Origin of the sequence: Nocardia asteroides (genome assembly GCF_021183625.1) — a bacterium.
Taxonomy (GTDB): domain Bacteria; phylum Actinomycetota; class Actinomycetes; order Mycobacteriales; family Mycobacteriaceae; genus Nocardia; species Nocardia asteroides_A.
The window spans coordinates 4,453,468-4,508,624 of sequence record NZ_CP089214.1; the positions used below are offsets into that span (position 1 = coordinate 4,453,468).

Genomic DNA, 55,157 nt, shown 5'->3' on the forward strand with positions numbered 1-55,157 from the left:
CGGCTCCAACGACCCGGAGTCCGAGGTCTTCCGCGACATGGTGGAGGGGGTGCGCCGCTCGATCGGCGCCGACACCCTCGGCTACATCTCGCTGGACGGGATGATCGCCGCCACCGAGCAGCCGCGCAGCAGGCTCTGCAGCGCCTGTTTCGACGGCCACTACCCGATCCCGCTGCCGCACGAGGCCGCCATCGGCAAGAACCTGCTGGAGGGCATGCTGAGCGGCAAGCCGGAGGCGGCACTGCTCCGGGAGAACGCGAACGCGAGCGCGCTGAGCAGGCCCTGACCGACCGGCCGTGCGGTGCGCGGGTGACGAACCGGGGTGCGATACCGCTGCGTGCCCGTTATTCCGCTCCGGTAGCGTGAGCTGGCATCTATCCGCCGATTCGGTTTGGAGCTCTTCCCGAAAATGACTGAACAGACCCCCAGTGGTAACGGTGCTTCCTACGCCGCGGCCGGTGTGGACATCGAAGCCGGTGACCGCGCCGTCGAATTGTTCGGGCCATTGGCGAAGAAGGCGAGCCGCCCCGAGGTGCAGGGCGGCCTCGGTGGCTTCGCCGGGTTGTTCGCGCTGAAGAGCGGGTACCGGGAGCCGCTGCTCGCCGCCTCGACCGACGGCGTCGGCACCAAACTGGCGGTCGCGCAGGCGCTGGACAAGCACGACACCGTCGGGCTGGATCTGGTCGCCATGGTCGTCGACGACCTGGTGGTCTGCGGCGCCGAGCCGCTGTTCCTGCAGGATTACATCGCGGTCGGCAAGGTCGTCCCGGAGCGGGTCGCGGAGCTGGTCTCCGGCATCGCCGACGGCTGCGTGAAGGCGGGCTGCGCGCTGCTCGGCGGGGAGACCGCCGAGCACCCCGGGTTGATGGACCCGGACGACTACGACCTCTCCGCGACCGGCGTCGGCGTGGTCGAGGCGGACGCCGTGCTCGGCCCGGAGCGGGTGCGCTCCGGCGACGTGGTGATCGCCATGGGCGCCTCCGGGCTGCACTCCAACGGCTACAGCCTGGCCCGCAAGGTGCTGCTGGAGATCGACCGGATGAGCCTGACCGGGCACGTCGAGGAGTTCGGCCGGACGCTCGGCGAAGAGTTGCTCGAGCCGACCCGGATCTACGCCAAGGACTGCCTGGCGCTGGTCGCCGAGACCGATGTGCGCACCTTCGCGCACGTCACCGGCGGCGGGCTGGCCGCCAACCTGGGCCGGGTGCTGCCGCAGGGCATGGTCGCCGAGCTGGATCGCGGCACCTGGAGCCCGGCGCCGGTCTTCAAGATGATCGCGCAGCGTGGCCGGGTCGAGCGCACCGAGATGGAGAAGACGTTCAACATGGGCGTCGGCATGGTCGCGGTGGTCGCCCCCGAAGATGTCGACCGGGCGCTGGCCGTGCTCACCGCGCGGCACATCGATTGCTGGACACTGGGTTCGGTGAGCCGCAGCAAGGATGCCGACGCGCCGCGTTCGGTGCTGGTCGGCGAGCACCCGCGCTTCTAGATCCTGACCGAATCGGTCCGAGCTGTATCGACCGGAGAAATGACGGGGCCCGCATCGTGCGATGCGGGCCATCCGTGCGAGCCATCTCGACCGCGCCGTAACCGTGTCCGAACGCGGTCGAGGGGGAAGCCCATCGGCCTCCCCCTTCGCGTACGTACGGTCAGCGGCGCCAGTCGTCGTAGTCGTCGTCGTCGCTGTTCCAGCGGGACGGGGACTCGTCGGCGTCGTGCTCATCGGGCAACACGCCACCACCGTTGGGTCGGTGGTAGTGCAGGTCGGTGCCGTTCGAGAGCTCTCGCTGAAGGCTCGTGAAGTCGGTTGACGGCGAGCTGTACTTCAGCTCGCGCGCGACCTTGGTCTGCTTTGCCTTAGCCCGGCCACGGCCCATGGCTGAACCCCCTCGCGTCAATGCGGGGCGGCCTGGGGTGTGTTGGCGGCCCCGTTCGAATTAATACTCTTCCTGACAGACACTTTAGCGTGTGTCAGGCCCCCGCGCTCCCACGAGTGGGCGAAGATTCCGGCGCCGCCCGCCGTTTGCCCCGCCGTCGCCGCGGCCGCGGAAAGCTACAGCACTCCGGGGATGGCGCGGATGACGCCGACCCTGGCACCGCCGCCGAGGATCGGCGGGGCGGCCAGCTCCGCGAGCCGGTCGGTCCACGGCACGCCCAGCCGGCGCAGAATCGCCAGCGTCAGCGGCATCCGCGCGCGCTCGGCGCCGTCCTCGACCTTGTAGGCGAAGGCCCGCCCGTCCGGGAGCGCGCCCGCGTGCACGCCGTCCGCGCCGATCTTGCAGACCAGCCCGGGCGTCTCCGACATCAGGAGCAGGTCGGGGGCGGCGGTGCCGGAAATCACGCGCGGATGGGCGCGAATCGCCTGCGCGACACGCCGCTCGGGGGTATGCGGGGCGGCGGTGACCAGGGTGGCGAAGGCGCGGGCCAGGTTCACCAGCGAGACCGGGACGATCGGCAACCCGCAGCCGTCGATGCCGAGGTCGGTCTCCGGCTCGCCGGTGACGTCGGCGATGGTCTCGAGCACGGCCTGCTGCAGCGGGTGCGCGCGGTCCGGGTAACCCCTGGTCGGCCAGGAGTTGGCGGCGCAGGTGGCGAGCATGGCCGCGTGTTTGCCCGAGCAGTTCATCAGGATCCGGCTCGGCTGCTCGCCCGCGGCGAGGAGCAGGGCCCGCGGCAGCTCGCCGAGCGGGAGGTCGGGCGGGCACTCCAAATCGTCCTCGGTGAAACCGTTCCGCTCGAGCAGGCGCCGGACCGCCGCCACCTGGTCGGGCTCGCCGTAGTGGGAGGCGATGGCTATCGCCAGCTCGGCGTCGTCGGCCGGGGTGAAGCCGTTGCGGAGCAGGGCCAGTGCCTGCAGCGGCTTGTTGGTCGAGCGCGGGTAGATCGGGCCGTGTACCTCGCCGAGCTCGAACTGCACCTCGCCGTCCGTGCCGAGCAGCACCACCGACCCCCGGTGCACGCACTCGCGGAACCCCGACCGCACGACCTCGACCAGCTCGACGCTCACGCGGCGCCCTCCCGCGAGATGAGCGAGGGTCCGCCGTGGCTACGCTCCGCTACCGCCTCCGGGCCTGACGCGCTCATCCCGTTGCCTCCCGTGCGCGGCGTCCGAGGTGCCGCTCGACCTGCGCGCGGATGTCGTCCGACGCGGTCGGCTCCAGCTCCAGCAGCCGGGTCAGCCGCTCCGGGTCCGCGCCGGTGAAGACATCGCGGACGGTGATGCCGTGCTCGGGGACGTACTCGACCAGCACCTCGTCGCCCGCGCCGACGGTGCCCGCCGCCAGCAGCCGGAAGTAGCACCCGGTGTCGCTGCGCAGCGCGAACCGCTTGACCCACTGCCGCTCGCCGGACCAGTGCTGGAAGGTCGCGCAGGGCACCCGCGGCGCGCTCACCTCGAGCAGCGCGGTACCGATCCGGAGCCGGGCGCCGAGCACCGCGTCCGAGAGGGGGAGGCCATCGACCCGCAGGTTCTCGCCGAACCAGCCGTGCGGCAGCACCCGGCCCAGCTCCGCCTCCCAGCGGCGCGCGTCCTGGTCGGCGTAAGCGTAGACGGCCTGGTTCAGCCCGCCGTGGTGCGCGGTGTTGCAGACGTGGTCGCCGGCGAGCCCGAGCGGGCCGACCTCGACCCGCCCCGCGACCGGCCGCTTGTCGATGGCGCTGCGCCCGACCCGGCCGGGCACCTCCAGCTCCGCGTGCACGACGCAGACCGCGAGCACGCGGCCGGTGTCACCGCCGCGCATCAGCGCCCGCGCAGCCGGTCGATTGCGAGCCTGCCCGCCTGCGGGCGGTCGTCCGTCGGCACCGAGTCGGGGTCGATCGCGGCCGCCGCGGTGCCCGCCACCAGCGCGGTTGTGGCCGGGACGGCCCGCTTCACCAGGGCGAGCGCGATCGGCCCGAGCTCGAAGTGGTCGACGACGGTGCCGAGCCTGCCGACCGCGCGGCCGTCGGCGGTGATGTCGGTGCCGGGCTCCGGGCGCTCGTCGGCGGAGCCGTCCAGGTGCAGCAGCACCAGGTGGCGCGGCGGCTTGCCCAGATTGTGCACCCGGGCGACGGTCTCCTGGCCGCGGTAGCAGCCCTTGTCCAGGTGCACCGCGCCCGCCTCGGAGCGGTCGCCGATCCAGCGTGCCTCGTGCGGGATCGTGCGGTCGTCGGTGTCGAGGCCGAGCCGGGGGCGCAGCGACTCGACGCGCAGCGCCTCGAAGGCCCACATGCCCGCCGGGGTGGCGCCTGCCGCGGTCAGTGCGGACCATACCTCGGTGAGCTGCGCACGTGGGATCACCAGGTCGTACGAGTGCTCGCCCGGCCACGGCATGCGGCGCAGGAAGCCGCCGCCCGCCAGCGGGACCGCGCGGTACACGGCGGGCAGTTCGGCCACCCCGAGCGCGCCGGTGAGCGTCTCCACCTCGGGGCCGAGCAGGGTGAGCACGGCGTGGTCGGCGGCGTCCCTGGGCTCGGCGTCGGCCCAGAAGACCATCTTGGTCAGGAAGCCGAGCAGATCGGGGCCGCGCTCGGCCTCGGTATCGATCCATACGGTCTCGGCCAGCTCGGTGAGCACGAAGTGGTGCTGTACCCGGCCGTTCAGATCCAGATCCAGATTCTCCGCCGACTCACCGTCGGCCAGCCCGGCCACGTGCTGACTGGTGATGGTGTGCAGCCAGGTCAGCCGCTCTTTACCGGTGATGGCGCCGACGGCGCGGTGCGAGCGATCCACGATCGCCACCCGCCTGGCCGCGGCGCGCTGCTCGGCGAACGGGTCGCCGTAGTGCCAGGCGACGGCGGCATCCGGCGAACCGGGCACCCCCGCGACGGCTCCGGGAACACCCAAAAGAGGACTTGGCACAGGAACCACAAAACCACTGTACGTGGCATACCGGCATCGGGTCATTCGGGCCGCTTCGGATAGCGGACATGACAAGGAATGTCCTGCTGCTATCACGAAATCATCAAATATGTTGGCGACACGCGCCGATGGAGCGATCAACTCGAGCGCACCGTAGGCATTACCTGCCCGAATTGCCTACGCTCCTACCCATGGCGGATCGAGTTCTTGTGACACTCGACGGCGCGGTCCAGGATGCGGACGCGCCGTTGTTGTTTGCCGACGACATCGGTGTTCTGCGCGGCGACGGTGTCTTCGAAACGGTGCTGGTGCGGAACGGCAGCCCGTGTGCGATCGAGTTCCACCTGGGCAGGCTGCGCCGCTCCGCCCAGGCGCTGGAACTACCCGAGCTGGAGCTGAGCCGGTGGCGGGCGGCGGCCGAGATCGCGGCCAAGGAATGGGGCGACGAGGAAGAGGGCGTGCTGCGCCTGGTGCTGACCCGCGGCCGGGAGAGCGAATTCACCGAGGTGCCCGATTCGGTGACCTCGGGCGAGCTCGCCGCCGCGGTCCCGGTCCCGACCGCGTTCCTCACGGTGAGCCCGGTGCCCGCCCGCGTGCAGAAGGCCCGCACCGATGGCATCAAGGTGGTGAGCCTGGTCCGCGGCATCTCCATCGATCTGGCCCAGGCCGCGCCCTGGCAGCTGCTCGGCGCCAAGACGCTCTCCTACGCCACCAACATGGCCGCGCTGCGCTTCGCGCACCGGCAGGGCGCCGACGACGTGATCTTCACCAGCACCGAGAACCGGGTGCTGGAGGGGCCGCGCTCGACCATCGTGATCGCGCGGGACAAGACGCTGATCACCCCGCCCGCCAAGAACGGCGTGCTGCCCGGCGTCACCCAGCGGGCGCTGTTCAACGAGGCCCGCAAGGCGGGCTGGGAGGTCAAGTACGAGCCGCTCTGGACCGCCGACCTCTTCGTCTGCGACAGCATCTGGCTGCTCTCCAGCATCACGCTCGCGGCCAGGGTCGCCCAGCTGGACGGCATCCGGCTGATGGCGGCGGACAGCACCGAGGAGATCATCGAACTGGTCGACCGCGGGGTCGCGCGGGCGGGGGCCATCGGCGACTGGTGAACCCGGCCCGGCGCCCGGAGTTTCCGGCGCCGATGGACCCGACCGGCCGCGCTGCGTGACGCCGACAGCGATTCGCGTCACGATGATTGGTGCGTGGCGCTCGCGCACGTAGCCTTACTACAGAGTGTCGTAGACAAATCGGCTGGTAGGAGGTCACGGTGAGCGCGCTGGACGTGTCGCGATGGCAGTTCGGGATCACCACCGTCTATCACTTCCTCTTCGTGCCGCTCACCATCGGCCTCGCGCCGCTGGTCGCCGGGATGCAGACGGCGTGGGTGATCACGGGCAAGGAACACTGGTACCGGCTGACCAAGTTCTTCGGGAAGCTCTTCCTGATCAACTTCGCGCTCGGCGTCGCCACCGGAATCGTGCAGGAATTCCAGTTCGGGATGAACTGGAGCGAGTACTCCCGCTTCGTCGGCGACGTGTTCGGCGCGCCGCTGGCGCTGGAGGGGCTGGTCGCCTTCTTCCTGGAGTCGACCTTCCTCGGGCTGTGGATCTTCGGCTGGAGCAGGCTGCCCCGGCTGGTGCACCTGGCCACCATCTGGCTGGTCGCGATCGGCGTGAACGCCTCCGCCTTCTTCATCATCGCGGCCAACTCCTTCATGCAGCACCCGGTCGGCGCCAGGTACAACCCGGAGACCGGCCGCGCCGAGCTCACCAGCATCGTCGAGCTGCTCACCAACAACACCGCGCTGGCGGCCTTCCCGCACGTGGTGGCCGGCTCGTTCCTCACGGCGGGCACCTTCGTCGCCGGGATCGGCGGCTGGTGGATGGTGCGCAACGCCCGCAGCGGCGACCCGGCGAAGCTGGCGGAGGCGCGTGCCATGTGGCGCCCGGTCGCGCGGGGTTCGCTGGTGGTGGTCGCGCTCGCCGGGGTCGCGCTGATCTACACCGGTGACGTGCAGGGCAAGCTCATGTTCCAGCAGCAGCCGATGAAGATGGCCTCCGCGGAATCGCTGTGCCACACCGAAACCGACCCGGACTTCTCCGTGCTCACCGTCGGCACGCACAACAACTGCGACAGCGTGACGCACGTGATCGAGGTGCCGTTCGTGCTGCCCTGGCTGGCCGAGGGGAGGTTCACCGACGTCACCCTGGACGGCGTCGTCGACCTGCAGCAGTCCTACGTCGACCAGTTCGGCCCCGGCGACTACCGGCCCAACCTCTTCGTCACCTACTGGGCGTTCCGCGCCATGATCGGGCTGGCGGGCGGGTCGGCGCTGCTCTGCGTGGTCGGGCTCTGGCTCACCCGCGGCGGGCGGGTGCCGCACCAGCGCTGGTTCGGGTGGCTCGGCATCGCCGCCATCCCGACGCCGTTCCTGGCGAACAGCGCGGGCTGGGTCTTCACCGAGATGGGGCGCCAACCCTGGGTGGTCGTGCCTAATCCGACCGGTGACCCCAACCTGCGGCTCACCGTGCAGGAGGGCGTCTCGCACCACCCGGCGAGCACCGTCTGGATCTCGCTCGCGGTCTTCACCCTGCTGTACGGCGCGCTCGCGGTGGTCTGGTTCTACCTCATGCGGCGGTACGCGATGGCCGGGCCGGAGCAGCCGAAGCCGCCGCCGGAGGAGTCCGCGTCCGATGAGGACGAACCCGTCCGCCAGCTGTCCTTCGCCTACTAGGAGCCGACGATGAATCTGCAGGAGTTCTGGTTCGTCCTGATCGGCGTGCTCTTCACCGGCTACTTCGTGCTGGAGGGGTTCGACTTCGGCGTCGGCATGCTCATGCACCCGCTCGGCAGGCGCTCGGACACCAGGCGCCGGGTGGTGCTCAACACCATCGGCCCGGTCTGGGACGGCAACGAGGTCTGGCTGATCACCGCGGGCGGCGCGCTCTTCGCCGCCTTCCCGGAGTGGTACGCCAGCCTGTTCTCCGGGTTCTACTTCGCGCTGCTGCTGGTGCTGGTCGCGCTGATCCTGCGGATCTGCGCGATCGAGTACCGCGGCAAGATCGACGATCCGGTGTGGCGGCGGCGCTGTGATCTCGGCATCGCCTTCGGCTCCTGGGTACCCGCGCTGGCCTGGGGCTGGGTCTTCGCGAACGTGGTGCGCGGCGTCCCGCTCGACGCCGACAAGCAACTCGTCGGCTCGTTCCTCGACCTGCTGAGCCCGTACGCGCTGCTCGGCGCGCTCGCCACCGCCGTGCTCTTCGCGCTGCACGGCGCCACCTTCCTGGTGCTCAAGACCGGCGGCGAGGTGCGGGCCGACGCGCAGCGGGTGGTCAGGCTGCTGCTGGTGCCCGCCGCGCTGATCGTCGGCGGCTTCGGGCTCTGGACCCAGCTCGCCTACGGCGCGAACTGGACCTGGCTTCCGCTCGGGCTCGCGGTGCTCGGCCTGGTCGGGAGCGCCGCCGCGGGCCTGGCGCAGCGGGACGGGATCGCCTTCACCGGCAGCACGCTCGCCGTCGCCGCGGCCACCGCGCTGCTCTTCGGCTCGCTCTTCCCGGACGTGCTGCCATCGACGCTGGACCCGGCGTGGTCGCTCACCGTGCAGAACGCGTCGTCGACGCCGTACACGCTCAAGATCATGAGCTGGGCGGCGATCGCGGTGACCCCGGTGGTGCTGCTCTACCAGGGGTGGACGTACTGGGTCTTCCGCAAGCGCATCACGGTCGACCAGATCCCGCCGCACACGGGGCTGCCGCGCCGCGCGCCGAGCGCATGAACGGGCCGGGCCGGGAGGCGGGCGCCGAGCGCGGCGACGCGGCGCCCCGCTCGCGCGGAACAGGCGCGGAGTGATGGCGCGCCGCGCGCCGATCGATCCCCGGCTGTGGCGGTATGCGCGGTCGGCTCGGCCGTATCTCGTTCTCACCGTCGCGTTCTCGGTGCTCACCACGGTCGCCATCGTGGTCACCGCGGTGGCGCTGGCGCGGGTGCTGGCGGGGGTGATCACCGACCCGGCTGCCCGCAGCTTCGGCGCCTGGACACCGGAGCTGCTCGCACTCGCCGCCGCGCTCACCGGACGGGCCGTTGTCACCTGGTGGCAGTCCCGGCTGGCGCACCGGGCCGGGGCGAGCGTGGTCGCCGAGCTGGAGCGGGCCGTGCTCGCCGCGGGCACCGCGCTGCCGCCGCGCGAACTCGAGCGGCACCGCACCGAGCTGGCCGTCGTGGTCGGCACCGGGCTCGGCGGGTTGCGCGGGTACCTCACCGGGTACCTGCCGGCGCTGCTGCTCGCCGTGCCGGTCCCGCCCATCGTGCTGGCGGTGATCGCGCTGCACGACCCGCTCTCCGGCGGGATCGTGCTGGTCACGCTGCCGCTCATCCCGATCTTCATGGTGCTCATCGGGCTGCTCACGCAGGGGCGGGCGGCGGCCACCCTCGCCGCCACCACCCGCCTCTCCGACCAGGTGCTCGACCTCTTCGCCGGGATGCCGACGCTGCGCGCGCTCGGCCGGGAGGGCGGCGCGCGCAGCATAGCCGGGGTGGTGGCCGAGCTCGGCGAGTCGCTGCGGGTGCGCACCATGCGCACGCTGCGCGTCGCCTTCCTCTCCTCGGCGGTGCTGGAGCTGCTCGCCACGCTGAGCGTGGCGCTGGTGGCGGTCTCGATCGGGCTGCGGCTGGTCTTCGGCGAGATGGGGCTGTACGCCGGGCTGGTCGCGCTGATCCTGGCGCCGGAGGTGTACCTGCCGCTGCGCACGGTGGGGGAGCGGTTCCACGCCGCGCAGGACGGGATGGCGGCGGCCGATCGCGCCTTCGCGGTGCTCGGCTCGGAGCCGGGGGGTTCCGGTGGTGCGGCCGGTTCCCGCACGGCGGCCGCGACGGCCGTGCGGCGCGTGGAGCGGGTGGTGGCTCCGGCGGTGATCGAGCTGGAGCGGCTCTCCGTCGACAGCCGCTCCGGGGCGGCGCCCTGCGCGCTCTCCGCCGTGCTGCGGCCGGGTGCGGTGACGGTGCTGACCGGGCCGAACGGGTGCGGTAAGTCGACCGCGCTGCAGGTGATGCTCGGCCTCGCCGCGCCGGACTCCGGCCGGGTGACGGTGGACGGCACCGAGGTGGCCGGGCTCGATCCCGAGCAGTGGTGGTCCCGGCTGGCCTGGCTGCCGCAGCGGCCCGTTCTGGTGCCAGGCACCCTGCGGGAGAATCTGGAGCTGCTCGGCGCGCACCCGGTCGATCTCGACCTTGCCTGTGCGGCAACCGGTTTCGACGCGGTGCTGGCCGAGCTCCCGAACGGCTGGGACACCGTCGTCGGCGTCGGCGGCGCCGGGCTCTCGCTCGGCCAGCGCCAGCGGCTCGCGCTGACCCGCGTGCTCTGCGCGGATCGTCCCGTCCTCCTGCTCGACGAGCCGACCGCCCACCTCGACGCCGCGAGCGAGGCGGCGGTCCTCGCCGCCCTGCGCGAGCGGGCCGCCGCGGGGGCGACGGTCGTCGTGGTCGGGCACCGGGAGTCGGTGCTCGCCGCGGGCGATGTCGTGGTCGAGGTGGCGGCACGGGTCGGGGAGGTGGTCCCGTGAGCGCGGGCGCGATCCGGCGGCTCCGCGCAGACCTGCGAGATCTGCGTGAACTACTCGCCTGGAACCCCTGGCGCCTCGGCACCGCCATCGCCTGGGGTGTGCTCGCGCTCGGCAGCGGCCTCGCCCTCGCCGCCCTCGCGGCCTGGCTCATCGCCAGGGCCTGGCAGATGCCGCCGGTCCTCGACCTCACCGTCGCCGTGGTGGCCGTGCGCGCGCTGGGAATCTCGCGCGGCCTCTGCCGCTACCTGGAGCGCCTCGCCACCCACGATGTCGCGCTGCGCGCGCAGAACACCGCCCGCACCGCCACCTACCGCACCCTGGCCGGCTCGCGGAGCTGGCTGCGCCGCCGCGACCGCGCCGACGCCACCGTGCTGCGCCGTGGCGACCTGCTGGTGCGCATCGGCGCCGACATCGACGACCTCGGCGCCGTCGTGGTCCGCGCCGTCGTGCCGTGTGCGGTGGCGCTGGTGCTCTCGGCCGCCGCCGTCCTGCTGCTCGCCCTGCTCGCCCCGCTCGCCGCCCTGGTCCTCGCGGCGGCACTGCTGGTCTCCGCGCTGCTCGCGCCGTGGCTCGCCGCCACCGCGGCCGCCGACGCCGAGCGGGCGGTGCGCGCCGACCGCGCCGAGTTCACCGCCCGCGCCGTCACCGTGCTCGACCACGCGCCGGAGCTCCGGGTCGCAGGCCGCCTCCCGGAGGCCATGGCCGCGGCCGCCGCCGCAGGCACCCGCGCCGTCGCCGCCGAGGACCGCGCCGCCTCGCGCAGCGCGTGGGCGGCCGCCGCGCTACCGGCGAGCATCGGCGTCAGCGTGCTCGGCGCCCTGCTCACCGGGCTGGCCGTGTACGGCCCCACCGGCGGCACCCCCGCCGGGATGACCCCGATGGCGCTCACCATGCTCGTCCTGGTCCCGCTCTCCGCCTTCGAGGCGGTGGCCGCCCTCCCCGCGGCCGCCCAGGCCCTCACCACCGGCCGCGCCGCCCTGCACCGGCTCCGCGCGCTCGACCCGCCCGACGATGCGTCGGCAGCCGATCCGATGCGGTCCGCCCCGCGGCTCCCCGAACGCCCCCGCGACGCGAAGCGGATCGCCGTCATCGGCCCCAGCGGCGCGGGCAAGACCACCCTGCTCATGCACTGGGCGGGCCTCTTCGGCACCCCCGAACCGGGCACCACCTTCTTCGCCGAGGACGCCCACCTCTTCGGCACCTCGATCCTGGAGAACCTCCGCGTCGCCCGCGGCGACATCACCGAGCCCGAGGCCACCGAGGCGCTCCGCGCGGTCGGCCTCGGCGACTGGCTGACGACCCTCCCCGACGGCCTGCACACCGTCCTCACCGGTGGCGCCGCCGCGGTCTCCGGCGGCCAGCGCCGCAGGCTCCTGCTGGCCCGCGCCCTGCTCGCCCCCGCCGAGGTCCTGCTCCTCGACGAACCCACCGAGCACCTGGAGGCCGAAGCGGGCGCGGCCCTGCTCCGCCGCCTGCTCGACCCGGACGACCCCCTGGTGCCCCCCGGCCGCACCGTCGTCGTGGTCACCCACCAGCTGCCGGACACCCACCGCGCCGACCTGGTCCTGCGCCTGTCCGCCCTCGGCGAAAACCTGTTGCCGGTTTCCTGAACCGCTACTAGATTCGGTGGTACACGAGGAAGGAGGTGGTTCCCAGAATGCATAGTTCAAGGACACGTGAGGTGGCTGTCAGCTAGCGCCACCGCTGCGGGAATTCCCTACGCGTTGCGCGAGCGAATTCCAGGCAGTCACCCGGCCCCCGAGCCCCCGGCCAGTCCGTCCGGGAGCGGCACCGACCGAGTCGGCACCGCACAGCTCGGGGGTCGTCCCTTTTTCGGGGACGAAGACCTCAGCCGACGTAGCGCTGGAGGCGGGCGGAGAGGCGGGGCTGGAGGGGGCCGTCAGCGACGACGCGCTCCTCGACGTAGGCCAGGTCGCCGCCCTCGACGATGCCGTAGAGCCGCTTCGCGCCGCCGACGACGATGCCGGACTGGCTGCGGATCACCACGTCGGTGGCGAGCTCCCAGGACGACTGGGTGAGCGCGTGGCCGTAGAAGAGCTCGACGATGCCGTTGCTGTGCGTGAGCAGCAGCTCGATGACCTCGTCCTTGCCGTCCACGCCGACCCGCCAGAAGCCGGTCTCGCGCAGATCGGGGCCGCCGTAGGAGCCGTCGGTCTCGACGAACCAGGAGCGGGACTCCCAGGCCAGGTACTCGCCGCCGTCGTGCGAGACGACGATCTGCTGCCCGAACCGGTAGTCACCACGGCCCGGCTCGTTGCCCTCGCCCTCGCCGCGCCACACGCCGACCATCGGGAGCAGCGCCAGCATGGCCGGGTTCAGATCGGGGCCGAGGCGCAGGTTCGCGGTGTCGTCGGGCAAGGGGAGATCGGGCAGCGTCGGAATGTTCCGGCCGCTGGTCGACTTGGACCGCTCGACCGCACCGGCGACGGCTTCGTCGCCGCTGAGCCGGGCGGCGGGCGCCACACCGTTCTCCGTGTCACTCGCTCGCTCGCTCGGATCCGGACCCTCGCTCGCGAGTTCGCTCATGACTCGGTGAACAGCCGGTAGAAGACGTACAGGCCGAACCATCCGATCAGGATGGACACGGCCACCAGCAGAAGCTCGAAGAAGAGGACCACGGAGCGAGTCTATCGGCCCGGCCGCAGGCCCGCGCGGACGGCCCCGGACATGCGGACGGCCCCGGGTTCCGCGGAACCCGGGGCCGTCCGGCAACGCGTCACTTGGCGACGGTCACGTCCACGTTGTGGATCCCGGCGCCTTCCGGCGCCACCTCGGCGGAGCCGTTGCCGGTCGAGGAGAGCGCGCGCAGCGTCCAGCTGCCCGGCGCCGCGAAGAAGCGGAAGTCACCGGTGCCGGAGGCCACGACCTCGGCCGTGAAGTCACCGTTGCCGTCGAGCAGCCGCACGAAGGCGCCGCCGACCGGCTGGCCGTCCTCGGCGAGAACGCGGCCGGTGATGACCGTCTCCTTCTCGACGTCGACGCCTGCCGGGATGTCCTGTCCCTGGGTGGGTGCTGAGCACATGGTCGTCACGCTCCCAGCTCGATGGGGGCACCGATGAGCGAGCCGTACTCGGTCCAGCTGCCGTCGTAATTCTTGACGTTCTGGTGCCCGAGCAGCTCCTGCAGCACGAACCAGGTGTGCGAGGAGCGCTCACCGATCCGGCAGTAGGCGATGGTCTCCTTCTCGCCGTCCAGCCCGGCCTCCTTGTAGAGCTCGGCCAGCTCGGCGTCGGACCGGAAGGTGCCGTCCTCGTTGGCCGCCTTGCTCCACGGCACGTTGATGGCGCCGGGGATGTGGCCGGGGCGCTGGCTCTGCTCCTGCGGGAGGTGCGCGGGGGCCAGGATCTTGCCGGAGAACTCGTCGGGCGAGCGCACGTCGACCAGGTTCTTGGTGCCGATCGCGGCGATGACCTCGTCGCGGAAGGCGCGGATCGACAGGTCCGGCGCGGATGCCTTGTACTGGGTGGCCGGGCGGTTCACCGCGTCGGTGGAGAGCGGACGGCCGTCCAGCTCCCACTTCTTGCGGCCGCCGTCGATCAGCTTGACGTTGTTGTGGCCGTACAGCTTGAAGTACCAGTACGCGTAGGCCGCGAACCAGTTGTTGTTGCCGCCGTAGAGCACGACCTCGTCGTCGTTCGAGATGCCGCGCGCCGAGAGCAGGTCGGAGAACTGCTCCTGGTTCACGAAGTCGCGCCGGACCGGATCTTGCAGATCCGTCTTCCAATCCAGCCGGACAGCGCCCGCGATGTGGCCGCCGTCGTAGGCGGAGGTGTCCTCGTCGACCTCGACGAAGACGACGCCGGGGGCGTTGAGGTTCTCTTCGGCCCAGTCCACGGAGACCAGGACATCGGAGCGAGCCATGTGCACTTTCCTTTCGACGAACGTGCTGAGTCAGTTCGGTGCCGGGGTCCGGCGGAATCGGGCGACCAGGGGGTAGATCCGGCAGCCGAGGCAGATCCCGAACGCGGCGTTCAGGAACGCGGCGAACAGGGCGAAGCCGGTGAAGATCACACCGACGAGGGGGGAGCCGGCCAGGAAACCCAGCAGGCCCACGGCGCTGAAGACCAGGCCGAGCAATTGGGCGAACCGCAGCGGTGGCGTCGGCTCGGTCTCGGTGGGCGGGCCGACCCGCGGCGCGACCACCGCGCGGAAGATCCGCCCGTAGGGGCTGTCCTTCGGGCCCACCGCGGCGCCGACGGCGAACACGACGGCCTGCGCCGCCAGCACGATCGCCGCCGCGAGCGGGGAGAAGGCCGCGAGCACGAGGACCAGCACCAGCACGGCGCTGGTGACCCAGGCCGCGAAGCGTGGGCCGCGGACATCGACCACGTCGGTGGACGTGCGGGTGGGGATGGCTTCGGAAACCAAGGAAATCTCCTGCGCGTGAGTTCTGTGGCGGATCGGGTTGGGATCGGGCCCGTTCACCGGCGGATCGAGGATTCGCACACGCGGTGAACGCAGGTCGGCATCAGGAATTCTGAGGGGGCCGACCGCTCAGCGGCACAGGCAGCAACAACCCCCGAGCCGACACAGATCGACTGTGCGGCGTCGGGTGAGCATCAGCTCGTGGTCGGATTGCACGACACGAAGTTTACCGGGTCCGTCGGGAGATTCGTCGCGAGACCCTGGTAATCGGGGTTTCCGGCCAGGTCAGAGTTACTTCACGCGGTGAGCGGAACCAGTGCGGAGCGCAGTGCGTCGGCCTTGGGGACACCGGAGATGCGGAAGCGCTCCCTGCCCTCGGCGTCGAAGACGAAGGTGGTCGGCAGCGAGAGCACGTTCAGCTCGCGGGCCAGCGCGGGCTCGGCGTCGATATCGACCTCGATGTCCTGCGGGGCCTGCGGCGTCGCCGAGAGATCCTCGGTGACGCCCGCCACCACCCGGCGCACCGCCGCGCACGGCCCGCACCACTCGGCGGAGAAGTGCAGCACCGCGGGGCCCGCGCCGGTGACGCCGACCTCGGCGAGCAGCTCGGTGCGGCGGTCGGTCGCGGAGCCGGGGCCGGTCACCGCCTTGGGGGCGGCGTCGCGCAGCGTGCCCTCGCGCGCCCGCAGCGCGAGCCCGACCGCGGCGGCGGCGAGCAGGACCACAACCAGAACGACGATCTCGATCATGACGGCTTTCTCCGGGGACGAACGGGCGGGAGGAGCCGATCAGCGGCGCCCGATGCCGAGCCGATCCAGATCGATCGTCACGTTCTCGCCGCGGCCCTCCACCACGATCTGACCGCCGAGCGCGAACGCCTCGGTCGGCCGCACGCCGAAGGGCAGCTCCTCGGTGTCGATGGTACGGGTGAAGCGCTCGAGCACCGCCGGGCGTTCCGCCTCTGGCACCACGGCGGTCGGGGTGGCGTCGGCGAGGGTGCCCTTGTACATGCCGGTCGCCACGATCCGCACCTGATCGCCGTCGAGCAGCAGATCGGCCATCACGCTGACCTTCTCGGATTCGCCGTCGCCGAACGGGGCGGCCGTCCCGCCGGTCTGCTCGGGCAGCGTCCCGGTGAGCACCAGCGCGCCCGCGGTGGTCATCCCCGACCCGCCGGAGCCGCCGGTGCCGTCCGACTTGTCCGCGGGCCGGGAGTGCACCTGCAGGTCCGGGATGCCGAAGAGCCTGCCGAGCTCGGTGGGCTCGATCCGCATCCTGGTGGCGACCCGCTCGACCGGGATGTTGCGCACCCGGCCGTCGGAGAGGTCGCCGAGCTCCAGGTGCACGCCGGTGAGCGTGGCCTCCAGCGCGATCTCGCCGGGCAGGTCGGGCCGCTTGGCGCTGGCCCTGATGTCGACCGTCTCGAACCGGCCGTCCAGCGCCTGGGCGAAGAACGGGAAGCCGTGGATGGTGACCTCCGGGTCGGCGCTGAGGTCGGCGCCGTCGCGGAGCGTGCGCGACACGCGGTACTCGGTGTAGGCGGCGACCCCGAAGTCGGCGACCACCACCAGCCCCGCGATTACCAGCAGCCCGATGATCAGCTTGCGCATGGCTCGAGCCTAGTCGCGGCGGCCCGGTCGGCACCCGCTCCGGGGCCTCCGGGACGTGTGAACCCGGACTATCGGGACCGACGCGCTAATCTTTCTCCCGGAATCACCTGTGATGATGCGATGTGGACCCGGCGATGCGGCCGACCGGTCCGCGCGCCACGAGATGGAGGAGGGCTTGTGGAGCTGCTCCTGCTGACCTCCGACCCCAACCCCGAGTCGGTACTGCCCTCGCTAGCGTTGCTCGCGCACCACGTGCGCCCGGCGCCGACCGAGGTCTCCTCGCTGCTCGAGGCCGGAACCGCGGATGTCGCCCTGGTGGACGCGCGCACCGATCTGGCGGCGGCGCGCGGGCTGTGCAGACTGCTCGGCAGCACCGGGTCGTCGGTGCCGGTCGTCGCCGTGCTGACCGAGGGCGGGCTGGTCGCGGTGAACGCCGACTGGGGTCTGGACGACATCCTGCTGCCCGGCACCGGCCCGGCCGAGCTCGACGCCAGGCTCCGGCTGCTGGTCGGCCGCAACGGCGGCGCCGCGAGCCCGGAGAACACCGGCAAGATCACCCTCGGTGAGCTGGTGATCGACGAGGGCACCTACACCGCGCGGCTGCGCGGCCGCCCGCTCGACCTCACCTACAAGGAGTTCGAGCTGCTGAAGTACCTGGCCCAGCACGCGGGGCGGGTCTTCACCAGGGCCCAGCTGCTGCAGGAGGTCTGGGGCTACGACTTCTTCGGCGGCACCCGCACGGTCGACGTGCACGTGCGGCGGCTGCGCGCCAAGCTCGGCAGCGATTACGAGTCGCTGATCGGCACCGTGCGCAATGTCGGGTACAAGGCGGTCCGCCCGTCCCGCACCGCGGCCAAGGGCGAACCCGCGGGCTCCGACGACGGCGAGCAGCCCGCGGGCGACGCCCCGCTCGCCCCGGTCAACAACGGCACCGCGCAGTGACCGGCGCCGCGCGGTGACCAGCGCCGAGTGGAGCGACCGGCTGGACGAGCCGACCGCCGCCGCCGTGCGCGCACTGCTCGCCGCGGCGACCGCGGCGGACGGCGTCGCGCCGGTCTCCGAGGCGGCCGTGCTCTCGCTCGCCGACCCTGCGGCCGGCGCCCGGCACCTGGTCTCGCGGCACGGCGGCGAACCCGCCGGGTACGCCAATCTCGTTCCGGCGCACGGTGATCACCCGGCCATGGCCGAGGTGGCGGTCGCCCCGGCCGCGCGCGGCCACGGCATCGGATCCGCCCTGGTCACCCAGGTATTGGCGGCGGGCGGCGCGGGCGCGCGGGTGTGGGCGCACGGCGACCTGCCCGCCGCGAAGGCGGTGGCCGGGCGGCTCGGGCTGCGCACCGCGCGCGAACTGTGGCAGATGCGCCGGCCGCTGGCTACGCCGGAGCTACCCGAGCTGGTCGTTCCGGACGGCATCGTGCTGCGCACCTACCGCGGCCCCGGCGGCGCGGGCCGGGCCGACGACGCCGAACTGCTCCGGGTGAACAACGCGGCGTTCGACTGGCATCCCGAGCAGGGCGGCTGGACCGAGCGCGATATCGCGACCAGGCGCGCGGCCGACTGGTTCGACCCGGCGGGTCTCTTCGTCGCCACCGACGCCGCCGATCCGGAGCGGCTGCTCGGATTCCACTGGACCAAGGTGCACTCCGACGAGAGCCCCCCGGTCGGCGAGGTGTACGTGGTCGGGATCGACCCGGCGGCGCAGGGCAGGGGGCTCGGCAGGCTGCTGACCCTGGCCGGGCTGCACCACCTCCGCGCGCGCGGCCTCGGCGAGGTGCTGCTCTACACCGAGGCGGACAACACCGCGGCCGTCCGCACCTACACCCGGCTCGGCTTCGCGCCCGCGCACGTGGACGTCGCCTACGCCGCGCCGGTCGCCTGACGGTCGTCCTGGAGACGGCTCAGTAAACGGACGGCAAATCGTAGGGGAGCCGCCGCGCCCCCGCCGGTGTGTTCATTTTCCGTTCACTCAGCCTGGTCCAACTGTCAACCGGACAACCTTACGTTGTGTACGGGCGGCTCGGTGGCTGCCCTGGTGCGCAAGTTCTCCGCGAATGTCCCGCACCAGAACACCCGCTCGGCCGGTGAGGGACCGGGCGTGTCGCATGCGATTCCGGAGGAATAGTGAAGTTGAAGCGCAGCAGCGCCCTTGTCGGCGTGCTGGCCGCAGGGGCCATGGTCCTTTCCGCCTGTGGTAGCGATGAGAACACCACGTCCGAGAACACCGGTTCGACGGTCGACGTCAGCTGCGGTGGCAAGGAAGCCCTCAAGGCCAGTGGCTCCTCGGCGCAGAAGAACGCGATGGATCGCTTCGTCGCCGCCTACGAGGCCAACTGCGACGGCTCGACCCTGAACTACACCTCGAGTGGTTCCGGCGCGGGCGTCAACGAGTTCCTCGGTGGCCAGACCGACTTCGCCGGCTCCGATTCGCCGCTGAGCGAGAGCAAGGGCGAGGTGGCCAAGGCCGCCGAGCGCTGCGGCGGTGCCCCGGCGTGGAACCTGCCCGCCGTCTTCGGCCCGATCGCGGTGAGCTACAACATCGACGGTGTGACCAATCTGGCGCTGGACGGCGCCACCGCCGCCAAGGTGTTCAACGGCACCATCAAGACCTGGGACGCCCCGGAGATCAAGGCGCTGAACCCGGGCGCGACGCTGCCGTCGGCCCCGATCGCGGTCATCTTCCGCTCGGACGAGTCGGGCACCACCGACAACTTCCAGCTCTACCTGGACGCCGCCTCGAACGGCGCGTGGGGCAAGGGCACCGGTAAGGCCTTCAACGGCGGCATCGGCGAGGGCGCCAAGGGCAACGAGGGCGTCACCGCCGCGGTGAAGAACACCAAGAACGCCATCACCTACAACGAGTGGTCGTTCGCGAAGTCGCAGAACCTGTCGGTCGCGCGGATCGTCACCGCCGCCGGCCCGGAGCCGGTCGAGCTGACCAGCACCTCCGCGGCCAAGGCGATCGACAGCGTGAAGATCAAGGGCCAGGGCAACGACCTGGTGCTCGACGTCTCCTCGTTCTACAAGCCGACCACGGCCGGCGCGTACCCGATCATCCTGCCGACCTACGAGATCGTCTGCTCGAAGTACACCGACGGCGCGACCGCCACCGCGGTCAAGGCGTTCCTGACCTCGGCGATCAACAACGGGCAGGACGGACTGGACGCGAGCGGCTACGTGCCGATCCCTGACCAGTTCAAGACCCGCCTGACCACCGCCATCAACGCGATTTCCTGATCGAGTAGGCCATGACCGTGCACCCCGAGGTGTCCGCCGAGGGCTCGTCCACCGCGACGAGCCCGACCGCGGGCGGAGAATCATCGTCCATGACGAAGTCGCCGAGCAACGAGCCCGGCCCCGGCCGGACGAAGAAGGCGTCGAGCCAGCGGATCGAGGTCCTGTTCCGGTCGCTGGCGACGGCGGCGGGCGCGACCATCGTGGCCGCCATCGCGCTGATCGCGCTGTTCCTCCTGATCCGCGCGGTGCCATCGGTCATGGCGAACAACGCCAACTTCTTCACCAGCACCGAGTTCAACACCTCGAACGCCGACGACCTGCGCTTCGGCATTCGCGACCTGTTCATGGTCACCGTGTTGAGCTCGATCTTCGCGCTGGTGATCGCGGTGCCGATCGGTATCGGCATCGCGCTGTTCCTCACCCAGTACGCGCCGAAGCAGGTGGCCCGCCCGTTCGCGACGCTGGTCGACCTGCTCGCGGCGGTGCCCTCCATCGTCTTCGGGCTCTGGGGCTTCCTGGTGCTGGCTCCGCAGATCGAGCCGGTGCAGACCTTCCTGAACGACAAGCTCGGCTGGTTCTTCCTCTTCTCCGACGGCAACGTCTCGCTGGCGGGCGGCGGCACGATCTTCACCGCGGGCGTCGTGCTCGCGGTGATGATCCTGCCGATCATCACCTCGGTCGCCCGCGAGGTCTTCAACCTCACCCCGCGGGCGCACATCGAGGCCGCCCAGGCGCTCGGTGCCACCAAGTGGGAGGTCGTGCGGATGACGGTGCTGCCGTACGGCCGCTCCGGCGTGATCGCCGGCTCCATGCTCGGCCTCGGCCGCGCGCTCGGTGAGACCATCGCCGTCCTCGTCGTGCTGCGCACGGCGTCGCAGGCGGGCAACTGGTCGCTCTTCGACGGCGGCTACACCTTCGCCTCCAAGATCGCCTCGGCGGCCTCGGAGTTCAGCGCGCCGCTGCCGACCGGCGCCTATATCGCGGCGGGCTTCGTGCTGTTCGCGCTGACCTTCGTCGTCAACGCGCTGGCGCGGGTCGCGTCCGGCGGAAGGGTGAACGGCTGATGACCACCACACTCGACAAGCCGATCAAGGCGCCCGCCTTCCGGGCGATCAGCACCGGCCGCAGGGTCAAGAACCACATCGCCACCGTCGTCGTCGCGATCTGCTTCGTGATCGCGCTCATCCCGCTGGTCTGGGTGCTCGGGCTGGTCATCACCAGCGGCATCGAGGCGGTGCTCAGCTCCGACTGGTGGCTGAACTCGCAGAAGGGCGTGCTGCCGGACCAGAGCCGCGGCGGCGTCTACCACGCGATCTACGGCACCATCGTGCAGACCCTGATCGCCGCCGTGCTCGCGGTGCCGCTCGGCATCATGGCCGCGGTCTACCTGGTCGAGTACGGCCGCGGCTGGCTCGCCAAGACCACCACCTTCATGGTCGACATCCTGGCCGGCGTTCCCTCGATCGTCGCCGCGCTGTTCATCTTCGCGCTGTGGATCGCCACCTTCGGCTTCCCGCAGAGCGCCTTCGCGGTCTCGCTCGCCCTGGTGCTGCTGATGCTGCCGGTGGTGGTGCGCAGCACCGAGGAGATGCTCAAGCTGGTGCCGGACGAGCTGCGCGAGGCCTCCTACGCGCTCGGCATCCCGAAGTGGAAGACGATCGTGCGGATCGTCATCCCCACCGCCCTGCCCGGCATGCTCAGCGGCATGCTGCTCGCGCTCGCCCGCGTCATGGGCGAGACCGCGCCGGTGCTGGTGCTGGTCGGCTACAGCAAGTCGATCAACACCGACGTGTTCGACGGCAACATGGCCTCGCTGCCGCTGCTCATCTACCAGGAGCTGGCGAACCCCGAGCCGGCCGGCCGGCTCCGGGTGTGGGGCGCGGCCCTGACGCTGATCCTGCTGATCGCGGCGCTCTACGCGGCGGCCGCGGTCGTGAACAAGCTGCTCACGCGGAACCGATAGAGGCGGAACGAAACAATGGCCAAGCGTATCGACGTCAAAGACCTGAACATCTTCTACGGCAAGTTCCACGCCGTCGCCGATGTCGCGCTCACGGTGCTGCCGCGCAGCGTCACCGCCTTCATCGGCCCCTCCGGCTGCGGCAAGTCGACCGTGCTTCGCTCGCTGAACCGCATGCACGAGGTCACCCCGAACGCCAGCGTCCAGGGTGCCGTGCTGCTCGACGGCGAGGACATCTACGGCTCCCAGGTGGACCCGGTCGGCGTGCGCCGCACCATCGGCATGGTGTTCCAGCGCCCGAACCCGTTCCCCACCATGTCCATCCGGGACAACGTGGTGGCCGGGCTGAAGCTGCAGGGCGTGCGCGGCAAGAAGGAGCTGGAGGAGGTGGCCGAGCAGTCGCTGCGCGGCGCCAACCTCTGGAACGAGGTCAAGGACCGGCTTGACAAGCCGGGCGGCGGCCTCTCCGGCGGCCAGCAGCAGCGGCTCTGCATCGCCCGCGCCATCGCCGTCTCGCCCGACGTGCTGCTCATGGACGAGCCCTGCTCCGCGCTGGACCCGATCTCCACCCTGGCGATCGAGGACCTGATCACCGAACTCAAGAAGGAGTTCACCATCGTGATCGTCACGCACAACATGCAGCAGGCCGCCCGCGTCAGCGACCAGACCGGCTTCTTCAACCTGGAGGCCCAGGGCAAGCCGGGCAGGCTGATCGAGATCGACGACACCGAGAAGATCTTCTCGAACCCGTCGAAGCGCGCCACCGAGGACTACATCTCCGGCCGCTTCGGCTGATCCGCCCGCGACGACGAAGGCCCGCGCGATCGCGCGGGCCTTTCGCGTGTCCTATGGGCGCTCACCCGGCGCGAACACCGGGCGAGCGGGGTGGGACTACTTCTCGTCGGTGCTCGCGGGGAGCTCGCCGGTGACCAGGAAGACGACCCGGCGGCCGATCTCGACGGCGTGGTCGGCGAAGCGCTCGTAGTAGCGGCCGAGCAGGGTGACGTCGACCGCGGCGGCGACGCCGTGCTTCCAGTCCCGGTCCATGAGCAGGGTGAAGAGGTGACGGTGCAGGTCGTCCATCGCCTCGTCCTCCTCGTTGAGTTCGAGGGCGCGCTCGGGATCGCGGGTCGCGAGCACCTCCTTGGCGCTGGCGCCCATGCTGACCGCGATCCGGCCCATCTCGGCGAAGTAGCCGTTCACCGCCTCGGGCAGCGCGTGCGCGGGGTGCCTGCGCCTGGTCACCTTGGCGACGTGCTGGGCGAGCGCGCCCATCCGGTTCACGTCGTTCACGATCTGGATGGCACTCACCACCTGGCGCAGGTCGCCCGCGACCGGGGCCTGCAGCGCGAGCAGCGCGAAGGCGCGCTCCTCGGCGTCGCTGATCATCTCGGCGATCCGGTCGTCCTGGGAGAGCACCTGTTCGGCCAGCCCGAGGTCGGCCTGCAGCAGCGACTGGGTGGCCCGCTCCATGGCGGTGCCCGCGAGCCCGGCCATCTCGCCGAGGAGATCGGCGAGGTCGGCCATTTGCTCGTTGTAGATGACACGCATGGGCCGAGACTAGTGTCCGCGACTTTCCGCGTCACCAACGACGGGTGAATGGCGGGTGATGCGCCCGGTCCGGGCACATTTCCGGCAAACCGCTACTTGCAGGTGTCGTCGGCGGCGTTCATGTGCTCCAGGTCGGAGGGGAGCGCGACCGGAGCGGCGCTCGCCGGGGTGCCGAGCGGCACGCTGGGCAAGGTGGTCCCGACCGGGGTGGGCGGCACCACCGTGCCGGCGAAGCTCTCGCCGAGCACCAGCTCGATGATGCTGCCGAGCTCGTCGGCGCGCTCCAGGCTGGCGCCCGGGATCGAGCTGGCGACCGTCGCCGCCTCCGCCTCGTGCCCGGTGGCGTACCTGACCTTCGTGCTCGGCGAGGTCCCGCCCGCGTAGTTCGAGGTGGTGTAGATGCCGAAGCCCTGCGCGCTCAGCTTGGTGGCGGTGCGCTGCGCGGAGCCCTCCATCCCGGAGGCGTTCGACACCTGCACCGAGACGATGCTGGGGTCGACGGCGGTGAGCTTGGTCGCCGGCTCGGCGGGCGCGGGCTCCGCCTCGGTGGTGATCTCCGGCGCCTTCTGCTCGCCAGGCAGCGGCTGGTCGTCGATGACCGCGCGGAACAGCGCCTTGATGTCGGTGTCGCGCGGGATCTCGTTGCCGTAGGAGGTGGTGCCCGCGGTCGGGATGGTCAGGAAGGTGACCGCGCCCGCGCTCATCTTCTGCAGCGAGCGGCCGAGCATGAGCAGGTCCTGGCTGCGCACATTGTCGACGAAGGTATGGCTGGTGAAGGCGGAGACGAAGCCGTTCATCTTGCCCGGGTCGAGCAGCACCTTGCTGGAGAGCGCGCCGCGCAGCAGCGAGGCGAGGAACTTCTGCTGCCGGTTGATCCGGTCGTAGTCGCTGCGCTCCTCGCCGTAGACGTGCCTGGCGCGGACGTAGTTCAGCGCGGTCTGGCCGCTCACGATCTGCTTGCCCGAGGTCTCCAGGATGGTGCCGAGGGTGTCGTCGATGATCGGCTTGGTGCTGCACACCTCGACGCCGCCGACCTGGTCCACCATGGCCTCGAAGCCGGCGAAGTCGATGCCGATGAAGCGGTTGATGCTGAGCCCGCTCATCTTGCGAACCACGTTCACCAGGCAGCGCGGGCCGCCGAGGGCGTAGACCGCGTTCAGCTTGTCGCCCATGGCGGAGGGGAAGGTCTCCTGGGTGTAGGTGCCGTTGTCGTTGTCCCAGCCCTGGCACTGCGGGCGGGTGACGTCCAGGTCGCGCGGGAAGGAGACGACGACGACGCGCGAGCGGTTCTTGGGGATGTTGACCAGCATGACGGTGTCGGCGCGGGCGCCCTCGGCGTCCTCCAGCGTGCCGGCGCCGATGTCGCCGTTCACCCCGGCCCTGGTGTCGGTGCCGACGATCAGGAAGTTCTCGTCGCCGAGCTGCAGGTCCGAGTCGAGCACGTCCTCCGGGTTCTCGTCCAGGGCGTTGACCTGGGTGAAGCCGCTGTCGGTCGCGCGCAGGTAGCTCCAGCCGCCGCCGGTGGTGAGCAGGGCGATCACCGCGACCGCGGCTACCGACGACCGCAGTGCGAAGCGGCCCCGCTTGCTCTTGATGCCGGTGGCGCCCGCCTTCCGCGGGCCGACCGCGCGCGGCTGCTCCGCGCTGCGCGCCTTCCGGCCGCGCGGGGCGTCGCCGGTCTTGCGCGGCTCCGGCCCCGGCTCGACGACCGGCGGGATCTCCTCGGTGACGTCCTCGGCGGGTTCGTCGGCTACCGGGCCGCGCGGTGGTACCGGGGGCTTGCGGCCCTTCTCCGCCCTGGCTCGGGGCGGGCCCGCGGCCGGTGCCTGCCGGTGCACCCGGGTGGAGTCGGCGGCGGGTTCGGGAGCGGGCTTCTCCGCGCGGCCGGGCGCCTGGCGTCCGGGGGGAGGGGCGGGTTCGTCGCGGGCGGGGGCTTGGCGTCCCGCGGGCCGGGCAATCTCGTTGCGGGCGGGGGCCGGCCGTTGCGGAGGCTGTCGACGGGCTGATTCGTCCGGTCCCGGCGCCTGGCGTCCGGGAGCTGCCCGCCCGCCTGCCGGGGGCGGATCCTCGCGGCTCGGAGCGCGCCGCCCCGGCGCGGGCCGCCCGGGATCGGTCGGCCGCCCCGGCGCCGGTGCGGCACCGGCGATATCCCCCGCGACCGGCGACCCACCCCTGCCGCGCGCGGGTGGCGGCTCCCGCCGCGCGGCAGCCTGCCCGCTCGGCCTGCGCTGCTCGCCCTGCGAATCCGGCCGCCGTCTCCGCGCGACCCGCTCACTGTCGACCTTCTGCACGAGGTCGTGCACGGTGAGCGGAGCCGACGCCGACTCGTCACCGTCCTCCGAGTGCCTGGACCGGCGGGACGTGTGCGCGCCGTCCGCCTCGGGCTCGCTCCCGGCCGGGTACCGCTCCCACGGGGGGCGGCCTCCCGGACGTGGCGAACGCCCCTGCCGATCGTCAGCCACCTACGAACCTCGCTTTTCCCGATCCCTGCTGCCGCATCAGGCCGTGTCGACCGGCGTGACCGATGCCGCAATGATAACGATTACGCCACGGCAGGCCACTTCTGCCGCACGCAACCATCAACCGCCACTGTGCATGACGTCCGCGGCGTGCGGAACCGCCAGGTCGTCGGGGTCGTCCAGCCAGCCGTGCGGCAGCGCGACCTTGCCCGGCGAACCCTGCCGCCCGCGCGGCCCCTCCGCGTCCCGGGGGAAGGGCGCCTCCCGGTCCAGCTGCTCGACGAGCGCGGCGAGCTCGGACAGCCGGGAGACGGTCGCGAAGGCGCGCCGCAGCTCGGAGCCGACCGGGAACCCCATCAGGTACCAGGCCATGTGCTTGCGCAGATCGCGCATGGCCTTGTCCTCGCCGTCGTGGTCGGTGAGCAGCGCGCCGTGCCGGTACAGCACCTCGCCGACCCGGCCCAGGTTCGGCGGCTCCGGCATGGGCTCGCCGCGCAGCGCGGCGGCCAGCTCGGCGAAGAGCCACGGCCTGCCGAGGCAGCCGCGGCCGACCACGACGCCGTCGCAGCCGGTCTCCGCCATCATCCGCACCGCGTCGGCGGCGGCGAAGATGTCGCCGTTGCCGAGCACCGGGATGGTGGTCACGTGCTCCTTGAGCTTCGCGATGGCGGTCCAGTCCGCCTGCCCGGAGTAGCGCTGGGCCGCGGTCCGCGCGTGCAGCGCGACCGCCTGCGCGCCCTCGGCCTCGGCGATCCGCCCCGCGTCCAGGTAGGTCTGGTGCTCGTCGTCGATGCCGATCCGGAACTTCATGGTCACCGGGACGCCGTACGGCTCGGCGGCGCGCACCATGGCCTTGACGATCTCGGCGTAGAGCGAGCGCTTGTAGGGCAGCGCCGCGCCGCCGCCGAGCCTGGTCACCTTGGGCACCGGGCAGCCGAGGTTCATGTCGATGTGGTCGGCCCAGCCCTCGCCCGCCACGATCCGCACCGCCTCGGCCAGCGTCTTCGGGTCGACCCCGTAGAGCTGCATGGACCTGGGGTGCTCGTCGGCGTCGAAGGACATCATGTGCAGCGTCTTCTCGTTCCGCTCCACGATCGCCCGCGCGGTGATCATCTCGCAGACGTAGAGCGAGGTCGCGCTGCCGAACTCGCGGCAGAGCTTGCGGAACGCCAGGTTGGTGATGCCAGCCATCGGGGCGAGCACCACCGGGGGATCGACCGGGTAGGGGCCGATCCGCAGCGCGTTGCCCGTTGCTGCCGCGGTCGCGGCTTCCAGCGTCGTCACGGTTACCAGTGTGGCACCGCAGGGGAGCTGCCCGGCCGCGCCGGGGCGTCCGGGGCGGGGAATATCACGAAACGCGAACGCCGCCGCCCGGACGAATCCGGACGGCGGCGGTGACCCGAGCTCCGCGGCGTCAGCTGCCGGTGGTGGCCAGCTCGCGCTTCTTGGCCTCGCGGGCCAGCATTCGGTCGCGCTGTTCCTCGAACTTGATCACGTCGGCGCCGAGCCGCTCCAGGAACTTCCCGAGCCGCTCGCGGACCTCTTCACCGCGCGGGCTGAAATCGTCGCGCTCGAAGATCTGCCACTTCTTCAGCACCGGGTTGACCACGTCCTCGAGGTGCTGGCGCAGGTCGTAGATGCCGTGCTTGGCCATCAGCACGCCGTTGCGGCGGAAGTTGGGCATGCCCGCGCCCGGCATCTGGAAGTTCTCCAGGATCAGGGTGATCGCGTCCAGCGCCTGGTCGGGGGAGAGGTCGAGCGCCGCGCCGCAGAGGTTGCGGTAGAAGATCATGTGCAGGTTCTCGTCGGCGGCGACGCGCTGCAGCATGCGGTCGGCGATCGGGTCGTCGCACACCTTGCCGGTGTTGCGGTGGCTGACCCGGGTGGCCAGCTCCTGGAAGGTGACGTAGGCGACCGAGTGCAGGAAGCCGGCGTCGGCCTCGGTGGGGGAGGCGAAGCCGTTGGTCATGTGGATCATCCGCGCCTCTTCGAGGGCGACGGGATCGACACCGCGGGTGACCACCAGGTAGTCCCGCATCACGATGCCGTGCCGGTTCTCCTCGGCGGTCCAGCGCCCGACCCAGGTGCCCCACGCGCCGTCCTGCGAGAAGTTCTCCGCGATCTCCCGGTGATAGGAGGGGAGGTTGTCCTCGGTCAGCAGGTTGGTGATCATGGCCGCCTTGGCGACCTCGTTCAGCTGGGACTGCTCCGGTGCCCAGTCCACACCGCCCATGGCGGCGAAGTTCCGGCCCTCGTCCCACGGCACGTAATCGTGGGGGTGCCATTCCTTGGCCATGGAGATGTGCCGGTTGACGTTCTCTTCGGCAACCGGCTCCAACTCTGTCAGAAGCTCGAGTTGAGTCAGATCCCTTGCCATAGTGTCTTGTGCCCTTCTCAGTCGGTGCGTGCGGTCGTTCGGGTCGTTTTCCACGGTAGACCGAAGCCGATGCGGCCATACCTTACGGCACCGTAGGTGTGATGCGAAACGCATCTCCGGGTGCTGTCCGCTACCGTCAGCCCACTCCGGCCACGTCCGTATCGCCCCCTGAACCAGGGGGGCGACGACCCCGATTCTAGGGCTCCGCGGCGTTCCGTGGACTATCGTCCGGCGAGCCCCGTCGTTAGCTGGCCGTGGCCTGGGTTACAGCGCGGGAGCTGGGCTCTCACCGGATCCGGCCGGCCGCCCGCGGCCGCCGGGAGCGCGGTGGGGTGGCGGTATCCGCCTGGCATCGGCGGATTCCGGCGCTGCGGGGAACCCAAGCGGGCCGCCGGACGGGACCGCGAACCTGCTACCCGTCGGTAGCTTTTGCTGGCGCGGCGCTCGCCCGGCGGGGCCGGAGAGCTTCTGGCGAGATAAGGCAAATGTGTAGAGGTGGCCGTGAATCCTGCTCGTGCCCGCGCGTGGTGGTCGGGTACTGTGTCCGACCGAGCCCCTTTAGCTCAGTTGGTAGAGCTGGTGACTTTTAATCACTAGGTCGTAGGTTCGAGTCCTACAGGGGGCACCACGCCCCAGGTTTCCCGCTCGACGACAGTCACCACTCCGCTTCGGTCGCTTCGGCGTGCTTGCCTCGGAATGATGGGCATCACATCTGCCCCGTGGTGGGAATCGCTCCGATATTCGCGGTGCTTCCGTTCGGAAGCCGTTCCGCGCGCCCGAACCGACCGTGCGCGAGGGGATTCCGCAGGTGGCGCGAGCCGCTCGGGTAACGCGGCGGCGGATGGGGTCGATGTGCCCTGGAATCCGCAGCCCCGGCTTCACCTCTGCTCCGGTCCATGCCTATTATCGAAACATGTTGTCCAGCAAAGCCTTTGGATTTGCGGGGGAGACAGTCGGGTGCGCGGGGGTGCCCGGAACGGATCGGGTGCGCCGGTGCGCGGCCGGAAACCGGCCGCGCGGAGCTGTCGGGCCGGTGGCCCGGCGCCGGTTCCGTTCGGTCCGGAATAGCGGTGAGTTCGCCGCCTATAACCGATTGCGGACTGTTTGCCGGAATGCGAATTCTGGCGATCGCGACGGCAGACCCCTCGGTTTGCCACGTGCCGCATGCGGTTTCCGGGTACGGTGGCGGCCTGGTGAAATTCGGGAGAAACACCGCGCGCGAGCGGATCGTGATTGATTCGGGATGTGTACGGCTCTCCCGGGCCGCGCCGCGATCGGGGCCCCCGATCGCGGTACCGCTGGAGTCGAACGCCGCAGGAGGAGGCCGATTCGAGACGAAAAACGCCCGGATGCGCACCCCCTGCGGCGCACCCGGGCAGAGGAACTATACCAGCTGGTGTGTTTCGAGTTTCACACCGAGTTTTCGTACCTAAAGTTTGTAATTGGGCGAAAACCCAGGTTGAAGTGTAAACAAGAGTCGTCATTATGCGCTGCCGGTTTCTTCCCAAGGGGGGTTAGCCAGCGGCGGCGAGTAAGCTTCGGAGGCGTTTCGAGCATGGCACGGCAGCAAGAGCGGGCCCGCCGGACACGTGCGGCGATCATCAGGTCCGCCGCCGTTGAATTCGGGAAGAGCGGCTACGCCGCGGCGTCGCTCAATCGGATACTGGAAGGGTCGCGGGCGACCAAGGGGGCGATGTACTTCCATTTCGACTCCAAGGAGGATCTGGCGCGCGCCGTCCTCGACACGGCGATCGAGCGATATCGCGCATCCGCCGAACGTTGGCTCACCCGAACGGATCTCGGGCCGCTCGACGTTCTGCACGGGATGATCGACGAGATGGCGCTCCGGCTGCAGCACGACATCATCGTGCAGGCCGAGTACCGGCTCATCATCGAGCCCGATTTCTACCGCGACGTACAGACCGGCGGCAGCCGGATCATCGGCCGCGCCACCAAGACACTGGCGGTGCGCGCGATGGAGCAGGGGCAGCTGCGCGCGGACGCCGACCCGGACCGGTTCACCCGGACCCTGGCGGCCGCGCTGGCCGGCCAGCGGTACCTGATCGACGTCTTCGGCGGCGGCATCGATCTGCGCTCGCGGTTCCAGGAGGCGCTGGAGGTGGTGATCGAGGCCATGGCCACCCAGGAGTGGGCGGAGAAGTTCCGCAGCAACGGCTGGCAGGCATCCGCCCGACTCGAAGAACTCGGATTGGGTATCTGACCAGCCGGTTTGGGAATCCGGGGCGGTCTGTCATAAGCTATGCGAGCTCCCAGCGGAAACGTTGAAAGCCGATCCGGAGAGATCCGGAACGAGCCCCCTTCGTCTAGCGGCCTAGGACGCCGCCCTTTCAAGGCGGTAGCGCGGGTTCGAATCCCGTAGGGGGTACGGCCTTCGGGTCGTTGGTAGCAAAGCAAGGCCCTGTGGCGCAGTTGGTTAGCGCGCCGCCCTGTCACGGCGGAGGTCGCGGGTTCGAGTCCCGTCAGGGTCGCACACGAGTGCCGGAGAAATCCGGCACTTCGCGTATGGCAGCCGTTTCGCAGTTGCCTGCGGCCAGGTAGCTCAGTTGGTACGAGCGTCCGCCTGAAAAGCGGAAGGTCGCCGGTTCGATCCCGGCCCTGGCCACAGAGTCCCTCTGATCGTCGCCGATCAGGGGGATTTCGCGTTTCCGGGGCAGTGGCGGGCCGGCTAGCCGCGGACCGCGCGGACGGCGGCGTCGCTGACCGTCTCGATGATCTGATCCAGGGTGAGCGGGCCGTCCGGGCGGTACCAGCGCCACACGCTGATGACCATGCCGAGCACCAGCCTGCCGAGGGTGCGCGGATCGCCGTCGGCGAAGTCGCCCGCATCGATGCCGCGCTGGACCAGCTCGGTCCAGCGCGCTTCGACCTCCTGCACCAGGCCGCGCGAGCGCAGCCGCTCGGCCTCCTCCTTCTCCGACTGCCGCGGAGCGGCCAGCAGATCCAGGTGGTTCTGCAGGATGCGCCGCTGCAGCGCGTCGCTGGGGGTGGCGGTCAGCGCGCTCCCGACGGCGGCGCGCAGCGCGGTGGCCGGGTCGTCGATGCCGTCGGTGGCTGCGTCGAAGCGCTCGACCGAATCGGCGAGCTCCAGCCGCATGATGGTGAGCAGGCAGTGCGCCTTGGACTCGAAGTAGTGGTAGAGCGCGGTCTGGCCGATGCCGACCTCGTCCGCGATCGACGCCCACTTGGTGTGGTCGTAGCCGACCCGGCCGAACTGGTCGATCGCGACCGCGAGGATGGTGCTTCGCTTGGATCGCGGGCTCTCCCGGCGCGCTCCGGTATCGACGGTCATCAGCGAGTGCCCCCATACGCTAGGTGTGAACGCGTAACCCTAGCGGGCTTGAGGTGAACTCGGGTCAAAATCGCGTTCGGGTGAGTCCCGTGTACGGAGCCTGCTCCGGTGGAATGCTGGGGGCATGGCTGAACGCTGGTACTACTGCTTGAAGCACAACAGGGCCGAGCGCGGGCGGCAGTGCTGGTTCCGGGACCGGATGGGCCCCTACCCGGACCAGGCGACGGCCGAGCGCGCGCTGGAAATCGCAAGGGCGCGAAACGAACAGGCCGACCGCTCCGACCGGAACTGGAGCGAGGGCGGCTGAACCCACCCCGCCGCCCGGCTTCCCCGCGCGCGGATCGAGTACCGTTTCCCCGGAATCAGGCGAACGCTCGCGGGTCTTCATGCCCGCGGCGCGTGAACAGGTGAGCTGGGAGGGCGACCCTTGAGGGTTACCGTTGTTGTGCCGACCTACGACGAGCGGGATAATCTGCCGGTCGCGGTGGAGCGGCTGACGTCGCTGTCCATCCCCGACCTGCACATCCTCGTCGTGGACGACAACTCGCCGGACGGCACGGGTGAGGTGGCCGACAAGCTCGCCGCCGAGCTGCCCGCCGTCGTCGGCGTGCTGCACCGCACCGAGAAGGACGGCCTCGGCCGGGCCTACATCGCGGGCATCACCCGCGCCCTCGACGAGGGCGCCGACGTGGTGATCCAGATGGACGCCGACCTCTCGCATCCGGCCGAGGTGATCCCGGCGATGCTGGAGAAGCTGCGCGACACCGACGCGGGCGTCGTCCTCGGCTCCCGCTACGTGCCCGGCGGCTCCACCGCCGAGGAGTGGAAGTGGTACCGCAAGGCGCTCTCCGCCTGGGCCAACTTCTACGTCAACGCCATCCTGCGGCTCGGCGTCAAGGACGCCACCGCCGGTTTCAAGGCGTGGAAGGCCGATACGCTGCGCGCCATCGAGGTCGGCTCGATCCGCAGCAACGGCTACTCGTTCCAGGTCGAGATGAACTACCGCACCGTCAAGCGCGGCTACACCATCGCCGAGGTGCCGATCCGCTTCGAGGAGCGCACCATCGGCGACTCCAAGATGAGCTTCGCGGTGCAGCTGGAGTCGGCGCTCATGCCGTGGAAGCTGCTCTTCAACCGCAAGGTCTGACGCCCGCGCCGGGTGGGCGCGGGCGCCGGACCCCGTGGTCAGGCCGCCTCGCCCGGCTCGGCCAGCTTGCGCCGCAGCCCCTCCAGCCCGATCACGATGGCGGGAATCAGCGTGACGTGCATGAGCGCGAGCGCGATCGTCGACGACAGGTCGAAGTCGGCGGCGATGGTCAGCCCGATGGTGGCGATGGCCAGCACCGCCCCGACGATCTCGGCGACCCGCAGGATGCCGGGCCAGCGGTAGGCGAGCAGCACCGCGGCGGTCAGCCCGACCAGCATCGGCGCCGCCGTGATGAAGACGATGCCGCTCGCGGGCACCTCGCCCACCTCGCCGTTGTTGGTGGCCTCGAAGTTCACCCCCGCCGCCTTGGCGATGGCCCAGATGATCAGGTTGGCGACGACGGCGGCGACGGTCGGGCCGAGCACCGCGGCGGGGCGGCTCAGCGCGGGGACTCGGCTCGGTGTGGTGGAAGCGGTGGTCACGGTGGGGTCTCCCTCCCTCGGGCGCCGGAGCGGCTCCGGCTCTGCCCACTCATACTGAAACCTCAATAATCCTCGAGGTCAAGTCTTTTGTCCCGGCCAGTGCAGCAGGGTGTGCAGATACTGCCTGCGCACCTGCTCGACCTTCTCGTCCAGCGCGGCCGGATCCCAGCCGGAGACGTCGATCGGCGGCAGGATCGCCACGTCCACCACGCCGGGGCGCGCGACCGCGGCGTTCCGGCGGCAGACCTCGCCTGCATTGCGGATCACGATCGGGATGACCGGGACGCCTGCCTGGATGGCGATGTGGAAGGCGCCCTTCTTGAACGGGGCGAGCCGCGGCGTGTACGAGCGGGTGCCCTCCGGCGCGATGGCGATGGAGAGCCCCTCGCCCAGCGTCCGCACCACGGGGGCGAGCGAGGCTTTGGCGCTGTCGGTGCTGGTGCGGTCGATGAAGGTGACCCCGACGAAGCGCATGAGCGGGCCGAAGATCGGATTCTTCGTGAGCTCCTGCTTGCCGACGCCGGTCACCCCGCCGTTCAGCACCCGCGGCACGATGAAGACGTCGTACTGGCTCTGGTGGTTGAAGAGGAAGACCGCCGGGCGCGGGCCGCGCGCGTGCTCGGTGCCGGTGACCCGCAGCCGGACTCCGGTAGTGGTGAGCACGCCCCTGGTCGCGAAGGCGAGCAACCCGTCCGCCATCTTCCTGCGCTCGCCGGTGTAGCTGCGGGCGAGCACGCCGAGCAGCGCGCCGCCGAGCATGGCGGCGAAGCCGGCCGCGGTGCGCACGGCGTCCAGGGGGGTCGGCGGGCGCCGCGGCCGGAAGGCGGGCGCGGCCCAGCGCCGCTCGGCCGCGACCAGGGCGAGCCGGGAGTCCGGCGCCACCGCGACCGGGCGGCCCGCGAGCTCGAGCAGCGGGAGGTCGGCCAGGCTGTCGGCGTAGACCCAGCTGTTCCCGAGCTGGATGCCGCGCGCCTGCGCGAAGGCCAGCGCGGCGTCGGCCTTGCCGGTGCGCCAGAGCGGCTTGCCGTCGAGGTAGCCGGTGAGCGCGCCGCCATCGACCGCGAGTTCGGTGCAGAGCAGGTGTTCGATGCCGAGCTCGTCGGCGACCGGGCGCAGCTGGAAGCGGGTGAGCGAGCTGATCAGCACCACGGTGTGCCCGGCCTCGCGGTGCGCCTGCACCAGCAGCCACGCCTCCGGGAAGATCTGCTCGTAGAGCTCCGTGCGGAAGAGGGCGCGGCCGGCGGCGGTGAGATCGTCCTCGGTGCAGCCGGCGAGGGTGTGCTGGGCGGCCTGGAGGAACTGGCCGTACTCGCCGTCGGTGGTGCCGGTCCGAATGCTGTCCCGCAGGGTGTGCGCGGCGTCGTGCGGGCGGCGGCGTCCGGTGAGCCTGCGCAGCGGGCCTGGCCTGCGGAAGCCGTCCACCACGGTGCCGGCGAAGTCGAAGAAGGCGCCCACCTGCGGCCCCTGCGGGCCGGTGCGGATCGCCTCGAGCAGCGCGTCGACCGAGCGGGCGGGCTCGGCAGCCGCGACGGGATGGTCCCTTGCCGCCTCGCTCATAGCCCGGCCTCCTGGGCGGGCGGCCCGGCGACACCCATCGGCGTGGCTCCCAGCCGCCGGACAGCCGACCGGTGGTGGTGACGAGAAGCGCTCATCGGCGGTCCAGGGACGCCCGGTTGGACGGGTCGAGCGCCGCCGCCTGGCCGATCCGCGCCGCCAGGATGCGCAGCCGCGCGGCGAACTCCTCGCGCCGCACCGCCAGGTCGGCCCGCGCCTCCGGTCCGTCGGCCGGGTCGAGCAGCCCGCGATTGTCCGCGAGCTTCAGCGCGGTGCCGAAGAGCTCGGTCGAGACCGACTCCGGGCTGTGCAGCCGCTGCTGCAGCAGCATCTGCCTGCCCACCGCGACGCACTCCGCGACCAGGTCCTTGCGATCCACCGCGACACCGGGATCGCGCGCGGCCAGCCGCTCGGCCACCACCAGCTGGGCGTCGAAGAAGGAGCGCAGTACCCGGTGCGCCATCATGAAGCCGGACGAGGTGAGCCTGCCGAGCACGTCCCGGCCGCGGGTGCTGCGCGGTCTGCTGCGCCAGTCCGGATCGACCAGCAGCATCTCCGCGGTGAGCTGGTCGGCGAACTCCTTGCGCTCCGGGAAGAAGAAGTCGAACTTGAGCTGGTCGCGCAGCAGGAACGCCTCGTCCCAGCCCGCGTTCAGCGGGTCCGGCTCCGCGCTGGGCGGCGGGTCGGCGTCCGCGGTGACCGCGGCCAGGATGCCGAGCTCCAGGATGGCGCGGTTGACGAACCAGTGCACCGCGCTGTTGCGGTAGAACGCCGCCTCCAGGTGCGCGCCGCTCTGGATCGAGTACACCGGCTCCAGCCCGCCCCTGAACACCGTGACCACCCTGGCCAGGGAGAGCTGCTCCAGCACCACGGCCAGGCTGGCCTCCTCGCGCAGTGCGCCGAGCTCGCCGCGCGGCAGGTCGCGCTCGACGATGTAGTCCAGCACCGGCGCCAGCAGCGCGCGCACCTCGCCGAGGGTGAGCGCCCGCTCCTGCACGCCGAGCAGCGCCAGCGTGGCCAGCGCGTTCACCGTGACCGGGGTGACGGCGTTGATGCCGACCGCCACCTCGAAGGCGAGCCGCTGCACCGCGCGCTTTTCCCGCTCCTCGCGCTCGGCGCGCGCCGGGTCGTCGGCGGCCGCGGTGCCGTTCGTGGTGTGCAGCGGGATGGTGACCGGCGGGTTGTGCAGCGGGTCGCCGTGCGCGCCGAGCCGGTCCCGCGCCGAGAGCGGCTCGCCGAAGCGCACGTAGACGTGCCCGGCCGAGTGCTGCTGGTTGCGGATGTAGCGGGCCAGCCAGCCCAGCCCCTCCGCCTTCTTCTTACCGCCGACCTGCTCGGTGGCGATGGCGCCGAGCTCGTTCAGCCGCTCGTAGGTGATCGAGACCGGGACGAGCAGGACGTCCTCCACCCGGTCCGCGCGGACCGCGGCGGCCAGGTAGTTGAGCAGCCCGTACCGCGGCGGCCGGAGCTTGCCGGTGCGGGTGCGGCCGCCCTCGAAGTACCACTCCATGTTGAAGCGCTTGCTGAGCAGGTAGGCGAAGTACTCCTCGACCACCGCCTTGTAGACCTCGTCGTCGCCGAAGCTGCGCCGGATGAAGACGGTGCCGGTGCGGCGCGCGATCGCACCCATCGGCCAGAAGCTCAGGTTGGCCCCGCCGATCACGTGGTTGGGCGGGAAGTCGTTGCGGGCGAGCACGTCGCCGAGCACGAAGGCGTCCACGTAGGAGCGGTGCGAGGGCAGGAAGACCAGCGGGTAGCGCCGGTTCAGGTCGCGCAGCCCGGCCAGCCCGGAATCGTCGGAGTCGACGTTCCAGGTCGAGGCGTGCACCGGCCGCATGGCCTGGGTGAACAGGTCGGAGACCAGCCTGCTCTGCGCCGCGACCAGCTCGTGCAGCCCCTTCTCCGCCCGCCGGTACACCTCGCGCGGGTCGGCGTCCTCGGCGTCGGCGATCGCCTCCAGCCTGCGCAGGAAGTCGGGGGAGTCCAGGATCTCCTCGGCCACCAGCTGCGGCACCTTGTACCGGTCGCCGATCACCGAGCGTTCGGCGCGCTCCAGCGCCACCACCGCCGCGCGCACCACCGCGCGGGCGAACGGCTCGGACTGGCCGGTGCGGTGCAGCGCGGCGGCCTCGGGATTGTTCAGTCGCAGCTCGCTCAGGTAGGCGGGCTGCCCGGTGAGCACCCGGTGCCGCTCCGGCGAGCTTCCCAGCAGTTTGCGCTGGACCAGCCGGTTCGGCTTGCGCGGGTTGGTGAGCAGCGCGAGGTCGGTGAAGGTCACCCGGCGCACGCCGTCGCGCTCCGGCGGCAGCCAGATCACCCGCACCGGCACCACGAGCGGGTCGTCCCTGCGCCCGGCCAGCCGGGTGGCGATCGCGCCCGCGTCCAGGTCGATCTGGGTGACCGGCGCCGCGCTGCCCGCCTCCGCGGCCAGCCCGCCCGCCGCGATCCACTCGCCGATCAGCTCGCGCTCCACCGCCGACGCCGAATCCACCAGCGCCACCACCGAGACCGGCGCCGGAGCACCGCGCCCCGGCCGGGTGGCCGACGCGGTGGTGGCACCGCCGGTGCTGCCGCTGTCCTCGATCATGCCGGTCCCTCCGCGTTGAACGACACTCCTATTCAAGCCCTCGGCGGCGATCCGCGCAGGGAAGTCGGGCAGCGAGTCGAATCCGATTCGGTCCATGGGGCGCGGCTGCTCGGTGTGCGTTGCGGCACAAGCACACGTAAAGCCAGGTAATGCTAACCTTACCTCCCGTAGTTAGGTCAGCTTTACCTTTGGAGGATCGTTGTCGACAACGGACGAGCGCGTGCGCGCGGAGCTGGTAACCGATCCGGCGGCAGCGATGTCACGCCTCGCGGGGGCGGACCGCTTCGGCGAGTACGTGATCTACGAGCGCCAGGGTGAATGGGTGTTCGCCGCCGACCCCATCGGCGGGATCGAGCTCGACGTCGACGAACTGCGGGTCTCCTGGCAGGGCGAGGCGACGGCCGAGGCATGGTCCGGCCGCCCGGCCGCTGTCCTGGATCAGGCGCTCGCCCGGCTGCCGCTCGGCGGCCGAAATGCCTACGGCTGGATCGGTTTCGAGTTCTGCGCCTGGGCGCTGGACGCCGTCGCGCACGTCCCCGAGCGGACCACGCTCGCGCACCTCATGGTCCCGCGCATCGAAGTGCGGATCGACAGCTCCGGGCACGCCGTCACCGGCGCCACCCCCGACGAGGCCGAGGCGATCCTCGCGCTCATCGCCGAGGACGACGAGGCGCCCGCCGCCACCCCCGCCGAGATCCGGCTCGACCCCACCGGGTACCGCGACCGAGTCGCCGAGGCGGTCGGCGAGATCAACGCCGGGCGCTACCAGAAGGTGATCCTCTCCCGAAAGGTCGACCTGCCCTTCGTGGTCGACGTACCCGCCACCTACCGCCTCGGCCGCGCCAACAACACCCCCGCGCGCTCCTTCCTGCTCCGCCTCGGCGGACTGGAGGCGGCGGGCTTCAGTCCGGAACTGGTAGTCGCCGTCGACGACGAGCGCGTCGTCACCACCGAACCGCTCGCGGGCACCCGCGCCTTCGGCCGCGGCGCCGACATCGACGCCGCCACCAAGGCCGAGCTGCTCGCCGACCCCAAGGAGATCGTCGAGCACGCCATCTCCGTGCAGACCTCGTTCGCCGAGGTCGCCGCCCTGGCCGAGCCCGGCACCACCGCCGTCTCCGACTTCATGGCGGTGCGCGAGCGCGGCAGCGTTCAGCACCTCGCCTCCACCGTGCGCGGCACGCTCGCCGACGATCGCAGCGCCTGGGACGCGCTCGAGGTGCTTTTCCCCTCGGTCACCGCCTCCGGCATCCCCAAGCGTGAGGGCGTCGACTCGGTCTTCCGGCTCGACCACGATCCGCGCGGGCTGTATTCCGGTGCGGTGGTGACTGTTTCCGGCACCGGGGCGCTGGAGGCGACGCTCGTTCTGCGTGCCGTCTATCAGACGACCGAGGGGGCTTGGTTGCGCGCTGGGGCGGGGATCGTCGGGCAGTCGCGGCCCGAGCGGGAGTTCGAGGAGACCTGCGAGAAGTTGAGCAGTGTCGCGCCGTATGTCGTGAAGGGGTAGGTCTTTTCGCGTTTCTTCGATGCCCGGTGGCCCTCGGTCGCCGGGCATCGGCTTTTGGGCGGAGGCAGAGCGTCCGGTTCCTCGGAAACAGCGAGACCCCCTTATCCACGGGTGTGGGGGGGGTCTGCACCGAGAATGCTAGTACCTTGTCGATCTTTCCGGCCGTCGTCATCCGGTACAGGGTTGCTGGAGGTCACCGGCGTTTCAGCGGCCATGGCACTGGAGGCTGTCCGTCGATCACCTCGGCGACCAGCTCTGTCCAATAGGTGGCGAGGTAGCCGACATCGAACCACGCGGCGTGCAATTGCTCCGCGCTGGGCGGCGGCTCGATCTGCAGCAGCCGCTCGGCGGTGACGTGCGCCGCGGCCATGTCATCGATGACGACCGCGCAGGCCGCGGCGGCGGTGGGTCGGGCGCCGGTATGGCCGATGATCCACTCGGCGATCCAGCCGCGTAGGGCTGCGCGGCCGGCCTCGAACGCCGCGTCGCAGCCGGGGTGGACCGCTCGCACCCGGTGCGCCGATGCCAGCATCCGGGCCTGCTTCAGCAGCGCGCTGTCGGGTGGGCGGACCGAGGTGCGGAACACCGTGGTGAGTTCGCGCCAGTGCGGGAGGCCGGGGCGTCCGGTGGTCACGCCAGCGGAGTGGACAGGCGGGCGAGGGCGGTCGAGTAGGGCAGGCAGCGGTTCGGGTCGTGCCCGGTGTGCCGGGTGAGCACGTTGGCGGCGTCCCAGCGTTCCAGCTCGCCCGGGTGCTCATCACATCGGTATCTGCGCGATCTGTCGTCCTGATCGCGGCGCCGCGGCTCTGTGTCGCGGTCCGGCCGGCTCCCCATGGTTTCTCCCCTGTGTCGAGCACCCGGCGCCGGGCCGGGTGCGCCTTCGACACTCGTGGCGGATGCACCTCGGAGGAAGCGAAAGCGGGTCTACCCTGGTTGAATTCGCGGTCTACTCCGGTCCACTCCCGGTGTCCGGATGCGGCGTCGGGGGCAAGGGTGGGGGTATGCAGGCCACTTCGTTGCGGATGGCATTGGGGCTGACGCAGCGACGGTTCGCCGAGAAGTCGGGAATCGGGCTGTCCACGGTGAAGAAGTGGGCCGCTCTGGGCGACGCCATCACGCTCAACGACCGGACGGTCGGTGAGGTCATCGGCATGCTGGAACGCGCGACGGCCGAGCAGCGGGCGCGGTTCGCGGAGGCGGCGGCGGTCCCGGTGCTGCCAGGCCGCGCAGCCGATACCGTGGGCTGCGAGTGGTCGCCGGGCACGTGGACGGCCGCGGCCACGTCGGTGGCCGATGACCTCACCCGGGAGGATCTGATGTTCGATCGCCGCCAGCTCAGCCGGGCACTGTTCGGCGTCGTGGTCGGAGTTCAGCTGTTCGAGCCGCTCGAGCGGTGGCTGTCGCACGGCGCCGCGCCGGTGGTCCCCGGCCGAGCTCGTTCGGGTGTCGGCCTGCAGGAGGTCGAGGAGTTGGAGAACGCAGCGCGGGTGTTCCGCACGTGGGATGACCGGCACGGTGGAGGCTTACGACGCAAGGCCGTGGTCGGGCAGCTGTCCGAGGTGAACGAACTCGTCTCCGAAGCCCACCCGCCCGAGATCCGGTTACGGCTGGCCGGGGTCATGGCGCAGCTCGCGGAGACAGCGGCGATGGTGTCGTGGGATTCCGGGGAGCAGCACCTCGCGCAGCACTATTACGCGCTCGCCGTGCGTGCGGCACGGGAGGCCGAGGACCCGGCGTTCGCCGCGGTAGTGCTGTCCGGGATGGCGCGGCAATTGCTCTCGCTGAACCAGCCGGGGGACGCGCTCGAACTGATCCGGCTGGCCCAGGATCATGCGGCCGGGCGCCTCACCCCGGCCACGGAAGCGATGCTCTACACCCGGGTGGCGTGGGCCTATGCGAAGTCGGGGCGTCCGACGGCGTTCCGCCGGGCTTGCGACAAGGCGCACGCGGTGCTCGACGGGGCCGACCGGTCCGGCGATCCGCACTGGATTCGCTACTTCGACGCCGCGGAGCTGGCGGGCACGATCGGCGGCCGGCTGCTGGAGACGGCTCGACGCGAGCCGCGCTTCGCCGACGAGGCCGCCGTGCAGATCGGCCGGGCGATCGAGTTGCGCAGGCCGGGCCGTCGCCGCTCTTCCGCGCTGGATCAGCTGAACATGGTCGAGGCCCGTCTCATCGGCGGCGAGCTCGAGGAGGCGTGCCGCGTCGGACACTCGGCGCTGGTAGTGGCGGAGCAGACCGCGTCGGATCGGGTCGCGAAGAAGCTCACCCGGGTGTACAACCGCACGGGAGATTTCGTCCGGGTGCGCGCGGTGGCCGAGTTGCGGGAGCGCATGCGGCCCTTGGTCGCGGCGACAGCATGAGAGGAGTGGACAGAGCATGGTGCGGATCGGCGTGACCGGCCACATGAACATCACCGACGACACCGCAACCGCGGTCTACACCGCCGTGCGCGCGCTGCTCGCCGAGTACGAGCCGGGCGAGCTGGTCGGCGTCAGCTGCATCGCCCGCGGCGCCGACAGCGTGTTCGCCCGCGCGGTACTCGACTCCGGGGCACAGCTCGAAGTTGTTCTGCCCTCGCGGAACTACCGCACCGCGAAGGTGAAGCCGGATCACGCCGCCGAGTTCGACGACCTCGCTGAGCGCGCGACCGAAGTCCGGGTAATGGACTTCGACGATGCCGGCCGCGCAGCCTACGAAGCTGCGAACGAGGCTGTTCTCGGTACCGTGGACCGGCTGGTCGCGGTGTGGGACGGCGATACCGGGCAGGCGGGCGGCACCGGTTCGGTTGTCGCCCTCGCCCACCAGCGCGGGGTGCCCGTCGATGTGGTGTGGCCTGCCGGCGCCGGCCGCGTGTCCGCGCTCAACCCTTGATGCGAGCGTTCGCTGTCGAGCAGGAGAAGAAAGCGTGGCCGCGTGCGGTCCGGGAGCGGAGTTTCGCCGATGCCCGCAAGCCGGTGCACTGTGGGTGAGATGGGATGAGCGGGATGGCGATCGAGGACACCGCGCACGGTGACCATGCGACCACTCGCGACCACTGGTGGTGGCGGCCCGGGTGGTCTGTCGGCAAGTCGTTCTACACCTGGCACATCACCTTCGCCGCAGCCTCGCCGGTCCGGCAATCGAGTGATGTCTTCGAGCAGACGCTTTCGGCGCTGCCGACCATGCAGCCCGTGAGCGCTGATGGACTGCACATCACCGTGCAGGGCATCGGTTTCACCGACACCGTGGCGGCCTCAGATGCCGATCGGATCATCGATGCCGCGCGGCGCAGCCTCGCCGAGCTGCCGCGCTTCACCATCACCGTCGGGCCGCCGATCATCGACAGTGAAACCATTCAACTCCCGATCGCCGATCCCGGACCACTGAGCGCGGTCCGGAATCGGCTGCAGGACGCCATCGCCGAGGTCCGGGGACCGGCGAAGGTCCCGGAACAGGGCTCGGCCTTCCGACCCCACCTCACGGTCAGCTACTCGACCGGGGTCGCACCCATCGAGGAGCTGCGCAAGAAGCTCGAAGCCGACCGGCTCGCCGGTTACACGGTCACCGACGTGGTCGCCGAGGTGTCGCTCATCGAATTGAACCGCGACAACGGACGGTACGAGTGGCGCGAGGTTTCGTCGGTGGCGCTGCGATAGGGCGACGGTTCACCCCTGCTCGCGCAGCACCTTCTTGTCGATCTTCCCCACCGCCGTCACCGGCAACGCCTCCGCCTGCCGAAGCACGTCAGGCAGCTTGTAGGTCGCGAGCCCACGCCCGGTGAGAAACGCCTTGATCTCGCTCAGCGACGGCATCGTGCCGGTTACCACGAGGACCACACCCACTTTCTCCCCGAGCACCGCATCGGCCAGTCCGACGGCGGCGGCGTGCCGGACGCCCGGGTACGCGAGCAGGTGCTCCTCGAGCTCGTCGCAGGAGACGTTCTCCCCACCGCGATTGATCACGTCCTTGATCCGCCCGGAGACGATCAGATGCCCGCTCGGCAACCTGCGAACCAGGTCGCCGCTGCGGTAGAACCCGTCGGGGGTGAAGGCGCGGGCATTGTGTTCGGGGGCGCGGTAGTAGCCGTTGATGGTGTACGGGCCGCGGGTGAGCAGCTCGCCCTCGGCGCCCGGCTCGACGTCGACGCCGTTCTCGTGGACGACGCGCAGTTCGTCGGCGGGGGACATGGGCCGCCCCTGAGTGGTGCAGATCAGCTCGGAAGAATCGTCGAGCCGGGTGTAGTTGATCAGCCCCTCGGCCATGCCGAAGACCTGCTGCAGGGTGCAGCCGAGCGCGGGGGTGACCTCGCGGGCGTTCACGTCGGCGAGCCGGGCGCCGCCGACCTGGAGCAGCCGCAGCGAGCTCAGATCGGCCTCCTCCCACTCCACGGCGGCGGTCCAGAGCTGGGCCAGCGGTGGCACCAGGGCGGTCACCGTGACCCGGTGCCGCTCGATGACGGCGAAGGCGCTCTCCGGGCTGGGATCGGTGATGAAGGTGAACGCCGCGCCGACCGTGACGGCGCCGAGGATGCCGGGGCAGGCGAGCGGGAAGTTGTGCGCGGCGGGCAGCGTCGCCAGGTAGACGTCGGCTGCGGTGAGCTGGGCGATCTCGGCGCTGGCGGCGGCGTTGTAGGCGTAGTCGTCGTGTGTGCGGGCGATCAGCTTGGGCAGGCCGGTGGTGCCGCCGGAGACCAGCATGAGCGCGATATCCGAGGGGTCGACGGCGGGCAGCTCACCGGACGGCTCGCGCGGCACGGCGGCCAGCGCCGTGAACTCGCCGGGGGAGCCGAGGACCAGTACGTGCCGCAGGGTCGGCACGGCGGGCCGCACCTCGGCGGCGAGCGCGCGATAGTCGAAATCGCCGAGTTCGTCGGCGATCACGTACGCCACCGCCTCGGCGAGGTTCGCCAGGTGCTCGATCTCGGCGCGGCGGTGCGCGGGCAGCGTGAGCACCGGGATGATGCCCGCGCGCAGCAGCCCGAAGAGCACGGTCGCGAACTCGGGGACGTTCGGCAGCTGCACCACCACCCGGTCACCGGGGGCGATGCCGAGCGCGAGCAGGCCGTGCGCCATCCGGTCCGCCGCCGCGTCCAGCTCGGCGTAGCTCCACGGGCCGGCGTCGGTCAGCACCGCGGGGGCGGCGGGCGCGCGGCGCGCGGCGTCGGTGAGCAGGTCGCCGATGGCGCGCCCGGCCCAGTACCCCGCTGACCGGTACTCGGCGGCGGCCGCCGCCGGGAAGGGGACGTAACCGTCACGATGGGCGGACGTGGATGTCGAAGTCACGATTCCTCACAGCTGACGAGCGGGTATAGGTTAGGCAACCCTATCTCAGGCTGGAGGGGCGGCCGGGCCGAACCGTAGACTCGCCGCATGGGCCGTTGGGATACCACGCAGATCGTCGACCAGACCGGACGGACCTTCGTGGTCACCGGTGCCAACAGCGGGCTCGGGGCGGTCGCCGCCCGGGCTCTGACGAAGGCGGGGGCCACCGTCATCCTGGCCTGCCGCGACGTGGCGAAGGGGGAGAAGGTCGCCGCCGACCTCGGCGAGCGGGCGAGCGTGCGCGGCCTCGACCTGGCCGATCTCGCCTCGGTGCGGAGCTTCGCCGCGGAGCTGGCGGACACGAAGATCGACGTGCTGATCAACAACGCCGGGGTGATGGCGGTGCCGCTGCGCCGCACCGCCGACGGCTTCGAGATGCAGATCGGCACCAACCACCTCGGCCACTTCGCGCTCACCGGGCTGCTGCTGGAGCGGATCACCGGCCGGGTGGTCACGGTCTCCAGCGGCGCGCACCGCGCGGGCAAGATCGACCTCGCCGACCTGAACTGGGAGCGCCGCGACTACCAGCGCTGGAGCGCCTACGGCCAGTCCAAGCTGGCGAACCTGCTCTTCACCAGGGAGTTGCAGCGCAGGCTCACCGCGGCGGGCTCGCCGGTGCTCGCCGCCGCCGCGCACCCCGGCTACGCCGCCACCGAGCTGCAGTCGCACACCGAGACATTCCTGGACACCGTGATGGCGGTGGGCAACCGGGTGTTCGCGCAGAGCGCCGCGATGGGCGCGCTGCCCGAGCTCTACGCCGCCACCGCCGCCGACGTGGAGCCGGGCGGCTACTACGGCCCCAAGGGATTCGGCGGCACCCGCGGCTACCCGGCTCCCTCCGGTTCGACCGCCGCGGCCAAGGACGACGAGGTCGCCCGGCAGCTCTGGGAGCTCTCGGAGCAGCTCACCGGGGTTCCCGTCCTCTCGGCCTACTGACCCGCGCCGGACTCGGCGGGACTGCCGATCCTGACGCGCAGCGTGCCGTCGGGGTCGGCGAGCGCCTGGTACACCGGCACCGCCAGGTCGCTGCCGGTGCGCTCGGCGCCGGTGCAGAGGTCGTAGGTGTAGCCGTGCAGCGGGCACACGACGACCGCGTCGTCGACGAGCCCGTCCGCGAGCGGCCCGCCGCGGTGCGCGCACACCGCGCCGAGCGCCCGCAGGCTCCCGTCGCGCAGCCGGAACACCGCGACCTGCGCGCCGTCGACGGCGAACGCGCGGCCTTCACCGATCGGGATATCGTCGACCCTGCCCACGGTGAACTCGGTCATCGGATCGGCACCTGCGGCAGCGCGACCAGCGGTAGCGAGGTGCGGAACTGCCCCGGTGTGGCCGGGCTCCGGCCGTCCTGCCACGGATCCCGGTAGGCGTCGACGGATTTCTGCATGTTCGCGTCGAGCTGCTCGACGATGCCGTCGGCGTCGTCGAGTACCACGGCGCGAATCCGCTCGATCCCGACCCGGGGAACCCACGCGTAGGTGCGCTCCAGCCAGCCCGCGTTCTCGCGGTAGTACTGCAGGAACCGGCCGGTCACGGTCATCACCTCGGCCGCGGAGTCGACGGTGGCGAGCAGATCGCCCTTGCGCACGTGGGCACCGGCCGCGCCGCCGACATAGATCTCCCACCGGCCGTCGCCGATCGCGACAACGCCGAGATCCTTGCAGAGCGCCTCCGCGCAGTTGCGCGGGCACCCGGTGACGGCCAGTTTCATCTTCGCCGGCGCGGCCAGCCCCTGGTAGCGCTCCTCGATCGCGATGCCGAGCGCGGTGGAGTCGCCGAGGCCGTAGCGGCAAAAGTCGGTGCCCACACAGGTTTTCACCGTGCGGAAGCTCTTGCCGTAGGCGTAGCCCGATGGCATGTCGAGGTCGGCCCAGACGGCGGGGAGATCCTCCTTCCGCACGCCGAGCAGGTCGATACGTTGCCCGCCGGTGAGCTTGATCAGGGGGATCGCGTACTTGTCGGCGACGTCGGCGATCCGCCGGAGCTGCCCGGAATCGGTCACGCCGCCCTTCATCTGGGGGACGACCGAGAAGGTGCCGTCGCGCTGGATATTGGCGTGCACGCGGTCGTTGATGAAGCGGGCGTCGCGCTCGTCGACGAATTCGGCGCCCCACATCATGTTCAACAGCGAGGCCAGCGCCATCTTCGAGCCCGCGTCCTCCCTGCCGTCGGGCGCGAGTGCGGCGAACACCGAGGACACCGAGTGCAGCCGCAGTTCCCGGATCCTGCGCATCAGTTCGGGTTTGTCGTAGGGGACCCCTGGCACGTACCAGGAGGTCGCCGGGTCCTCCTCGACCGCGCCGTCGGCGGCCCATTCGACGATCTGGGCCACCTGCTGCTTGCAGGAGCCGCAGCCCTTGCCCGCCCTGGTCGCGTTCATGACTCCGGCGACGGTCTTCACCCCCTCCGACACGCAGCGGACCAGGGTGCCCTTGGTCACCCCGTTGCAGTTGCAGACCTGCGCGTCGTCCGCGAGTTCGGCGGCGCCGACCTCGACATCGGGGGTGCCGAGGTCGAACATCAGCGCCACCCGCTCCTCCGGCAGCGGCAGCCCCCGATCGAAGGCTTGCATGAGGAACGACACCTTGCTGACATCGCCGACCAGGGTGGCGCCGACCAGCTTGCCGTCCCGGATGATCACCGTCTTGTAGACCCCGTGCCTGGGCTCGGAGTACTGCACGAATTCGTCGTCCTCGTGTTGCGGCGCCTTGAGCCCCATCGCCGCGACGTCGACGCCGGCGACCTTGAGCTTCGTCGCGATTCGCGATCCGTGGTAAGCGGTCTGCTCGCCCTTCCCGGTGAGGTGGGTGGCGAGCACCGCCGCCTGTTCCCACAGCGGCGCGACCAGCCCATACACCTGGCCGCGGTGCTGCGCGCACTCGCCGACGACATAGACGTCGTCGGCGTCCACGCTGCGCATGTGGTCGTCGACGACGATCGCGCGCTCGATGGTCAGCCCGGCCCTGCGGGCGAGATCGACGTTGGGGCGGATGCCAGCGGAGATCACGAGCATGTCGCAGTCGAGCGCGCCGCCGTCCGCGAACTCGACGCCGCGCAGCCGCCCGTCATCGCCGATGCGGACGCGGACCGTCGACTTCTCGACGTGTACCCCGATGCCGATCCGCTCCAGGGAGCGCCGCAGGATCTTTCCCCCGGCGCCGTCCAGCTGCGCGTCCATGAGCGTCGGCCGGGCGTGCACCACGTCGACGGCGAGCCCGCGGCTCTGCAGGCCGCGGGCGGCCTCGAGGCCGAGCAGCCCGCCGCCGACCACGACCGCCTTCGTCCGCTCGCCCGCGGCGGCGATCATCGCCGCGCAGTCCTCGATGGTGCGGAACCCGAAGACGCCGTCGGCCAGCGTGGTATCGCTCGCCCAGAGCCCCTCCATCGGCGGGAAGAACGACCGGCTCCCGGTGGCGAGGACGAGTTTGTCGTACCGGACGCGGGTGCCGTCATCCGCCCAGACCAGCCGGGCGAAGGTATCGATCCGGACCACCCGGACCCCGGCGCGCAGGTCGATTCCGTTGGTGGCGTACCAGTCGAGCGGGTTCAGGTAGATCTCGTCGGTGCTGTCGCTCCCGGCCAGCACGTTCGACAGCAGGATCCGGTTGTAGTTGCCGTAGGGTTCGGCGCCGAAAACGGTGATGTCGAAGAGGTTCGCACCGTCGCGCGCCAGGATCTCTTCGACCGCGCGGGCGCCCGCCATGCCGTTGCCGACCACCACGAGCCTGGCCTTCGTGGTCGCGGCGGCGCCGTTGCGGGCGGGGGCGGTGTCGTGCTCGAGGACTGTCATCGTCGTCTCCTCCTCGTCCCGGCCGGTCAGACTTCGACCAGGCCGAGGTCGACGACGACCGTGCCGGTGCATCCCTCGGGCGCGGCGAGGAAGAGCTCGAGCACGGTATCGCCGAGCAAATCCTCGACCACCCGCAGCGCCACGTGGACGGCGTCCTTCGCGCCGATCGGGAAATAGCGCATCGCGGCGCCGTCGCGCATGAGTACCACCGCGATCATCTCGTCGCTGGAATTGCCGCCGCGGAAGTACACCGGCTGGGTCGTCGCGCCCGCGGGCACGGTGTAGCGCAGCGCTGCGTCCAGGGGGACGGGCTGCTCGAGCCCCTTCCCGGTGAAGGCGCAGACGCCCTGCAGGAAACGGGGGGTGCTGCCATCGGTCATCGGCTCTGCTCCTTGTCGGGAATCGGCGGGGAGGGCTGTGCGCGCTCGACGGCGACCGCGCACACCTTGAACGCCGGCATGCGCGAGTGCGGGTCGAGTACGGGATTGGTGAGCAGGTTGGCGCTGCCCGGGCCGCCCCAGTGGAACGGCACGAACACCGTGTCGGGGCGGATCGCCCGGTCGATCCTGGCGGCCATCACCGCTTCGCCGCGCCGGGTTCGGAGCAGCACCGGATCGCCGTCGACGACGCCGATCCGGCGGGCGAGCTGCTCGTGCAGTTCCACGTGCGGTGCGGGCTCGGCCGCCGCGAGGGCACCGACCCGGCGGGTCTGGGTGCCGGACTGGTACTGCTTCAGCAGCCTGCCGGTCGTCAGGTAGTACGGGAATCGGGTGTCCGGCGGCTCCGCCGCGTCGCCCTGTTCGGTGACGTGGAACCGCGCCCGCCGGTCCGGGGTCGGGAAATCCACCGTGAACATCCGGGGGGTGCCCGGATGCCGGACCGAGGGGCAGGGCCAGAACACGCCGTCCCCGGCGCGGATCCGGGCGTAGCCGATTCCCGAGTAGTCGGCCTTGCCGCCCTGGCTCGCGCGCCCCAGCTCGGCGAAGACCACCTCCGGATCGTCGGAGAATCCGGGCTTGCCGAGCCGGAGCGCGACGTCGCTCATCGCCTGGAGATCGGTCCGCACGCCCGGCGGCGGTGCGGTCGCGGCGCTGCGCAGCACGACCCGCCCCTCCAGGTTGGTCATCGTTCCGGTTTCCTCGGCCCACTGCGCGGCGGGCAGCACCACGTCGGCCAGCTCCGCGGTCTCGGACAGGAAGATGTCGGACACCACCAGGAAGTCGAGCCGCCGCAGCTGCTCCGCGACGTGGCCCGCGTTCGGCGCGGAGACCACCACGTTCGATCCGAGTACCCACATCGCCCGCACGCCGCCGGGGGTGGCGATCCGATCCAGCATTTCGTACGCGGAGAGGCCGGGAAGCGGCAGCTCGTCGGGATCGACGTTCCACACGGCGGCCACGTGGGCCCGTGCCGCCGGATCGTCGAGGCGGCGGTAGCCGGGTAGCTGGTCGGCCTTGAGGCCGTGCTCACGTCCGCCCTGGCCGTTGCCCTGCCCGGTCACCGTCGCGAACCCCGAGAACGGGCGGCCCGGCAAGCCGAGCGCCAGCGCCAGATTGATGAACGCCGACACCGTGTCGGTGCCTGCCCGATGCTGCTCGGCGCCGCGCGCGGTCATGATCATCGCGCGCCGCGCCGTGCCGAGTATCCGCACCGCCTCGACGACAGCGCTCTCCGGGACGCCGGTGATCCGCTCCACCCGGTCCGGCCAGTACAGCCGGACCGCACGCCGGACCGCGTCGAAACCCGTAGTCCGCGCGGCGATGTACGCCTCGTCGATGAGGCCCTGCCTGACCGCTACGTGCAGCATCCCGTTCGCCAGCGCCAAATCGGTCCCCGGAACCGGTTGCAGGTGCAGCTCCGCCCTGGCGGCGGTGGCCGTCCGGCGCGGATCGATCACCACGCACCGCGCGCCGCGCTCGCCGGCGGCGTCGAAGAACCGCATGGCAGGCGGCAGGGTGTCGGCGGGGTTGCTGCCGACCAGCAGGATCGCATCGGTCTCGGCGATGTCGTCCAGCGGAAACGGCATACCCCGGTCGATTCCGAAAGCCCGTGTCCCGGCGACCGCCGCGGAGGACATGCAGAAGCGTCCGTTGTAGTCGATCGCCGAACTGCCCAGCGCGACGCGCGCGAATTTGCCCAGCTGGTAGGCCTTCTCGTTGGTGAGCCCGCCGCCGCCGAAGCAGCCGACGGCGTCGCGGCCGTGCCGCCCCTGCGCCGCGCCGAACGCGCTGACCATTCTGCTCAGCGCCTCGTCCCAGGTGCCTGGCCGCAGCGGCAGATCCCGGCGGTCCCTGATCAGGGGCGTGGTCAATCGGTCGGGGTGCGACAGCAGCTCCGCGGCGGTCCAGCCCTTGGCGCAGAGCCCACCGCGGTTCGACGGGAAGTCGGGCTGGGGTTCGACCTCGAACTTCCCCTCGCGCTGCCGCAGGACGATTCCGCATTGCAGGGAGCAGTACGGGCAGTGGGTTTCGGTCGTGGACGATTGCGTCATATCTCCACCCTCAGCAGCCGGCGACCGCGCTCGGGGGCGACAGCGACGGTGTGCACCGAGGGCGCGGTCTCCCCACGCTAGCCAGCACGTATTTCCGCGTTGTTGCCGTGACAATTCGCGGCCACGCACTCCGATGTCACACTCCCCGGGCCGGTGTCGTCCTCCTGGTACAGCCCGCCGGCGAACGGCGGGCGCACCGGAAGGAACCGCCATGAACGCGCGAATCGATCTCTTCGGCAATGCCATCGCGGGCAGCTTCGTCAAGCGCCTCACCAATGCCTCGCGGGTCTTCGAGGACGCCGTGCCCGCCGCCACCCAGGAGCTGGTGAAGCTGCGGGCCAGCCAGATCAACGGCTGCGGCATGTGCACCGACATGCACTACAAGGACGCGATCGCCGCCGGCGAGGACCCGGTGCGGCTGAACCTCGTCGCCGCATGGAAGGAGGCGACGCTCTTCACCGAGCCGGAGCGGGCCGCGCTCGCGCTCACCGAGGAGGCCACCCGGATCGCCGACGGCGGCGGTGTGAGCGAGGACACCTGGCAGCAGGTGCGCAAGCACTACGACGACGACCAGGCCGCCGGGCTGATCGCCTGCATCGCCACCATCAATGCCTGGAACAGGATCAATGTGATCGCGGGCACCCCGGCCGGGTCGTACGTGGCCGGACAGTTCGGCTGACCGAGCTGTTACAGTTTCTTCCATGCTGCGCGATTACTGGTTTAGCAGGCCGGCCCAGGGTGGGCCGGCGTGCGTGGACCGCGCGCGCTGATTCTCCACCCGAGCCGGTACCGACCGGCTCGACGGGGTTTCGCTTCGTGGGCCGGCCTGAGAAAGGAACCCACGAATGACTACCGCCGCCGACGTCGATGCCCGCCATTCCGACCTCGACGACCAACGCACCCTCGCGGTCAGCCCGCTGCGCTCGCCCGCCGAGGTCCGTCGCGTGCACCAGATCACCGACGAGCTCGCCGACACCGTCCGCCGCGGCCGCAGGGCCACGATCGACGTCCTGAACGGCACCGACGACCGTCTCATGGTGATCGTCGGGCCGTGCTCGGTGCACGACCCGGTCGCCGCGCTGGAGTACGCCCGCAAACTGGCCGCGAAGGCGGCCGAGCTGGACGACCGGCTGCACATCGTCATGCGCGTCTACTTCGAGAAGCCGCGTACCACGCTCGGCTGGAAGGGGCTGATCAACGATCCGCACCTGGACGGCTCGTTCGACGTCAACACCGGGCTCGGCATCGGCCGCAAGGTGCTGGTCGACATCACCGCGCTCGGGCTCCCGGTGGCGTGCGAGTTCCTCGACCCGATCACCCCGCAGTACATCGCGGACCTGGTCTCCTACGGCGCCATCGGTGCCCGCACCGCCGCCAGCCAGGTGCACCGGCAGTTGAGCAGTGCGCTCTCCATGCCGGTCGGCATCAAGAACGGCACCGACGGGGACGTGCAGGTCGCGGTGGACGGGGTTCGGGCCGCCGGGGCGAGCCATGTCTTCCCCGGGACCGACCTGGACGGCCGCGCCGCGCTCATCCGGACCACCGGGAACCCGGACTGCCACGTCATCCTGCGCGGGGGGAGCACCGGGACGAACTACGACGCGGCGTCGGTCGCGGAGGCGTGCATCCGGCTGGAGAAGGCGGGGTTGCCGCAGCGGATCGTCGTTGACGCGAGCCACGGCAACAGCAACAAGGATCACAATCGGCAGGTCGATGTGGTCGGGGATATCGCGCAGCGGCTCGCCGATGGGGAGCCGGGGGTTGTCGGGATGATGCTGGAGAGTTTCCTTGTCGCCGGGCGGCAGGATCTGGCGCTCGGGCATGCGGATCGGCTCACCTACGGGCAGTCCATCACCGATGCGTGCATCGACTGGGAGACCACGGCTGTTCAGCTCGATCGGCTCGCCGCCGCGGTCGCTTCGCGTCGCGCGCACTGATCCCTCGGGACGAGTGAGCAGTTTCCGCACGAACCGGTCGAGCCGCCGCAAGGCGATGCGACAGGCGCGGTAGCGCGGTAGCTACTGTCGCTTCGCCTGCGGCGGCTCGACTGGTTTGGCAGAGTGCCGGGGATTCGGCAGAGTGCCGGGGATTCGGCAGAGTGCCTGGGATTCGGCGGGGTGCTTAAAATTCGGCGGGGTGCCTGGGATTCGGCAGAGCGCCGGGGACTCGGCGGGGTGCCGGTGATTCGGCGGGCCGCCCGGGAACTCAGGTTTTCTCGGGCCACCCGTCGGCGGGGCCGGGCGGGTCGGTGGCCAAACGCCCGGCCAGCCAGCAGTCCCGCCGGACTCCCCGCTGCACAGCGCCGAGCCTCTGCGTCCCCTCGAACCGAAACCCGTTGCGCCGCACCACAGCGGCCGAAGCGCGGTTCCCCACGTACGCCAGCCACCCGATCCGCGCCAACCCGAAACCTTCTTCGGCGAAACCGAACTCGCACACCAGCGCGACGGCCCGCGACATGAGCCCACCCCCACGCACCCCGGCCGCCAACCAGAACCCGATCTCGGCGGCCCCCTCCCCCCTGTCGTGCAACCCGATACTCCCCAGCATCGGCCCACCACCCGCACGCCGGACGGCCCAGACCGGCGACCGCCCCGCCCACCCCTTGCCGACGATCTCGGCGAGGTAGAACTCGGCATCACCCCGCCCGTAGGGAACAGGAATCGTCACCCACTCCGCGATCGCCGGATCCTGGCAGTGCGCGACGATGGTGTCGAGATCCCCGACCAGCGGCCGGTCGAGCAGAACGGTGCCGTCCGAGAGATCCATACCGCATGGTGACACGCCCCGAGACGCCGGATCATCCCCTTTTCCGACCTGTCGACGGGCCGCGTACCCGCGCTCCGTAGAATCGTGCACGATGGTCGCCGCCTACCTCGCCGAACTCCTCGAGTCGCACCGCCCCCGCCTGCTCGGCATCGGCTACCGGCTCACCGGAAGCACCGGCGCCGCCGAGGACGCGCTCCAGGAGTGCCTGCTCCGCCTGAACGGCGTCCACCAGTCCGAGATCGACGATTTCGGCGAGTGGCTCACCGCCACCGTCGCCCGGATCTGCGCCGACCGCCTCGTCTCCGGCCTGCGCCGCGCGCCCCACCGGCTCCCTGACCCCCTGGTCACCCCGCTGGTTCCGCGCGGCGGCGGCGAGTGGACAGTCATCGCCGGGCACCGGGCGAACCGCCTCGCCACGCTGGTGGCTCTCGCCTCGCTGACCCCCGCGCAGCGCCTCGCCGCTGTCCTGCCCGACCTGCCCGCCGAGCAGATCGCGACCTGGCTCGACCTGGACCCCGCCGCCGCCGAGCAGGCCGCCGCCATCGGCAGGGCCGCGGCCGCCGCGCTCCCCGGCCCAGCCGCCGAACCCGACCACGAGGCCGCGGTCCGCCGCCTGCTGACCGCCCTGCGCGCGCGGGCGCGGGCAACGGTCCGCGAGGGTGCCGAATCGGAGTGCGGTGCGGAAGAGGTAGCGAGCCGGCTGCATCCCGGCGCGCAGGGCATGGCGGCGACGCCGCACGGCCCGGTGGTCACCGACGGCCCCGATCGGGTGGCCGCCCGGCTGCTCGCGCTCGCCGCCGAACACGGCATCGGCTGCCCGGACGCCGACCCGGCCGACGGGTACGAATTCGTCTCGGTGAACGGCGAATTGGGGCTGCTGCTGCGCGGCCCCGAGCTGAATCGAGTACTGGCTTTCACGGTGCGCGACGACGCGGTGTGGCGCGTCTTCGATCTCGCCGCCCCCGCGCCGAGCCACGGCTGGGGCTGACCCGGCCGGGGCGCCGCGCAGCACCCCGGCCGGAGCCGGCTACGGCGTCGAGGAGCCCAGGAACCAGTCCGGGGTCGACGAGCCGAATCCACCGCTGCCGGTGGAGGATCCGGTGAACCAGTCACCGGTCGAGGAGCCGAGGCCGACGATCAGATCGTGGGCTCCGGCTCGGATGAGACCCAGTACTGATCCGGCGACCTCCGACGCGGCCGGTTGCAGTAGCAGGTCGAGGTACGAGGCCATACACGCCCCTTTCGAGATGCCACCCGGCGGGTGGCTGTGAGGTAGAACACCGGGAGGCTAGCGCTCGCGCGGACACCGCACAACAGGCCAGCTAGAGGCGGTGAACAAAATGTGAAATATTGGTGTTCGCTATCACTCCGCAACGAAAACGACCGGGATAGGCTTCCTGGATGACCGCCACCGTCGCCCGCCTCCGTCCCTTCGCGGCCACGATCTTCGCCGAGATGACCGACCTGGCCGTCCGGCACGACGCGGTCAACCTGGGGCAGGGCTTCCCGGACAGCGACGGCCCGGCCGGGATGCTCGAGGTGGCCCGCGCGGCCATCGCGGACGGGTTCAACCAGTACCCGCCCGGTCGCGGCGTCCCCGCGCTGCGCCGGGCCATCGCCGCCGAGCGGGCGAGCCGGACCGGCGCCGAGTACGACCCGGAGACCGAGGTGCTCGTCACCGTCGGCGCCACCGAGGCCATCGCCGCCACCCTGCTCGGGCTGGTCGAGCCGGGCAGCGAGGTGGTGCTGATCGAGCCGTACTACGACTCCTACGCCGCCGCCGTCGCGCTGGCGGGCGCGCGCCGCCGCACCGCGCGGCTGGTGCCCGACGGCGACGGCTTCGCGCTCGATCTGGACAGCCTGCGCCGTGCGATCACCCCCGCCACCCGGATGCTCGTGGTGAACTCGCCGCACAACCCCACCGGCGCCGTGCTGAGCCGCGCCGAGCTGGCCGTGCTCGCCGAGATCGCCTGCGAGCACGACCTGCTCGTGCTCGCCGACGAGGTGTACGAGCACCTGGTGTTCGACGGCGGCGAGCACGTCAGCGTGGCCGCGCTGCCCGGGATGGCGGAGCGAACCGTCGTGGTCTCCAGCGCGGCCAAGACCTTCAGCGTCACCGGCTGGAAGATCGGCTGGGCGCTCGGCCCGCGCCCGCTGATCGACGGCGTGCTCGCGGCCAAGCAGTTCCTCACCTTCGTCGGCGGCGGGCCGTTCCAGCCCGCGGTGGCGCACGCGCTGGAGCACG

Annotated in this window: 52 protein-coding genes and 4 tRNA genes (2 of these 56 only partly in view); 29 read left to right on the plus strand and 27 right to left on the minus strand. The window is 71.1% G+C overall.

What is annotated here, in order from left to right; all coding sequences use genetic code 11:
• Together purF and purM are read left to right on the plus strand one after the other, a co-directional pair.
• Positions 1–286, plus strand: the 3' portion of a protein-coding gene (gene purF / locus LTT61_RS21200; protein WP_233015812.1) for an amidophosphoribosyltransferase. The gene continues 1,361 nt to the left of window position 1, outside the view; 286 of the gene's 1,647 nt are visible here — the last part of the coding sequence; the start codon falls outside the window, past its left edge; its stop codon occupies positions 284–286.
• A 123-nt stretch (positions 287–409) separates the two neighbouring features.
• The gene (purM, locus tag LTT61_RS21205) at positions 410–1,489 is read left to right on the plus strand and encodes a phosphoribosylformylglycinamidine cyclo-ligase (protein ID WP_233015813.1); all 1,080 of its coding nucleotides are present in this window, start codon (positions 410–412) and stop codon (positions 1,487–1,489) included.
• Positions 1,490–1,649: 160 nt separating this feature from the next.
• On the opposite strand, the gene LTT61_RS21210 is transcribed toward purM, so the two are convergent.
• The 4 genes from LTT61_RS21210 to LTT61_RS21225 form a co-directional block, all read right to left on the minus strand.
• Positions 1,650–1,877, minus strand: coding sequence for a DUF3073 domain-containing protein (locus tag LTT61_RS21210; RefSeq protein ID WP_233015814.1), 228 nt, complete (start codon positions 1,875–1,877; stop codon positions 1,650–1,652).
• A 176-nt stretch (positions 1,878–2,053) separates the two neighbouring features.
• Entirely contained in the window at positions 2,054–3,007 is a 954-nt protein-coding gene (locus LTT61_RS21215) for an asparaginase (RefSeq protein ID WP_233015815.1), read from the minus strand.
• A gap of 73 nt (positions 3,008–3,080) precedes the next feature.
• Positions 3,081–3,740, minus strand: a complete 660-nt coding sequence (locus tag LTT61_RS21220) for an MOSC domain-containing protein (protein WP_233015816.1) — start codon at positions 3,738–3,740, stop codon at positions 3,081–3,083.
• Entirely contained in the window at positions 3,740–4,885 is a 1,146-nt protein-coding gene (locus tag LTT61_RS21225) for a YgfZ/GcvT domain-containing protein (RefSeq protein WP_233015817.1), read from the minus strand. Before LTT61_RS21225 ends, LTT61_RS21220 begins: the two co-directional genes overlap by 1 nt.
• A 146-nt stretch (positions 4,886–5,031) precedes the next feature.
• Here LTT61_RS21225 and LTT61_RS21230 point away from each other — a divergent pair, with 146 nt between their 5' ends.
• The 5 genes from LTT61_RS21230 to LTT61_RS21250 all read left to right on the plus strand — a co-directional run bounded on the left by LTT61_RS21230 (position 5,032) and on the right by LTT61_RS21250 (position 12,011).
• Positions 5,032–5,952, plus strand: coding sequence for an aminodeoxychorismate lyase (locus LTT61_RS21230; RefSeq protein ID WP_233015818.1), 921 nt, complete (start codon positions 5,032–5,034; stop codon positions 5,950–5,952).
• A 158-nt stretch (positions 5,953–6,110) separates the two neighbouring features.
• The gene (locus LTT61_RS21235; protein WP_233015819.1) at positions 6,111–7,577 is read left to right on the plus strand and encodes a cytochrome ubiquinol oxidase subunit I; all 1,467 of its coding nucleotides are present in this window, start codon (positions 6,111–6,113) and stop codon (positions 7,575–7,577) included.
• A gap of 9 nt (positions 7,578–7,586) precedes the next feature.
• The gene (gene cydB / locus LTT61_RS21240) at positions 7,587–8,618 is read left to right on the plus strand and encodes a cytochrome d ubiquinol oxidase subunit II (protein ID WP_233015820.1); all 1,032 of its coding nucleotides are present in this window, start codon (positions 7,587–7,589) and stop codon (positions 8,616–8,618) included.
• A gap of 73 nt (positions 8,619–8,691) precedes the next feature.
• Entirely contained in the window at positions 8,692–10,401 is a 1,710-nt protein-coding gene (gene cydD, locus LTT61_RS21245) for a thiol reductant ABC exporter subunit CydD (RefSeq protein ID WP_233015821.1), read from the plus strand.
• Positions 10,398–12,011, plus strand: a complete 1,614-nt coding sequence (locus tag LTT61_RS21250) for an ATP-binding cassette domain-containing protein (protein ID WP_420094677.1) — start codon at positions 10,398–10,400, stop codon at positions 12,009–12,011. Before cydD ends, LTT61_RS21250 begins: the two co-directional genes overlap by 4 nt.
• Positions 12,012–12,249: 238 nt before the next feature.
• Here the strand turns inward: LTT61_RS21250 and LTT61_RS21255 are convergent, their stop codons facing one another.
• From LTT61_RS21255 to LTT61_RS21280, 6 genes are all read right to left on the minus strand, one after another.
• Positions 12,250–12,948, minus strand: coding sequence for an FABP family protein (locus LTT61_RS21255; protein WP_233015822.1), 699 nt, complete (start codon positions 12,946–12,948; stop codon positions 12,250–12,252).
• Positions 12,949–13,138: 190 nt separating this feature from the next.
• A complete protein-coding gene (locus tag LTT61_RS21260) occupies positions 13,139–13,444 on the minus strand; it encodes a DUF1416 domain-containing protein (RefSeq protein ID WP_233015823.1) in 306 nt (101 codons plus the stop codon).
• A 5-nt stretch (positions 13,445–13,449) separates the two neighbouring features.
• On the minus strand, positions 13,450–14,283 hold the full coding sequence (locus LTT61_RS21265) for a sulfurtransferase (protein WP_233015824.1): 834 nt from the start codon (positions 14,281–14,283) through the stop codon (positions 13,450–13,452).
• A 30-nt stretch (positions 14,284–14,313) separates the two neighbouring features.
• Positions 14,314–14,796: a DUF4395 domain-containing protein gene (locus LTT61_RS21270; RefSeq protein WP_233021130.1), complete on the minus strand. Its 483-nt coding sequence runs from the start codon at positions 14,794–14,796 to the stop codon at positions 14,314–14,316.
• 287 nt (positions 14,797–15,083) lie between these two features.
• Positions 15,084–15,536, minus strand: a complete 453-nt coding sequence (locus LTT61_RS21275) for a thioredoxin family protein (RefSeq protein ID WP_233015825.1) — start codon at positions 15,534–15,536, stop codon at positions 15,084–15,086.
• 39 nt (positions 15,537–15,575) lie between these two features.
• Positions 15,576–16,397 carry an LmeA family phospholipid-binding protein gene (locus LTT61_RS21280; protein ID WP_233015826.1) on the minus strand — a complete coding sequence of 274 codons (822 nt, stop codon included), beginning with the start codon at positions 16,395–16,397 and terminating at the stop codon, positions 15,576–15,578.
• A gap of 177 nt (positions 16,398–16,574) precedes the next feature.
• Between LTT61_RS21280 and LTT61_RS21285 the strand changes: the two genes are divergently transcribed.
• From LTT61_RS21285 to pstB, 6 genes are all read left to right on the plus strand, one after another.
• Entirely contained in the window at positions 16,575–17,339 is a 765-nt protein-coding gene (locus LTT61_RS21285) for a winged helix-turn-helix transcriptional regulator (protein ID WP_269821775.1), read from the plus strand.
• Between the two features lie 13 nt (positions 17,340–17,352).
• On the plus strand, positions 17,353–18,276 hold the full coding sequence (mshD, locus tag LTT61_RS21290; RefSeq protein ID WP_233015828.1) for a mycothiol synthase: 924 nt from the start codon (positions 17,353–17,355) through the stop codon (positions 18,274–18,276).
• 242 nt (positions 18,277–18,518) lie between these two features.
• On the plus strand, positions 18,519–19,631 hold the full coding sequence (gene pstS, locus LTT61_RS21295) for a phosphate ABC transporter substrate-binding protein PstS (protein ID WP_233015829.1): 1,113 nt from the start codon (positions 18,519–18,521) through the stop codon (positions 19,629–19,631).
• A gap of 89 nt (positions 19,632–19,720) precedes the next feature.
• A complete protein-coding gene (gene pstC / locus LTT61_RS21300; RefSeq protein ID WP_420094823.1) occupies positions 19,721–20,695 on the plus strand; it encodes a phosphate ABC transporter permease subunit PstC in 975 nt (324 codons plus the stop codon).
• Positions 20,695–21,594 carry a phosphate ABC transporter permease PstA gene (gene pstA, locus LTT61_RS21305; protein WP_233015831.1) on the plus strand — a complete coding sequence of 300 codons (900 nt, stop codon included), beginning with the start codon at positions 20,695–20,697 and terminating at the stop codon, positions 21,592–21,594. The genes pstC and pstA overlap by 1 nt, the downstream gene beginning before the upstream one ends.
• A 15-nt stretch (positions 21,595–21,609) precedes the next feature.
• A complete protein-coding gene (gene pstB / locus LTT61_RS21310) occupies positions 21,610–22,386 on the plus strand; it encodes a phosphate ABC transporter ATP-binding protein PstB (protein ID WP_233015832.1) in 777 nt (258 codons plus the stop codon).
• 96 nt (positions 22,387–22,482) lie between these two features.
• On the opposite strand, the gene phoU is transcribed toward pstB, so the two are convergent.
• From phoU to LTT61_RS21330, 4 genes are all read right to left on the minus strand, one after another.
• Positions 22,483–23,142, minus strand: a complete 660-nt coding sequence (gene phoU / locus LTT61_RS21315; RefSeq protein ID WP_233015833.1) for a phosphate signaling complex protein PhoU — start codon at positions 23,140–23,142, stop codon at positions 22,483–22,485.
• A 92-nt stretch (positions 23,143–23,234) separates the two neighbouring features.
• Positions 23,235–25,604, minus strand: a complete 2,370-nt coding sequence (locus tag LTT61_RS21320; RefSeq protein ID WP_233015834.1) for an LCP family protein — start codon at positions 25,602–25,604, stop codon at positions 23,235–23,237.
• 117 nt (positions 25,605–25,721) lie between these two features.
• Positions 25,722–26,876, minus strand: a complete 1,155-nt coding sequence (gene dusB / locus LTT61_RS21325) for a tRNA dihydrouridine synthase DusB (RefSeq protein WP_269821908.1) — start codon at positions 26,874–26,876, stop codon at positions 25,722–25,724.
• Positions 26,877–27,015: 139 nt separating this feature from the next.
• Positions 27,016–27,978 carry an acyl-ACP desaturase gene (locus LTT61_RS21330; protein ID WP_233015835.1) on the minus strand — a complete coding sequence of 321 codons (963 nt, stop codon included), beginning with the start codon at positions 27,976–27,978 and terminating at the stop codon, positions 27,016–27,018.
• A 552-nt stretch (positions 27,979–28,530) separates the two neighbouring features.
• On the opposite strand from LTT61_RS21330, the gene LTT61_RS21335 reads away from it, so the two are divergent.
• From LTT61_RS21335 to LTT61_RS21355, 5 genes are all read left to right on the plus strand, one after another.
• Positions 28,531–28,606 (plus strand) — tRNA-Lys (locus LTT61_RS21335).
• A 927-nt stretch (positions 28,607–29,533) separates the two neighbouring features.
• On the plus strand, positions 29,534–30,199 hold the full coding sequence (locus LTT61_RS21340) for a TetR/AcrR family transcriptional regulator (protein ID WP_233015836.1): 666 nt from the start codon (positions 29,534–29,536) through the stop codon (positions 30,197–30,199).
• A 92-nt stretch (positions 30,200–30,291) separates the two neighbouring features.
• Positions 30,292–30,364 (plus strand) — tRNA-Glu (locus LTT61_RS21345).
• A 29-nt stretch (positions 30,365–30,393) separates the two neighbouring features.
• Positions 30,394–30,467, plus strand: a tRNA-Asp gene (locus tag LTT61_RS21350).
• A gap of 60 nt (positions 30,468–30,527) precedes the next feature.
• Positions 30,528–30,601: transfer RNA gene (locus LTT61_RS21355), tRNA-Phe, on the plus strand.
• 63 nt (positions 30,602–30,664) lie between these two features.
• On the opposite strand, the gene LTT61_RS21360 is transcribed toward LTT61_RS21355, so the two are convergent.
• A complete protein-coding gene (locus LTT61_RS21360) occupies positions 30,665–31,288 on the minus strand; it encodes a TetR/AcrR family transcriptional regulator (protein ID WP_233015837.1) in 624 nt (207 codons plus the stop codon).
• A 124-nt stretch (positions 31,289–31,412) separates the two neighbouring features.
• Between LTT61_RS21360 and LTT61_RS21365 the strand changes: the two genes are divergently transcribed.
• Positions 31,413–31,595, plus strand: a complete 183-nt coding sequence (locus LTT61_RS21365) for a hypothetical protein (RefSeq protein WP_233015838.1) — start codon at positions 31,413–31,415, stop codon at positions 31,593–31,595.
• Between the two features lie 105 nt (positions 31,596–31,700).
• A complete protein-coding gene (locus tag LTT61_RS21370) occupies positions 31,701–32,435 on the plus strand; it encodes a polyprenol monophosphomannose synthase (protein WP_269821909.1) in 735 nt (244 codons plus the stop codon).
• 38 nt (positions 32,436–32,473) lie between these two features.
• Here LTT61_RS21370 and LTT61_RS21375 read toward each other — a convergent pair whose 3' ends face one another.
• The 3 genes from LTT61_RS21375 to LTT61_RS21385 all read right to left on the minus strand — a co-directional run bounded on the left by LTT61_RS21375 (position 32,474) and on the right by LTT61_RS21385 (position 37,058).
• Positions 32,474–32,917: a DUF6069 family protein gene (locus LTT61_RS21375; protein ID WP_233015840.1), complete on the minus strand. Its 444-nt coding sequence runs from the start codon at positions 32,915–32,917 to the stop codon at positions 32,474–32,476.
• 78 nt (positions 32,918–32,995) lie between these two features.
• Entirely contained in the window at positions 32,996–34,474 is a 1,479-nt protein-coding gene (locus LTT61_RS21380; RefSeq protein WP_233015841.1) for an HAD-IB family hydrolase, read from the minus strand.
• A gap of 91 nt (positions 34,475–34,565) precedes the next feature.
• Positions 34,566–37,058 (minus strand): glycerol-3-phosphate 1-O-acyltransferase, encoded by a 2,493-nt coding sequence (locus tag LTT61_RS21385; RefSeq protein WP_233015842.1) that lies wholly within the window; start codon positions 37,056–37,058, stop codon positions 34,566–34,568.
• Positions 37,059–37,257: 199 nt separating this feature from the next.
• Here LTT61_RS21385 and LTT61_RS21390 point away from each other — a divergent pair, with 199 nt between their 5' ends.
• Positions 37,258–38,565, plus strand: a complete 1,308-nt coding sequence (locus LTT61_RS21390) for a salicylate synthase (protein ID WP_233015843.1) — start codon at positions 37,258–37,260, stop codon at positions 38,563–38,565.
• Between the two features lie 193 nt (positions 38,566–38,758).
• On the opposite strand, the gene LTT61_RS21395 is transcribed toward LTT61_RS21390, so the two are convergent.
• Together LTT61_RS21395 and LTT61_RS21400 are read right to left on the minus strand one after the other, a co-directional pair.
• Positions 38,759–39,199: a hypothetical protein gene (locus tag LTT61_RS21395; RefSeq protein ID WP_233015844.1), complete on the minus strand. Its 441-nt coding sequence runs from the start codon at positions 39,197–39,199 to the stop codon at positions 38,759–38,761.
• On the minus strand, positions 39,196–39,399 hold the full coding sequence (locus tag LTT61_RS21400) for a hypothetical protein (RefSeq protein WP_233015845.1): 204 nt from the start codon (positions 39,397–39,399) through the stop codon (positions 39,196–39,198). Before LTT61_RS21400 ends, LTT61_RS21395 begins: the two co-directional genes overlap by 4 nt.
• Before the next feature lie 167 nt (positions 39,400–39,566).
• Here LTT61_RS21400 and LTT61_RS21405 point away from each other — a divergent pair, with 167 nt between their 5' ends.
• The 3 genes from LTT61_RS21405 to LTT61_RS21415 all read left to right on the plus strand — a co-directional run bounded on the left by LTT61_RS21405 (position 39,567) and on the right by LTT61_RS21415 (position 42,203).
• A complete protein-coding gene (locus tag LTT61_RS21405; RefSeq protein ID WP_233015846.1) occupies positions 39,567–40,928 on the plus strand; it encodes a hypothetical protein in 1,362 nt (453 codons plus the stop codon).
• Positions 40,929–40,944: 16 nt separating this feature from the next.
• Positions 40,945–41,439, plus strand: a complete 495-nt coding sequence (locus tag LTT61_RS21410) for a hypothetical protein (protein ID WP_233015847.1) — start codon at positions 40,945–40,947, stop codon at positions 41,437–41,439.
• A gap of 113 nt (positions 41,440–41,552) precedes the next feature.
• Positions 41,553–42,203 (plus strand): 2'-5' RNA ligase family protein, encoded by a 651-nt coding sequence (locus LTT61_RS21415; RefSeq protein ID WP_233015848.1) that lies wholly within the window; start codon positions 41,553–41,555, stop codon positions 42,201–42,203.
• A gap of 9 nt (positions 42,204–42,212) precedes the next feature.
• Here the strand turns inward: LTT61_RS21415 and LTT61_RS21420 are convergent, their stop codons facing one another.
• The gene (locus tag LTT61_RS21420) at positions 42,213–43,829 is read right to left on the minus strand and encodes a (2,3-dihydroxybenzoyl)adenylate synthase (RefSeq protein ID WP_233015849.1); all 1,617 of its coding nucleotides are present in this window, start codon (positions 43,827–43,829) and stop codon (positions 42,213–42,215) included.
• Positions 43,830–43,916: 87 nt separating this feature from the next.
• On the opposite strand from LTT61_RS21420, the gene LTT61_RS21425 reads away from it, so the two are divergent.
• Entirely contained in the window at positions 43,917–44,804 is an 888-nt protein-coding gene (locus LTT61_RS21425; RefSeq protein ID WP_233015850.1) for an oxidoreductase, read from the plus strand.
• Here the strand turns inward: LTT61_RS21425 and LTT61_RS21430 are convergent.
• From LTT61_RS21430 to LTT61_RS21445, 4 genes are all read right to left on the minus strand, one after another.
• A complete protein-coding gene (locus tag LTT61_RS21430) occupies positions 44,798–45,136 on the minus strand; it encodes a Rieske (2Fe-2S) protein (protein WP_233015851.1) in 339 nt (112 codons plus the stop codon). The genes LTT61_RS21425 and LTT61_RS21430 overlap by 7 nt on opposite strands.
• Complete coding sequence (gene nirB / locus LTT61_RS21435; protein WP_233021132.1) at positions 45,133–47,568, minus strand: nitrite reductase large subunit NirB; 2,436 nt, start codon at positions 47,566–47,568, stop codon at positions 45,133–45,135. The genes LTT61_RS21430 and nirB overlap by 4 nt, the downstream gene beginning before the upstream one ends.
• A 113-nt stretch (positions 47,569–47,681) precedes the next feature.
• Positions 47,682–48,035: a molybdopterin oxidoreductase gene (locus LTT61_RS21440; protein ID WP_233015852.1), complete on the minus strand. Its 354-nt coding sequence runs from the start codon at positions 48,033–48,035 to the stop codon at positions 47,682–47,684.
• On the minus strand, positions 48,032–50,146 hold the full coding sequence (locus LTT61_RS21445; protein ID WP_233015853.1) for a molybdopterin oxidoreductase family protein: 2,115 nt from the start codon (positions 50,144–50,146) through the stop codon (positions 48,032–48,034). The genes LTT61_RS21440 and LTT61_RS21445 overlap by 4 nt, the downstream gene beginning before the upstream one ends.
• A 211-nt stretch (positions 50,147–50,357) precedes the next feature.
• Between LTT61_RS21445 and LTT61_RS21450 the strand changes: the two genes are divergently transcribed.
• Together LTT61_RS21450 and LTT61_RS21455 are read left to right on the plus strand one after the other, a co-directional pair.
• Positions 50,358–50,825 carry a carboxymuconolactone decarboxylase family protein gene (locus LTT61_RS21450; protein WP_233015854.1) on the plus strand — a complete coding sequence of 156 codons (468 nt, stop codon included), beginning with the start codon at positions 50,358–50,360 and terminating at the stop codon, positions 50,823–50,825.
• A 166-nt stretch (positions 50,826–50,991) separates the two neighbouring features.
• Complete coding sequence (locus tag LTT61_RS21455; RefSeq protein WP_233015855.1) at positions 50,992–52,083, plus strand: 3-deoxy-7-phosphoheptulonate synthase; 1,092 nt, start codon at positions 50,992–50,994, stop codon at positions 52,081–52,083.
• A gap of 268 nt (positions 52,084–52,351) precedes the next feature.
• Here LTT61_RS21455 and LTT61_RS21460 read toward each other — a convergent pair whose 3' ends face one another.
• Positions 52,352–52,912, minus strand: a complete 561-nt coding sequence (locus LTT61_RS21460; protein ID WP_233015856.1) for a GNAT family N-acetyltransferase — start codon at positions 52,910–52,912, stop codon at positions 52,352–52,354.
• Positions 52,913–53,003: 91 nt separating this feature from the next.
• Here LTT61_RS21460 and LTT61_RS21465 point away from each other — a divergent pair, with 91 nt between their 5' ends.
• Positions 53,004–53,900: a sigma factor gene (locus LTT61_RS21465; protein ID WP_233015857.1), complete on the plus strand. Its 897-nt coding sequence runs from the start codon at positions 53,004–53,006 to the stop codon at positions 53,898–53,900.
• A 39-nt stretch (positions 53,901–53,939) separates the two neighbouring features.
• Here LTT61_RS21465 and LTT61_RS21470 read toward each other — a convergent pair whose 3' ends face one another.
• A complete protein-coding gene (locus LTT61_RS21470; RefSeq protein ID WP_233015858.1) occupies positions 53,940–54,143 on the minus strand; it encodes a hypothetical protein in 204 nt (67 codons plus the stop codon).
• 170 nt (positions 54,144–54,313) lie between these two features.
• Between LTT61_RS21470 and LTT61_RS21475 the strand changes: the two genes are divergently transcribed.
• A protein-coding gene (locus LTT61_RS21475) for a pyridoxal phosphate-dependent aminotransferase (protein ID WP_233015859.1) crosses the window boundary here: on the plus strand, positions 54,314–55,157 show its 5' portion. 332 nt of this gene lie beyond the right edge of the window; the window shows 844 of its 1,176 coding nt (coding positions 1–844); its start codon is at positions 54,314–54,316; its stop codon lies beyond the right edge, outside the window.

Bases quoted from the DNA above. Each gene is read 5' to 3' on its own strand.
- LTT61_RS21415 (WP_233015848.1), top strand. From the start codon at position 41,553: ATGGCGATCGAGGACACCGCGCACGGTGACCATGCGACCACTCGCGAC.
- LTT61_RS21430 (WP_233015851.1), bottom strand. From the start codon at position 45,136: ATGACCGAGTTCACCGTGGGCAGGGTCGACGATATCCCGATCGGTGAA.
- purM (WP_233015813.1), top strand. From the start codon at position 410: ATGACTGAACAGACCCCCAGTGGTAACGGTGCTTCCTACGCCGCGGCC.
- LTT61_RS21440 (WP_233015852.1), bottom strand. From the start codon at position 48,035: ATGACCGATGGCAGCACCCCCCGTTTCCTGCAGGGCGTCTGCGCCTTC.
- LTT61_RS21265 (WP_233015824.1), bottom strand. From the start codon at position 14,283: ATGGCTCGCTCCGATGTCCTGGTCTCCGTGGACTGGGCCGAAGAGAAC.
- LTT61_RS21230 (WP_233015818.1), top strand. From the start codon at position 5,032: ATGGCGGATCGAGTTCTTGTGACACTCGACGGCGCGGTCCAGGATGCG.
- cydD (WP_233015821.1), top strand. From the start codon at position 8,692: ATGGCGCGCCGCGCGCCGATCGATCCCCGGCTGTGGCGGTATGCGCGG.
- LTT61_RS21470 (WP_233015858.1), bottom strand. From the start codon at position 54,143: ATGGCCTCGTACCTCGACCTGCTACTGCAACCGGCCGCGTCGGAGGTC.
- LTT61_RS21275 (WP_233015825.1), bottom strand. From the start codon at position 15,536: ATGATCGAGATCGTCGTTCTGGTTGTGGTCCTGCTCGCCGCCGCCGCG.
- LTT61_RS21425 (WP_233015850.1), top strand. From the start codon at position 43,917: ATGGGCCGTTGGGATACCACGCAGATCGTCGACCAGACCGGACGGACC.
- LTT61_RS21405 (WP_233015846.1), top strand. From the start codon at position 39,567: ATGCAGGCCACTTCGTTGCGGATGGCATTGGGGCTGACGCAGCGACGG.
- LTT61_RS21450 (WP_233015854.1), top strand. From the start codon at position 50,358: ATGAACGCGCGAATCGATCTCTTCGGCAATGCCATCGCGGGCAGCTTC.
- LTT61_RS21460 (WP_233015856.1), bottom strand. From the start codon at position 52,912: ATGGATCTCTCGGACGGCACCGTTCTGCTCGACCGGCCGCTGGTCGGG.
- LTT61_RS21410 (WP_233015847.1), top strand. From the start codon at position 40,945: ATGGTGCGGATCGGCGTGACCGGCCACATGAACATCACCGACGACACC.
- LTT61_RS21210 (WP_233015814.1), bottom strand. From the start codon at position 1,877: ATGGGCCGTGGCCGGGCTAAGGCAAAGCAGACCAAGGTCGCGCGCGAG.
- LTT61_RS21455 (WP_233015855.1), top strand. From the start codon at position 50,992: ATGACTACCGCCGCCGACGTCGATGCCCGCCATTCCGACCTCGACGAC.
- pstA (WP_233015831.1), top strand. From the start codon at position 20,695: ATGACCACCACACTCGACAAGCCGATCAAGGCGCCCGCCTTCCGGGCG.
- LTT61_RS21255 (WP_233015822.1), bottom strand. From the start codon at position 12,948: ATGAGCGAACTCGCGAGCGAGGGTCCGGATCCGAGCGAGCGAGCGAGT.
- LTT61_RS21385 (WP_233015842.1), bottom strand. From the start codon at position 37,058: ATGATCGAGGACAGCGGCAGCACCGGCGGTGCCACCACCGCGTCGGCC.
- LTT61_RS21445 (WP_233015853.1), bottom strand. From the start codon at position 50,146: ATGACGCAATCGTCCACGACCGAAACCCACTGCCCGTACTGCTCCCTG.
- LTT61_RS21400 (WP_233015845.1), bottom strand. From the start codon at position 39,399: ATGGGGAGCCGGCCGGACCGCGACACAGAGCCGCGGCGCCGCGATCAG.
- LTT61_RS21220 (WP_233015816.1), bottom strand. From the start codon at position 3,740: ATGCGCGGCGGTGACACCGGCCGCGTGCTCGCGGTCTGCGTCGTGCAC.
- LTT61_RS21465 (WP_233015857.1), top strand. From the start codon at position 53,004: ATGGTCGCCGCCTACCTCGCCGAACTCCTCGAGTCGCACCGCCCCCGC.
- LTT61_RS21280 (WP_233015826.1), bottom strand. From the start codon at position 16,397: ATGCGCAAGCTGATCATCGGGCTGCTGGTAATCGCGGGGCTGGTGGTG.
- LTT61_RS21260 (WP_233015823.1), bottom strand. From the start codon at position 13,444: ATGTGCTCAGCACCCACCCAGGGACAGGACATCCCGGCAGGCGTCGAC.
- pstC (WP_420094823.1), top strand. From the start codon at position 19,721: ATGACGAAGTCGCCGAGCAACGAGCCCGGCCCCGGCCGGACGAAGAAG.
- pstB (WP_233015832.1), top strand. From the start codon at position 21,610: ATGGCCAAGCGTATCGACGTCAAAGACCTGAACATCTTCTACGGCAAG.
- LTT61_RS21225 (WP_233015817.1), bottom strand. From the start codon at position 4,885: ATGACCCGATGCCGGTATGCCACGTACAGTGGTTTTGTGGTTCCTGTG.
- cydB (WP_233015820.1), top strand. From the start codon at position 7,587: ATGAATCTGCAGGAGTTCTGGTTCGTCCTGATCGGCGTGCTCTTCACC.
- LTT61_RS21380 (WP_233015841.1), bottom strand. From the start codon at position 34,474: ATGAGCGAGGCGGCAAGGGACCATCCCGTCGCGGCTGCCGAGCCCGCC.
- LTT61_RS21360 (WP_233015837.1), bottom strand. From the start codon at position 31,288: ATGACCGTCGATACCGGAGCGCGCCGGGAGAGCCCGCGATCCAAGCGA.
- LTT61_RS21340 (WP_233015836.1), top strand. From the start codon at position 29,534: ATGGCACGGCAGCAAGAGCGGGCCCGCCGGACACGTGCGGCGATCATC.
- LTT61_RS21365 (WP_233015838.1), top strand. From the start codon at position 31,413: ATGGCTGAACGCTGGTACTACTGCTTGAAGCACAACAGGGCCGAGCGC.
- nirB (WP_233021132.1), bottom strand. From the start codon at position 47,568: ATGGCGGGCGCCCGCGCGGTCGAAGAGATCCTGGCGCGCGACGGTGCG.
- LTT61_RS21330 (WP_233015835.1), bottom strand. From the start codon at position 27,978: ATGGCAAGGGATCTGACTCAACTCGAGCTTCTGACAGAGTTGGAGCCG.
- phoU (WP_233015833.1), bottom strand. From the start codon at position 23,142: ATGCGTGTCATCTACAACGAGCAAATGGCCGACCTCGCCGATCTCCTC.